Below are 57,671 nucleotides of genomic sequence, written 5' to 3'. Positions count from 1 at the left end.
TATGGTTGACCAGGGAAATATTGGTCTCTTATTCCTCATGCTCAGTGTCTTTGCCATATTTGCAGGTGTGCTTCTTCTTACAAACATTTACTTGATGCTTGCTCAAGAGAGGAGGACCGAGCTTGGTACCCTCAGGGCTATTGGTTATTCAAGAAAAAGAGTATCCAGGACGATTCTCTATGAGGGTTTCTTCTATTCGATTTTCTCATCAGGTATTGGAGTCCTCGCCGGGTTGGGAATTGCGAGGTTTATTTTAGGTAGTTTCGTAAACCTATTTGAGGATGCAGTCTCACTGATACCTTTCGAAGGTGCTAATATTGCTTTTAACTCAATGCAGAGCTCATTCGTGTTCTTTGTGCGGATCGATTCAATTGCCTATGGATTTCTTTTGGGGCTTATCATACCCATGATAATCATTGTTTACACGGGAAGGAAGATTTCACGCACGAATATAGTGACCGCGGTAAGAAATATACCTGAAGAGCTTGATGAAAGGAAGAGACTTCTGTTGAATGTTATGGCAGCCGTAGGAGTTCTTGTCTCAGTAGTGATGGCTTACAGTGGATATTCGTTGGGAAATGCGACTGGCTTTTTTATCGGCGTTATGCTTGCGGGATTGCTGATTCCGGTTGCGATTCCTATGAAGAACAAAAGGTGGATAGAATCTTTCTTCTCAATTGCGGTAATCGTATTTACAATGTTCAGCAATTCCTTTGATCTAATAGCATCGAATAGTGGCTCATCCATCTATCTCACTATTGCAAAAGGTGCAGCAATTCTCTTAGCCGGGCTATTTTTGATTGTCTACAACTTGAAGACCTTTGAGTACCTTCTGAACAAACTCTTTCAGAAAGCAAGAGCCGCAGCTCCTGTATTCAAGATTTCAATCGCCTTTTCGGCAAGAAACCGTTTGAGGACAGGACTCACTATTGCCATGTTTGCCGCTGTCATTTTTGTTATCACCTTGATTTCGATAATTCCCTACTCTATGGAGCAGATGCTTGTCAAGAGTAGAGATGTGGTCTTTGCCGGCTTCGATGTGGGAGCCTTCTCCTTCACCGGGAATGGGAGCATTTCCTTCAGTGAATTGCAATCCCAGCCAGAAGTAAGAGAGATTTCTACTGTCGCAGGGATGAATGTAGCAGTAAGAAAGGATGATCGGTACGGTCTTGAGCAGATCTATTCGGTCGATGACAGTTTCATTGACAACAACAGGCTGGTCGAAATTCATTACAATGGAGAGCTAGATATATCAAGTCCGAGTGATCTCTGGAAGTACCTCAGGGACAATCCCGATACAGTTGTTGTATCGAACAGTGTCCTGCCCGATGTCAAACCTGGAGATGTTCTGGAACTTCGAGGAGTGATTGATCAAGGAGATAGCGGACAAGGCGTCAGCGGTTTATTGCGGAGAAATGTCACCTCGGAGATGATTGATTCGAGGCCCGTCTACCTCAAAGTAATCGCGACGATCCCGGAGAACACTATCTCTTTTTTGAATGGTCTACTTATATATAAAGAAAATGTTCCGACCGAGTTATCCGGGAATGTTGCTGAGAGGCAATACCTTTTCAACCTTGCAGGCGCTAACGAAGGTGAAAAGAAGGGAAACTTTGAAACCTTGCAGGACAAGATCGCATCTGGCAGTCTCTTTTTGCTCTATGTAGATGACATAATAAACCTTACTTCGACCATGCTGCAGGGTACGATCAGCATTCTTAGATCCTTTCTGTACTTCGGGATGCTCGTGGGTATTGTCGGAATCGCGATCATTATGTTCAAGGCTCTTCACGAAAGGAAGCGGATTATTGGTATGCTTAAGGCAATAGGGTTCACCAAGAAAATGGTGTTCTCTTCCTTTCTTCTCGAAACGTCTTTCATTGCTATTATTGGTATTGTTCTAGGGATAGTAACAGGAACACTTACGAGTGTAGAGATCTATGCGTCTCCTTTGATGGAGGGCATGAAGCTCTATATCCCGTGGGATCAGCTAATAGCAATGACGCTGATCTTCTATATAGCTTCACTTGTTTCAACGATTATCCCCAGTTATTCAGCCTCGAAAATCGCGCCTGCAGAAGCTTTGAGGTACTTCGAATAGGAAGTGTTAGATGAGCAGAATACTGGTGGTGGATGACGATCTGTCGGTAAGGGTTCTACTGAGATCGATACTTGCAAGAGATAAACATGAAGTGGTCGAAAGTGCAGATGGCAAATCGGCGTTTTCCTCACTATCCAAGGGGAAGCCAGATATGATCTTACTAGATCTGATGTTGCCTGACTACAACGGACTAGACATTCTCACCGAATTGAAGCAGGATCGAGAACTTGAAGCTATTCCCGTTATTGTCCTTACGGGATCAGCCGACCGGGAAAGCAAACTTACCGCTCTGAGTTCTGGCGCTGTAGATTTCATCTCGAAGCCCTTTCTCCCCGAAGAGGTTATTCTCAGAGTGAATACTCAACTAAAGCTTCATGATCTCATAAAGTCATTGAGAATTGCGGTGGACAATCTTGAAAGCGACGTTCTGGCAGCGGGAAAGATTCAGAACGCATTAGTGCCTCAAAGTAATCCGCACGGCTTAGCCGTAGAGTGGATCTATGAACCCTCTTATAGAGTTGGTGGAGATATATTCGATGTTTTCAAATTGAGCGACAATCGTTTCTTTGTATATCTAGCAGATATGTCGGGCCACGGAGTGAATGCCGCAATGCTTTCTGTAATGGTCCACAGGTTCATTGAGGATTTCAGAACCGGTATGGGGGATAGAGATTTCGACCTGAGCGTTTTCATGAAGGAGCTCGATAAGAGCTTTGTATTCGAGAGATTCAACCTTTTCTTCACAATCGTTTCGTTAATCGTGGATCTTGAGGAAGGCATTGTCCTTCTTTCAAATGCAGGACACCCATCGCCATTAATGCAAAGAAATGGATCTGTTGAATTACTTGATGGAAAGAGAGAAGGTCTGGTTGGTATAAATATGATTCGGGGAGACGTTGCAAAGATCCCTTTTTTCAATGGAGATCGGTTGTTACTGTACACTGACGGACTGATAGAAGTAATGAATGAAAACGGCGAAATGTTTGGTGAGGATAGACTGATAGATCTGGTGAAAAGCTGTGCGAAAATCGATATCAAGAGAGCCTCTGGGCGATTGAAAGATGCATATGAGAATTTTAAAGGTAATGCACTTGCCGAAGACGATATTACGGCACTGCTAATAGAATTCTAGTTTCGCCCCCTTTCAAGTGGAAATCTATAAAACGAGGAGCTGAGTGAAAGATGTTTGAGTTCAGGTTGGCGAAAGATAAGATCGGCGTGATTTCTCTCGAGAAGAGGGCGAGAATTACGGGGGAAACGTCTTCAAACTTTAGAAAATGGCAGGATACAGTAGATCTAAAGAGTTGTTCGAGAGTAATTCTTGATGGGACTAATATCGAATTTATTGATTCGATGGGCATTGCCGCTCTAATAAGCATTTATAAGACTATTGCGGCGGAGGGTAATGATTTGGTTCTGGTGAATCTTTCAGAAGAGATAAAGAAACTGCTTAACACACTGAGGCTTGACAGGCTTTTTATCGTTAGGGATTGCTGCGTTGAGGAAGCTGTCAAGAATTCGTGCTGAATAATGGGTGAGAAGAACTACAGATTCATGGTCAAACCCGATTTGGGCAGAATAGATGCTTTCTCTGCGAAGGTATCCGATATAGTCAGAAAGAGCATGGGCAACGAAACGGGTTTCAGAGCCGGGCTCATAGTGATAGAGGCTTGCTCCAATATCGCAAAGCATGGCGAACTCGGCGAAGACGAACTGATATCCGTTGATCTCACTATTGGAGAAGACAGAGTGACTATTACTATTGAAGATACCTCCAAAAAGTTTAATCCACTTGAGGTTGATGAGCCAGACCTCGAGGATATCGAGCTTCTTCAAAGCGGTGGGATGGGAGTTTACCTCATTAGAAGGTTTTCGAGAGGGGTGTACTACTCTTACGAAAACGGCAAGAATATACTGAGAATCACAATTTGAACGGACAGATTTACGTCAGCTATTTGACTTGATTATCATCGATATGCTATAAGTGAGAGATCACAAACCAGCAGGTGCTGAAATGAAGAACAGACTTCTTTAATCAATAGAACTGAATACTTCCTCAAAAAACATCGAAAGACTTCGATCCTATTCGGCCATTCAATTCAAATAGTGTTTTGGCTTCAAGCCTTACTGGAGGCGATCAATTTGGTTCAAATATACAATCTTTCAATTTCGTTTGGAAGTGTGGACGTTCTTAAGAAAGTCAGTCTCGATCTCGCTGCAGGAGAGATTTTGGCTGTCACCGGGGCAAACGGTGCCGGCAAGTCGACCCTGCTAAAATCAATCAAAGGTGAAATCACTCCCTCGGAGGGAAAGATATCTATAGAGCGGGGTGTCGACCCGCTTCTTGTTACTCAGGAGACCGCAGTCTTTCCCGGGACAGTGAAGGAGTATCTTCTCGGGGCGAGAAAAGAGCTCTTCGACATCTACGAGAAATTGGGCAGGTCTGTAAATGATCCTATGACCTATGCGGAACTCATAAATGAATTTCACAATGTTGGGGGATTCGAGTTCGAAACAAAGATTCCTTCATCTCTAAATGAGTTTGGTGTCAATGTTGACAACCTGGGCTTTCCGTACAGGAATCTTTCCCATGGGCAGAAGAGAATTCTCTCACTCGTCAGGGGAGTTCTCTCCGGTTCGAATCTTTTCTTGCTTGATGAGCCGACAAACCATCTCGACATAGAAATGACCTTGAGACTTGAAGAGATCATAACCTCACTCAGCGAAAGGGGTGTTGGAGTTATTGTTGTAAGCCATGATAGGAGGTTCATCGACAAAGTCGCTGACAAGACGATCTATCTGAAAAGAGGAGAGGCAATAGGAGTGCGAGGCGGTTATTCCGAGATGCTGGCGCATCTGGAAAGCGATTTCCTCTCAAGGCAGAAGAAAAGCGAAGAGATAAGTAAGAAGATACGTCAACTGGAACTCGATGCGACCAGGAGGAAGGGCTGGTCCTATTCAAGAGAGGCTTCAAAGAGATTCGCAAGCGATAAAGGCCATGAAGGTCATATGGCGGCCAAACTAGCTAGACGTGCGCTAGCTGTACAGAAAAGGACCGAAAGACTGATCGGTGAACTGGAGTGCGAAAAACCGTTTGTAGAGAAGCCCGTTACTGCCAGGATTCCCAAATATGGGGTTCCGAACAGAAAAATGGTCATGGTGGAGAGCCTGTCGTTCTCTTACGAAGAAAACGAAGTCATAAGGGAGGCCTCTGTTAACATAGATACTTCCGATAGAGTCGGTCTCATAGGGCCGAATGGTTCGGGGAAAACAACTCTGATGAAATGCCTTGTAGGAATTTTGGAGCCGTCAAGTGGCAGAATGTACAGAAACGAGAGTGTAAACTGGAAGTACGTTCCACAGAATGTCGCAGAACTCTTCGAAAGAAAAACCCCCTATGAAGAAATCGCCGACCTTGAACTGGAAGAGACTGCTGTCAGAAGTCACTTGGCCAATATCGGTCTCAAGGGAGAGAGGGCTTTCTCGGAGCTGAAAACGATGAGCTACGGCGAGTTGATGAGGCTTGCGTTGCCGAAATCTCTTCTTTCAAAGGTTGAGTTCATCTTTATGGACGAGCCAACCAATCATCTGGACATTGAATCTCTAGAAGTACTCGACAGACTTCTCAACGACTTCTCCGGAGGGTTTTTCTTCATTAGTCACGACAGGCAGTTCATTGCAGAACATGGGGAAAAGATTCTCACCATTGAAGAAGGTGTTCTAAAGAGCTTCGAGTATTCTAAGGAGATTGATATCGACTCCTTTGTTCGCACAAAAGAGATTCTTACGGACTCCTACAATGAGTCGATCTTTAGGAGAAGCGAAGACAATCCTCTTTATAAGTCTCAGGAGGGAAATTGAGAGCTCACCACCGATGGGGGGTCTATCGGCTAGAGAACCCGAAGAATTCCGAGAAAGGCCCCATCGGCATCAAAGAGCTTTTTATTATGAGCCTTTTGATATATAATATTCCTAACTCAATCCAGGAGAAGGAGCGAACCCACATGCTAGAAGTTATTCAGGCCTACAGAAGAGCGATATTGGTCGGATTTTCGAGTTCGGAGGGTGAATGCTATCTCGTCGAGCCTGGATTGCTCTGAAATCTTAGCTGTGAATCAAGAGGCCGTGACGAGCGTCACGGCCTCTTTCTTTTGGGAGAAATCGTTATGAATAATATGGTTGAGCTCATGAAAAGCAACATAAAGAAGAATTACGTATTCTCTTTTCTTATGAACATGAGACTGTCGAGCGGTCTCTGGATGATCTACATGGCCTTCAAGGGAATGAGTTTGACGCAGATCGGTTTCCTTGAAGGAATATTCCACGTGACCTCTTTGACGATGGAGGTCCCCACCGGATCTATAGCAGACTTGTTCGGGAGAAAGCTCAGCAGAGTTATCGGGAGGTGTCTCTCTCTTGCGAGTATTCTAGTGTTAATCGGTGCAACCAGCTTCTTTCATTTTACCATTTTCATGGTACTCGCTGCACTTTCGTATAACCTGGAATCGGGTTCTGGAGAGGCTCTTGTATATGACTCTCTCAAATATCTGAAAACAGAAGAGAATTTCATGTCGGTTCTTGGAAAGCAGGAGGCAATATTTCAAGTGTCTTCAGTTGCTGCGCTTCTGATCGGTGGGTTCCTGGGAACGTACAATTATCACTATGCATTCTGGGTTTCCGCCGGGATCATCGCATTTTCGGCGGTCTATTCTCTTTCGTTCACAGAACCACCTATCCCCGAATCGGTGGGCCGTAACTCAAAAACCTTCCGGGGCTTCTTGAAGCAGATTGTTGATAGCTTTTCAATAATCGCTAGAGATAAAAAGGTTGCATTTCTTATCTTTTTTGTTCAGACTATACTCGCATTCAGCGCCTGCATATTTTTTTACATTCAGAACTACTGGAAAGCACTTGGTCGCACTGAGTTTCAGATTGGCATATACCTCGCGGCCGGGTCATTTCTAGCCGGATTAGTGGCCATGAAGGTTCAGAGGCTATCTCATCTACTGAAGGAGAAGAAAGTCCTGATCATACTGCCTCTTGTTTCCGTCGCATCCATGTGGGGTGTGGCTCTTTGTTCAAACAAGTTACCTTTCTTCATGGTTGTAACTATGATTGAGGCCATGTTGTTCGTAGCGGGTAACGACTACATAAACAAGCTGATTCCATCCAGGAGTAGGGCAACGATAATATCCTTTGCAAGTATGATGTACAGCTTAGTGATGATAGTCTTTTTTCCCATCTTTGGAAGAATCGCTGACACAATCTCGTTTGGACCTGCTTTTGTCTCGCTGGCTGTAACGGCAAGCTGTCTTTATGCGCTTAGCATGTATTTACTCAAGAAGATCGGATGAAAGAGTTGATTTGTCCACCTCTAAGCGATGCCGGTCAAAAACCGCCTCGAGGCCCAGTTTCAGGAGAGTGGAATGCTCAGTAAAGGTGACAGCTTACAAAATGATCTTTCGTTACCTCGATCCTTTGCGGTTTCACACTCGAACAAATCTCCATTCTCCTGAAACATCTGGGGTGAAAGAAGCATCCTGTTGGGGGGTTCAAAGGACTGGGAGCATCGCCTTCAAGTATTATTCTTTCGGGCTTATGACCGGTTTCACCGGGAATTGCCGAAAGGAGGGACTGAGTATATGGGTGAAGCGGTGATCTATACAGCTCTTCAGATTCAGAGAGCTCAACGATTTCACCAAGATACATGACGGCTATTCTGTCGCAGAAGTAATGAACAACGTTTAAGTCATGAGAAATGAAGAGATAGGTCAGAGAAAGCCTCTCCTTAAGGTCGTTCATTAGGTTAAGTATTTGTGCCTGGATAGAGACGTCGAGGGAAGAAATCGGTTCATCGGCTATTACGACTTCAGGATTTAGAATTAACGCATTCATGATTCCTACGCGCTGTTTTTGACCTCCAGAAAGCTCGTGAGGGAATCTTCCCAACAGATCCTTGTCCAGTCCCACAAGGTTCATACTCTCCAGAATCAGCTCTTTGATCTCTCTCTTCTGCATTCCCATTGCTCTCAAAGGTTCTCTCAGTATCCATTCGACTTTTCCTTTTGGATTCAAGGAACCGGAAGTGTCTTGAAAGATTAGCTGAACCTTCTTTCTGAATTCCCGTTTCTGATCTCTCTTCAGCGAAGTTACATCATCGCCTTTGAAGAGGACCCTCCCCTCCGTCGGTTTTAAAAGCCCCAGGATTGTATAGGCGGCCGTTGATTTTCCACAACCGGACTCACCTACAAGTCCGAAAGATTCTCCTTTAGAAATACTTAAGGAAACTCCGTTAAGTGCCTTGATCGATCCCGGCTTCTTCAGCAATCGGGTTCTTTTCAGCGTGTAATGTTTTCTAAGGTCATGAGTCTCCAGAATACCTCTCTTCATCAAACGTCTCCAGCAAGGAAGCATCTCGCTTTGTGATCATTGGCCATCTTTTTGAAGCCGGGGAACTCTTTCTTGCATCTTTCGACAGCGTAGTCACATCTTGGCTCAAATGGGCAACCGGGAATTGAATCCGCTATTGACGGCACTCGGCCGCGAATGTCGAAAAGCTCTTTGCCTTTTGAGTCTCTCTTGGGTATGGCTTTTATAAGGCCCATTGTGTAAGGATGGGCCGGATCAGTGAAGAGCCTATTGACAGGTGCTTTCTCAACGATGTGCCCGGCATACATAACGTAGACTATTGAGCAGATCTCACGAACTACTCCGAGATTGTGCGAGATAAAAATAATAGAAGAGTTGCTCTCACGGTTTATCTTTCTCAGAAGTTCCAGTATCTGTGCCTGAACTGTGACGTCCAGAGCTGTCGTTGGTTCATCTGCGATAATCAGATCAGGATTACATACGATAGCAATAGCAATAGCTATTCTCTGTCTCATCCCACCGGAGAGTTCGTGAGGGTATTTGTTATAAGTCTGTTCTGGGTCCGGGAGGCCTACCTTGTTCATGATATCCAGTACTTCTAAAAATCTGTCCCTACTGTCGAGAGAAGTGTGTATCATGAGGTTCTCTTCGATTTGTCTTCCTACTTTCATAAGGGGATTTAGAGAGGAGAGGGAGTCTTGGAAAATCATTGATATGTCTCTTCCGCGAGTTTCTCTCGTTTCATTTTCTTTGAGTGAAAGAAGATCGATGCCGGAAAAATAAATACTTCCAGTAGCGATTGAATTATCAGGCAAGAGGTGCATTATTGACAATGCCGTCACAGTCTTTCCGCAACCGGATTCTCCGACTATCCCAACGATTTCTCTCTTCCCTACTTCAAGAGATATCCCTTTGACAGCATGAAAAATCCCTTCTGGAGTCTTGAATGCAATTTTGAGATCTTTGATTTCTAGTAAGGATTCGCTTTCACAATTCATTATCTTTCACCTATTCTCTCTAATATCTCTGATCCCATCTCCTAGGAAGTTGAATCCCAGCACAAGAAGTGTAATAAAGATTCCGGGTGCTATCGCGTACCAGGGACTGACGGTTATGAAGACCTGAGACTCACTCAGCATTCTTCCCCAGCTGGGATTGGGCGGCTGAATTCCAAGCCCAAGATAGCTGAGCGCCGCTTCGGCCAGAACTGCGTTTGCAAATCCCATCGAAGCAGCAACGACAATTGGGGAAAGCACATTTGGCAAAATGTGTCTGAACATTATCCGCAAATTCGAGACGCCCTTTATCTTTGCATTCTTGACGTAATCCAGCTCTTTGTGTTGAACGAAACCGCTTCTTGTGATTCTGGCAAACGAAGGGATTGACATTATGCCGATTGCAATAATCGTGTTTCTCAAGCCTACTCCAAAAACGGAAACAAACATCAGTGCAAGAAGAATGCTGGGGAAAGCCATCATAGCATCGACAATTCTCATTATTATCTCGTCAACTATTCCTCCGAAGTAACCAGAGATTGCGCCGATAAGTACACCGAAAACACTGCCAATCGATACCGCGACTAATCCCACAAAGAAAGCCGTTTGGGATCCTTTCATTATTCTGCTGAGCACATCTCTTCCGAAGTTGTCTGTGCCCAAGAGATGACGCATTGAGGGAGGTTCAAATCGTTCAAGTCTATTGATCTCCGTTACAGGAAAGGGAGTGTAGAATAGACTGACTATCATCATTAACATCAGAATGGAAATCAACACTATTCCAATCCATAGATTCATCCTCCTTTTGTTCATGTTAAACCCTCTGATCCAATCTTATTCTTGGGTCTATAACTGTATATATGACATCGATAAAGAAGTTTATAACAACAATTATGAAAGCTATGTACAAAACCATTCCCTGTACTAGAGGAAGATCCCTGGTCGTGATAGCGTTTATCAGAAGTCTTCCCACACCGGGAAGCGTGAAAACCTGTTCTATTACAATTGCTCCGCCTAGAATGTTTGCCGCTATCATTCCGAGTACAGTGATAATGGGAATCAGGGCATTTTTGAGTACATGTCTCAATAGCACTGAATTCAGGTTCAGTCCTTTCGACAGTGCAAGTTGTACATAATCATTCTTCATCTGATCCATTATAGAGTTTCTAGTGTATCTTATGATTGAAGCAATTGAGGGAAGTGCTATCGCGATGGCAGGTAGAATAAGTGATTTGAACGCTCCATAAGCATCCTCACTCCAAGGAACAAATCCTCCAGGCGATACCCAGCGAAGGACGATTCCAAAGATATAGATCAAGATAATCCCACTCCAGAAAGATGGAATTGCCATCCCAATCTGTGAGATTAATGTGATCAGGATTCCCGGAAGCCTCTCACCGTACTTTGCGCTAACAATACCAAGAGGAATTCCTATTAGGACAATCAGGACCAAAGACATCACTGCGAGAGAAATTGTTACGGGCAATCTGTCGAGGATTAATTCCGATACAGGAACGGAGTATCTCATTGAGATTCCAAGATCGCCCGTGAAAAGCCCTTTCAACCATCTGGACAGCCTAATCTCTAATGGATCATTCAAACCTAGTTCGGCTGACAAGGCTTCATACTGGGATTCTTGAGCATCCACGCCAAGTCTTGTCAACGCAGGATTGCCCGGAATGATCTCAAATGTAACAAAGGTTATCAACGAAACCAGAAGCACTGTTAGAATCATGGCAAAGAGCTTCTTTAAATAAATAAACACAAATGCTTCTCCTTGTTAGCGATAATAGAGAGTCGACATATCTTGCACGTAAAGAGGATAGATCGTGTATCCGTGCAAATTGGGAGCGAGAGCAACGATAAAGTTGGGATCCATAATGTAAACTGCAGCGGCATCTTCAGTAAGAATCTCTTGAGCTCTTTTGAACATAGATGCTTTTTCTTCGACGGCAGTTTTTTCGATAGCCAGACTAATTATGCGGTCGTATTCACTGCTGGAATAGTTGTAAAAATTTCTCGGATAGTCGGAAACATATCGTCTCAATATTTCGTAAGCACTCAGTTTGCCAGTAAGACCGATTATTGTCATTTCGTAATCTCTTGCTGTATAAACTCTGTCCAACCAGACGCTCCACTCGACAAGCTCGATCTCCGCCCTTATCCCCACTCTCTTAAGCTGTTCCACAATTACCTGGGCAGTATCTATATGAAATTGATAGTTGGAAGGCACCGTGATCTTTGTGTCAAACCCATCTGGATATCCAGCTTCTGAGAGAAGCGCTTTTGCTTTCTCGACACTGGGTTCGTAGTAGTCCTCAAGACCCTCTCTGTAATACTTGCTCATGATCGGCGACATGTTTGATCCTAGTTCTGTTCCGTAACCATCTGCTACAATCTCAATTACCTCTTCCTTGTCCACAGCATGGTTTATCGCTCTTCTAATTCTTATGTCATCAAACGGGCTCACCGCGTGGTTCATCGCCATCAGCTGAACCATATTCTGTTCGCCAGTTATTAGATTGTATCGATCTCCTAACACCATTGCCTGAATTGCATCGAGTCTCGGAAGTATCTGAACCTCGCCTGCCAGGAAACTCATTATTGCTGCCTGATTGTCGGGAATTATTCTAAATTCAACTTCCTCAACTTTTGGCAGCTCTGGATTCCAGTATTCCTCAAACTTTTCGATAACAAGCCTCTGACCCGGTCTATACTCTACGAATTTGAAAGGCCCGGTTCCTACAGGATTCTTCTCATGATTCTCGTTACTTTCCGGAATAATTGCCACTATGAACTTCTCAAGAAAGTCAGTGTTGAGTGTACTGAGTTCGACCCTGACAGTCTTATCATCTACCGCTTCAATCTTCGAAACAAACTTCTCAAAATCGGAAGAAAGTCCTCTCTCGCCGTCAGTCCCTTTGAGTCGGTTCAAAGAGTACAAAACATCGTCTACTGTAACCATTGATCCGTCATGAAACTTCACTCCGCTCCTGAGAGCAAATGTGTAGATCATACCGTCTTCAGAAATACTGTAGCTTTCGGCTACGGCGGGTATTACAGTTCCATTGGGATCGGGCTTGAGAAGACCCTCGAACACATTGAACATCATTTCGTAAGTGCCCGAAGCAGCCGCTCTATGTGGATCAAGAAAATCGGGATCCTGCATCACTGCGACCACAATTTTTTGAGATAGCAAACTGGTCACAGTAATAATAGAAAGCATGATTATCAAGAGAATCTTTCTCATTTCATTCCTCCCTAAACAAATCTTTTCAGTCACCTCCCCGGTGCACCAGGCAGGTATGCTTCGATCTTTGTGTCCCAACATTTGTTATTTTAGTCTTTATGGCGGCAGAGTCCTAATGCTGCTTTCAAAGTGAGACATTTGAAATAGATTTGCCAAACGTTGTATTTCAACTATAGTCTAACGCAGATAATTTCATTCTGCTCATCGAAACGATGATCGATATGAGCTCCTGGCTGCGAAGAAGAATTCTCTCTCGTCAAGCCGCCAGATAGTTGAAGGCTTTTGAGCAAATTGATAGACTTCATTCGCAGCCGATGACAATGACAGATGGTTTCGAGGGGAGAATCTTCAGATATCTAATTCTGGCAGGCGGATTCAGAATGGCGAATAGTTGGTACGGTTAATCCAGAATCTATCCCAGTATTACGAAGATGAGTTATCATTTATAGTGCGTTCCACAAACTTTGTCAACTGGAGGTGCCTTTTGTTCAGAAGACAGGCTATTGTCGTATTGTTCGTCATGTCTCTTTCTCTTCTTCTATTTGCCAATCCCATCGATGAAGTTATGAATAAGACTATTGCGTTTGAAGGCTTCTGGGGAGCCGTTCTTGTCTCAAGAGGAGAAGCGATCTTGCACGCGTCAGGATACGGAATGGCTGATATTGAAAGGAATATTCCAAACACTCCTGAAAAGAAGTTCAGAATCGCATCGATCACCAAGCAGTTTACCTCTGCTGCAGTTCTTAAGCTATTGGAAGAAGGGACAATATCTCTTTCAGATTCTGTTGCGAAATTCATTCCTGAATTCCCCAACGGAGAGAGAATCCTTATCCATCAGATGCTTAATCACTCTTCGGGGATTCCAACGATGATAAATACCGAACAACTTCTCGAAGAAGTGGAGAAGTTCGGTGAGGGCAGGAGCCTTCAGGAGGCAGAAATAGCTTTCATATCATCACTGCCTCTGAGATTTGAGCCTGGGAATAGCTTTCTATACAGCAACAGCGCTTATTTCCTTCTCAGTGTCATCGTAGAAAGGGCAAGCGGGAGGCGCTATGATGAATATCTGAGAACGAACTTCTTCGAACCACTGGGAATGAATAATACCGGTTACGATTACAATGAATATGATAGCGGATGGGGTCTTCCTTACTACTCTGATTCCTATGTTATAGATCTCTCACGCGTAAGACCTGCTGACTGGGTCGATAGAAGGCTTCCAGGCGGAGCCGGGGGGTTATATTCCACTGTGTATGATCTGTATCTGTGGGACAGAGCGCTTTCCTCCGGTAAAGTGCTTTCAGAAAGCTCTTTAAGACTAATGCAGAGTCCGTCAAACGAACTCTTCGAGGCAGGCTATGGAGTCTTTATCGGTAACGAGCTTATAGATGGAGAGTATAGAAGAGTTGTATATCACGATGGAGACACGAAGGGTACCTCAACTAGAATAAATCGGTACGTCGACGACGACATTTTCGTGGTGGTGCTGAGCAACATCGAGGGAAGAGACTTCACCGCACTCGCGTACGAACTGGCGAAAGCCGTGATAGTGAACGGTATGGGAACGGATTGATTCGGCGGGTTGAGCGTTTTTTTGCCGGAAGGTTGGAATTAAAAGAACCGCTCTCACTCATTTGAAGAGCGGTTCTCTGTCTTACCGGGAGATTCAATTTGCTAACGGTTTAAATCTTCAATCGGTTTTGTACAGAGCTTCTACAGTCTTTTTTATGTCGGAGTAATTAAGCATCAACTTTCCGTTCTGCGGCCGGTCAGTGTCGAGGCTCGCCTCGTCGACCCAGTAGCTGTCTAGTTCGGCGATAACGCCCTTCGAGTCAACGATGAAAACCCTCTCCTCGCCTGGGAAGCTATAAAAATCGACCAAGCTTCTTTCGTCTCTCAAATAGATATTTTCCAGCAGCGCCGCTTCCGGCTCGACTTGCTCCTTTCCTGTGAGTACCCATAGAATCTTCAGATCTGTGTACCTTCGAGCGAGATCAATGATTCCGTCCAATCTAAACCTTTCGAAAGCGCTCAGAGAACTGCAGTCGCAATCCGAGTATACTGGTTCGACGACTGTCGCAGGCGAGACTTTGCTGAGAACGATCAGGCTAGGGGATCCCTCAAAAAAGGCCGCATTAACACTTGGATCCGTCTGGAGAACACCGGGAATCGGAAGAGCTTCTCCCTTGAGAAATCTCGGTTTCTCCGTCGGAGCGTATCCGTTCTCCTCGAAGGAAACCTTTTTCCCGTCTTCGGAAACTTCGCCGAGTCTGTATGCCTTGCCATTCAAAGAGAAGACTTCCCCATGCAGGAAGATCTCATAAGAGTCGTGGATTAGAGCTATTTCGCCGTCGCCGTCTGTATCGACTCCGTAGTAAACCTGGTCGCTCGAGTAAAAACCTTTGGGGTCGAGCGTGAAGAGTTTGAGCTTTCTCGGGCCGTCTGCGGCCCAGACTAACCCCTCCATGTGCTCGTACAAACAGTATCGGATCTCCAACTCGCCAGTCAATCCCGTCTTTCTGGCTAACAGTTTGACAGATCTTGATTCCCAATAACCCTCGAGTTCATAAAAAGCTTTGACTCTGGTAATCCACTCGTAGGTCGTTGTGTCTTGGTGGGTCTCCTTGAAGTCCGGTGCGATCGTCGGGTCGTCAAGCACATTGCCGTTGTTGTTTGCGTCGATCCACAGGAGGGGGATCTCTCCGGGTATGAGCGCGAATACTATCGGCTTGGCGCCGAGCTCGAGAAGGCCGTACTTCAACCCTTTTATAGATGAAGTTTCTAGAGTGTCAGGTTTTGATTCGCTGAGCGGGACGAGCGTCATTTCGTTTCCGGCCATCCATGGAATCTGTTGAGTCAAGTAGCCTGTAAGGCCGGCGGCAAAGGTAGTGACGAAACACAGAGAAAGTATCAGAAAAAGCATTGTCCTTTTCATAAAATCACCTCCAGTTATCTGTGACATTTCGGAGAAACTTTCTGAGTCCGAACAGGCACATGATGACTCGTAAGTGAAGCAAGAGCCTTCGTAAGGCCCGGTGTTTATGAAACAACCCACCGAACCTTCAACCTCTCCGATGCCGGAAAAGTCACCGCTGGAACTGCAGGACTGAACGAGGAAATAAACGACGTAACAATCTAGATAGAGATGCAATATTACGGCCAGTGGATTTCCGTTTCCATCGAAGTTCGGCGCTCTGCCCGTTAGTACGCAGTCGTATCCCTGATCACCCCTGAAACAGCTTCAGTAGCATCTGATGATATAACAACCCGGTAGTTCGACACGCGTCTGTTTTGTTTGAACCAGATCGTTTGCGAAAGAGACTGAGAGAAGGCAGAGCAGAAGTAGAACTACCGTAAGTCTCATAATACCACCTCCAATGATTGAATTTGGATAGGGCACATGAGTATGTACACCAATAGTTTACCACACTACCACATTGTAAACCAAAGGCAATACAGAATCTATATAAATATATTTCATTATACTGGTGAAGCACTGCTAACAAAGCGATGAAGGCGATCAGGAAACCGAGCTTTTCCGCTCGAGGCGGTTGGAAAGATTCAGCAGGTTCTGATTTTTTTGCGCGCGGATTTCTGATGACGCCATTGGTTCTTGGAAGAGGCTGGATTGTCGCGGTAAGGAAGATGATGGTAAGTGAAATTCTAGGTTGTGACAGGCTGTCAAAAAAAGTCTGTAGAAACACGCATGTTGTTGACCTGGTCTTATATGGAGAGAGTGAAAATGAGCTTAAGAAGGCTATCTCTTGGCGACTGTTCACAAGAGTATGCTAGATTGTGCACTCATATGCTCGACTTTGATTTCCATAATTACTGGAACGGCTTGCCAGTGTGTCCGAATCGAGAAGGTTGCGGAAAACCCTGAACGTTTCCTTTATTAAGTATTAAGGCGAAAGCTTTTTACTTAGGGTTTTCTGCTCCACGTTTGTAATAATTGCTCGATTTGACTTTTAAACTCGTGGTATCATAGTTCAATTCCTTTCCCGGAGGTGTACGATGATCCCAGAAAAGGTGCTGGCTATACTTAAGGCCAACGACCTGGGGTTCTACGAGTTTCCCGAAGGGACGACACCCACGGCCACAACGGCTGCGCAGATGTTGAAAGTGAAAGTCGGTCAAATAGCGAAGTCAATCCTCTTCACTTGCAAAAGTGGAAGAGCTTATCTTGTGGTCTGCCCCGGTGATAGGAAAGTTTCACCCTCGAAGCTCAAGAAGATAGCCGGCGAGAAACCTCGCCTGGCTGATGAGACCCAAACGCTTAGAGTGACAGGTTTCTCGCCAGGTGGCGTTTGCCCCTATGGACTTTCAGGAGTCAAGATCATTGTCGATCAGTCTCTTCAACAGTATGACACTGTTTTTCCTGCTGCGGGGACTTCCGGTTCCGCCGTTGAGACTAATTTCGAAGAGCTTGTAAGGATCACTGGTGCCGAAGCAGCCGATGTCAGCAATCCCATGTCTCAATCGTAGAACACTACCAGTGGTAGCCCGCTGATCGGATTTTCCATGATTTTTGATTTGAGGCCGTAAACCTGCCAAATGATTTCCGGAGTAACGACATCCCGGACCTTGCCTGAAGCAAGTACTCTTCCGTTATTGATGAATAGAAGCCTGTCTGAAATCTCTACCGCCTGATTTATGTCGTGAAAGATTGCTACTGCACTTAGCCCTTTTGCGCGGACGAGATCGGTCGCGATTTTTCCAACTCTTCTAGCATGTCCCGGGTCTAGATGAGTTGTGAACTCGTCCATAAGAAGTATCTTCCCTTCCTGGGCAAGAGCCTTTGCAATTATTACACGCTGTTTCTCACCCCCGCTGAGGGTACTGAAGGGACGATCCTTGAATTCGTATACTTCCGTAAGCGTCATCGATTCCTCAATTATCCTGTAATCTTCATTTGTCATGTTTCCCAGTCCCCTCAGATGTGGATTTCTTCCAAACGAGACAATAGTCTCAACTTTCAGATCGAATGATGGTTCGAAGCTCTGTGGTATGTAGGATACTATTCTTGCCAGTTTTTTTGTTGAGAGGCCTTGAAGGTCTTCTCCCATGATTTTCACAAGTCCGCTCCAGTTCTTTCTAATTCCACAGATAACACCCATCAGAGTAGATTTTCCGCTTCCGTTTGGTCCCAGTATTCCAAGCACTTCACCGTGCCTTAGTTCCAGATCGATTCCACTCAGAACCTCTTCCTTTCCATAACTGAAGTGCAGATCTCTGACCTGTATTGGATCAACCATCATTGGCCACTTCCCTGCTTCTTAGAAGATATATGAAGACGGGAGCGCCTACCAGGGCAGTCACTGCACCGATTGGGAGTTCCGTGGGTTGAAAGAGCGTTCTCGCTATGGTATCGCAGACCACCAGAAAAACTCCGCCGAACATTGCAGTTGCGGGTAGGTTCAGTTTGCTGTCTGTGCCAAAGGCAAGCCTAACCATGTGGGGTATAACAAGTCCCACAAACCCTATCAAACCAGCCGTCGAGACTGCAACTGCCGAAACGATTGATACGGTGAAGAATACCAGGAACTTTATGCGCTCCGGGTGAACTCCGACTGTCATGGCGTGTTCTTCTCCGGCTGCCATTATTATCATTCTTCGGCGAATTGTCGTGAACAAAGCGTACTGGAGAACAATTACCGGAAGCAGTTTCAAAAAATCATCCCAGGTGACACCCGACAGAGAACCGAGAGACCAGAAATGCAAGGTAATTACATTTCGCCAGGCAAATACGACAAGAAAAGTCACCGCCGCGTTGAAAAGAAAGGAGACTATTACTCCGGAAAGAACAAGTGTTGTTATAGGGATTCTCCCACCTCTGCGGGAGATCGCATAGGTTAGGAAGGAAGAGAACAAGGCAAAGACGAAAGCAAGGAGGTCCATGTTCAACGATATTCTTCCGACATCTCTCAAGAACAAAGACAACACAGCTCCAAAGGAGGCCCCTGCCGATATGCCGATAATATATGGGTCTGCCAGGGGATTCTTCAGAGTCAATTGAAGCCCGTTTCCACCTACCGCCAACCCTGAGCCGATCAGGAAAGCTACCAATAACCTCGGTAGTCTGAGATTCACGTAGATACTGGAAGCTGGCCCCGAAGAATCTCCAAAAAATATGCCGAAGATCTCAGTCAAGGAATAATTGACTGTTCCGAAACTTGAGAGCCACAGCATCCCAAGTACGGATGCTGTGGAAAAAAACGCGAAAAGTGCAACACGTTTCAATAGAAGAGCTCCTTCAATGTCTTAACGAGATCCACGAAATCAGGGTTTGCATATGCAGTTAAGCCGTCATAAAGAGGGTAGACACGACTATTCTTCACAGCCGGAAGATCTGCAAATGGTTTGTAAGAAGTTATCATTTTTACCGCCTCTTCCTGCCCACCTTCATAATAATAGGGTACAAGAATTACGTCCGGCTGGGAGTTCAGAACGAATTCAGGGCTGACGGGAAACCATCCGTTATTTCCGCTGTAAGGTGCTCCGACGTTTGCCCCACCGGCATATGCGATCGCCTGGTTCACGAAAGATCCCGTTCCGCAAGTCCAGATATCGCTTACCTCGCCGGCTATCATAACGTATACAACTTTGGGCTTCTCATTCTGTGGAACATTATAGGAGTCTTTTGCGATTTCAAGAACCTCATCTCTGAAGTTCATCGCCGTTATCCGTCCTTTATCAGGTATGCCGAACAAATTGCCAACAACCATGAGGTTCCTGTAGATATCCTCGAAAGAGTTCGGATTCATGACGAAGGTAGAGATCCCGATCTTCTCGAGCTTGGCAACTTCCGCCTCTTGAAAGCCACCAGAGATCATTACCAGATCAGGATCAAGAGAGAGTATCTTCTCAAGGTTGAGAGGAACGAGATTGCCGATCTTTTCTACTTCGTTCGAAAGCGCAAATGGATCCCAGTCGGTTACTCCTACGATTCTGGATGAAAGATCAAGAACCTCAAGATACTTCGTTATAGCGGGAGAAGCGACAACCACTCTTTTGGGAGGTTCATTGATCGTTACGAGTCTTCCAAGATCATCCACGATTTCAAATGCCAGTGATAGAACAAAGAATAGCATCACAAAACAGACTGCCAAAAACCTTTTCAAAAAACTCACCCCTTTTGCAAGGAATTTCACCATCCTTCTGCCTCGGAAGGATGGTGATATCTGAGCCTCACAGAGGTCTCCTGACTTGCGGATCAACCTACTTTCTGCGCCTTCCCGGTTGCCCAGTGGCATGTGCAGAGTTCGTACCGCTTACAGTGGCGGGACCGTACCGGATTCGCACCGGTTTCCCTTGCTGTGAAGCATTGTTTCTGAGAGCTATCTGGAGAAGTATCTATCCAGATCCTCCAGCCTTATTACCATGGATATCGGTCTTCCATGGGGGCATACAAGAAGATTCTTCTTCTTCAACTCTTCAAAGAGAGCTTCAGCCTGCCCTATGTCAAGTCTGTCTCCAGTCCTTATTGCCGCTTTGCATGCTATAGAGGCCAACAGATTATCGAAAACCCTCTCAGGAGTTTCAAGACCCTCCAACCTCATCTCGTCGAGAATTTCCTCGAGTGTATCTATTGCACCCTCCGTTCTCATGACTTGAGGGATAGATACCATTATGATTTTATCATTGTCGAAATTGAAAGTGAACCCAAGTTTCTTCAACGTCTCCTCTCTTGCGATAACCATATCCATTTTGGACCTCTCGAGATTCAGCTCAAGAGGCATGAGAAGATTCTGCGGGGAGATTCTCTTGCTTTCTTTGAGAGCCTCGAAAATGATCCGCTCGTGAGCTGCATGCTGATCGACCAACAAGAGACCGTCCTCGGATTCCGCAATCAAATACCGTTCTCCGAAAACACCAATAAAGCTTGCTTTTGCTACTCCACTTTTTTCCTTGTTTGGTGAACTTTCACGCTTTTCGGCAGGATTAAATGATCTGAAAAGGTGACGATCGAATCTGGACTGCGTATAGGTGTCGCTAGCACTGTTATCGAAGACTTTTTGGTTCCTCCAGGAGTGTTTGAAGCCGTGATCACTTAATCCGTGATCCTGATAAATCTCTGAGATATCTTTCCGTTCCTCCGAACTTCCGGTAGTGTTATCTTCGCTATGGACTACATTGATAGTGAAATGACCGGCACCTTTAATGGCCGACCGCACAGCTCTCTTTACTTTATCCAGAACGGATGCAGTAGAGGCAAACTTAACTTCGAGTTTCTGAGGATGGATGTTAACATCGACTTGCTGAGGATCAATATCAATGAAAAGAACGGCAAAAGGAAAATTCCCCTTTTGAAGAGTTTCTCCGTAACCCCTCTCGAGAGCAAAGTTTAGTTCAAATTGTCGCACATATCTGCCGTTCACGAAGATGTTTTCGCCCATTCTATTCTTTCTTGTGCGATTTGGGAGTGTAACAAAACCCCGTATCTTTATTTCTGCTGAGCTTTCCGAAACTGGTATCAAGTCTTTTTCGGAAAGCCCTGGATAGATCAGGGCGGCTCTGGCCTCGACCGATTCAAGGCCCCTTGTATCGTAGATTACTTGAGAATCCCGAGAATAAGTGAAATCGATCCCATCGAATGCGAGAATGAATCTCTGAACCATCTCAGTTACCATGCGGCCTTCAATTGAGGCAGATTTCAAGAACTTCCTTCTGGCGGGCGTGTTATAGAGAAGATCGAAGACTTCGACCGCAGTTCCATTCGAACCGCTTAGAGGTTTCTCTCCTGTGATATCCCCACCGGCAATGTCGAGAACCACCCCAAGCTCCTCGTTATCTGAGATGGTTGACAGCCTCATGCGCGACACTGAGGCTATCGTTGAGAGGGCCTCTCCCCGGAAGCCGAATGTAAGGAGAGTATCAAGATCATCTATGGAGATAATCTTACTGGTAGTATGAGGCATAATAGCAACACTTGCTTCTTCTTTGGTCATCCCTCTTCCGTTGTCTTTAACCATTATGTATTCTTTCCCGCCCGATTTGATCTCAATCTCTATAGCTGTTGCACCGGCATCTATACTGTTTTCTACAAGTTCTTTCACTACGGAAAAGCACCCCGTTACGACTTCACCTGCGGCAATCTTCCTGACAACCTCGGACGACAGTTCACGTATTCTCATTAGTTTTGTTCACGCTCCTCTTACGGCGAGCTGGCGCCGTCTGTCGAATAAGATGATCGCCGCAGCGGCAGCGACATTCAGCGAATCTACCGTTCTCTCCATGGGAATCGAAATGAGAACGTCGCTTCTCCCTTTCACCAACCGCCTGACTCCTTTTCCCTCATTTCCAAATATTATTGCCGATTTTTCAGAATATTCGTTTTCGTAATAAGGAGTTCCGTTCATATCTGAAGCGTATATCCAATAACCTCTTTCTTTGAGAGATTTCTCAAATTGCGCCATATTAACTATCTTGATTACTGGGATACTGAAGGCAAGTCCTGCAGAGACCTTTACGACTGCCGGAGTAATTTCTGCAGAGTTGCTCGAAGTGATTGCGATGGCATCGGCACCGGCTGCAACCGACGTCCTGATAATCGCTCCAAGATTATGGGGGTCCTGGATCTGGTCTAAAAGCACAATGGTTGCTGTGCTCTGCCTTTCAAGATTATCAAGGATTTTTTCGGAGTTCACGTATGAGAACTCCTTGAGATCAATTACCACTCCCTGATGCTTCTTTTCTCGGCAGAGACCTGCGAGTTTTTCCGGGGACGTCTCTTCTATTCTAAACCCCTTAGCTTTCGCTTCTTTGGCAAGCTCGAGCAACTGAGTATCGACATTCCTCTGATTGGTAAAGAGTATTCGTTTGATTCTCAGTCGCGATGAGTCGATTCCAAGCAGTTCTTTCAGTACATTTCTGCCATGGAGATACATCAAATCACCCTTTCGAGCAGATCTTTTATCCTGTTGACTCTTCCTTCAAGGAATAGATGACCAATAAGAACCTCGAGAGCGGTAGCCATTCTATAATCCTCGTCGTCCCCATGTTTCTTCGAACCTATTGAATTGTAACCCCGTCTGACTATCTCCCTCTCCTCTTCGTCGAGAAGTCCTTCGACCTCTTCAAGAGCCTTTTTCTGACCGGGAGCGCTGACGTAGTCTTTCACAATATTGTGCTGATAACCGGCCCTCCGATGTGCTTGCGGGAGAGTCTTCAGTCTGAAATAAAGGGTGTACACTGCATCTCCCACAAAAGCAAGACTGTCAAGGGAAAGATCGTCGGGGGCAACTGAGACAGCAAAAAGACTGCCCAAACAGGCCTCGTCAAACTCATTGTTATAGGTATTCATCGATCCTGTCTATGACGCTTTCCAATTTAGAAACATCCTTTCCACCTGCCTGGGCGAAGTCTGGCCTGCCGCCGCCGCCCCCTCCCAGGTCGTGGGCTATCTTCTTTGCGATTTCTCCTGCCCTAAACCTGTCAGTAAGTTTCTTCTCGACCTTCACGACGAAAGAAACAGAATCTTCCAGTTCATTGAAGATCATCACTATGCCGCCACCTTCCTTGCTGAGGAGAACATCTGCACCGTTTCTCAATGCACTGGACGGTGCGTTTTCGACTCTTCTGATAAGCAAATTGACACCTTTGGCTGACAATCTCTTATCTTTCATTAGAGCATCGCCCGAAAGTAGCTTCTCCTTTAATCTGACAATCTCCTGTCCGCCGGACCTAAGTTCGTCGAGTATACCCTGAAGCCGCTGAATTATTACATCCTCAGGAACTTCAAGTACTTCTCTGATCGTCCTCTGTCTGTTGAAGAGATTGCGAAAATATTCAAGCGAAGTGGTTCCCGTAATTGCCTCAATTCTTCTGGTTCCGGCTGCTACGGAGGTCTCCGAGAGAATCTTGAAGAGACCGATCTCTCCGGTGTTGTTTACATGAGTTCCTCCGCACAGCTCTCTGCTGAATCCTTCTATAGTGATTACTCGAACCTTGTCGCCGTATTTTTCTTCAAAGAGGGCCACTACGTCTTCACCCTTGATTTCATCAAAGCTCTTTTCTGCCTTATCGACTGCTTTTGCTTTGAGAATCTCTTCGTTAACCATGTTCTCTACTTTATTTAGCTCTTCTGTTGATAAAGACTGGAAGTGTGAGAAATCGAAGCGCAGTCTGTCAGGTAGAACCAGTGATCCAGACTGGTGAACATGGCCACCAATAGTTTTTCTGAGAGCGGCGTGCAGCAAATGAGTTGCGGTGTGATTTCTCATTATCGCTTTTCTTCGGTCTGTATCTACGATTAGCCTGGCGTGGTCCTTCACCCGCACGGTTCCTTCTTCGACTGAAATCCTATGGACTATCATCTCTTGATAAGGAATGAACACACTCTCAACTCTGGCCAGCGCTGTCTCGGTCTCAATAAGCCCGGTGTCTGTTACCTGTCCACCTCTTTCGGGATAGAAGGGAGTCTTTTCGAAGATAACGTCTCCCGTTTCTCCTTTTTGAAGGGCTTCCACGGCATCCCCATCCTTCAAAATCGCGACTATGGTCGATCTATCTTCAAGTGTTGAGTAACCTGTGAATTTTGAATTGCCAGTTGTTGGAAAGATACTGGAGTAGACTTCGATGTTGCCCAGATACTCCCTGTCTCCCAACGCCTCTCTTGCCCTCTGCCTCTGCAACTTCATTTCTCTTTCGTACCCTTCTCTGTCCAGCCTAACGCCGGTGTCTGAAACGATCTCTTCGACAAGTTCCAGCGGGAATCCGTAAGTGTCGTGAAGAATGAACAACTCGGAGCCCGACAGTTCATTCTTATCTGCCAGAATTGATTTAAGCCTCTTCTCGCCGTTCAATAGCGTTGAGAGGAATCTTTCCTCTTCTTTCAGGATGATTTCCTGCGTAAATGAAAGCCTGTTCTTCAGCTCGGGATAGACGTCCCCCATCTGCTCTGCTACTGTCTCCACAATTCTGTAAAGAAATGGTGAATCACGCCCGAGTAGTGAACTGTGGCGCACAGCCCTTCTGAGAACTCTTCTGAGTACATACCCCCGGCCCTCATTGGAAGGTAAAACTCCGTCGGAAACCATGAATGCAATTGATCTCGCATGGTCTGCAATAACCTTAATCGAGACGTCGGAGACTTCCTTCTCCTTGTACTTAACGCCTAGAAGCTCTTCGATCTTCCTGATTATGGGTATGAACAGATCAGTATCGAAGTTCGAGTCGACATTCTGAAGAATCGAGGTGGCTCGTTCAAGCCCGAACCCCGTATCGATATTCTTTCTTTCTAGATAGGAGAGATTTCCTTCCTCATCCTGGTTAAACTCAGTAAATACAAGATTCCAGAATTCAAGGAATCTTCCGCAGTCGCAAGCAGGACTACAGTTTTCGGGATCCGGGCAGTTTTCTCGGTGACCCCTGTCTATGAAAATCTCTGAATCAGGCCCACAAGGACCCGAAGGACCGGCGGGTCCCCACCAATTATCTGCCTTTCCAAGCCTAACGATCTTTTTCTCGGGAACTCCGACTTCATCTCTCCATATGGAAAACGCTTCGTCGTCATCTAAGTATATTGAAACCCATAAGCGCTCATCTGGTAGAGCCAAATGCTCCGTAACGAATTCCCAGGCCCACTTTATTGCTTCTCTCTTGAAATAGTCTCCAAACGAGAAGTTTCCAAGCATTTCAAAAAAAGTCTGATGCCTGGGCGTCCTACCAACATTCTCGATGTCGTTGGTTCTCACACACTTTTGACAAGTTGTGACTCTCTTATACGTGGAATCGACCTTTCCCCAGAAGATTGGTTTAAAGGGAACCATGCCGGCAACAGTGAACATCAGTTGTGGATCGTTCGGGATAAGTGAAGCACTCTGTATTCTTTTGTGGTCCTTCGATTCAAAAAACTTGAGATAACTCTCTCTTATCTCAGCTCCGGTCATGTATTTCATTAGGTTGGCCTCCTCAAGTCAAAAGAGTAAGGAATATATAGAACATGGGTGTCACAAAAAGAACACCATCTATACGATCTAGCATACCACCATGGCCGGGAAGTAGATTACCGGAATCTTTAACGCCGTGATATCTCTTGAAAGACGACTCCGCGATATCTCCGATAGTGCCAAATACTGATACTACAATCGCCAGAACCATGAAATGGGGTATCCCGAGATCGGGTCCATTGTAGAGTCCCACAAACTTACTTATGGAGACGAAAAGCAGCATGAAGAAAAGAGTGGTCACATATCCTCCGATTACACCTTCAAGACTCTTCTTAGGGCTATAACTTGGAGATATTCTGATGCGACCGAAGCGTTTTCCGAAGAAATACGCTCCTGTATCAAAGAGCCATACAGACGTAAGCGCCATCAGTGCCATCGAAGCGCCAAATCCAAGATAGATATGATAAAAGAATGCAAGATCGAAGCCCACATAAATCAACGAAAAAACGGCATTCGCAATTATCTCTTTTGCGCTCCTTACATCTGAAACGGTTACTATTACGATCGAAGTCAGTGAAATCACACCAACAGCAAATATCAGTTCCGGTCGAGGCGCCGCCGATTCAACGTTTTCAAATCTGTCGAGAAGTATCCCATATACAACTATTATCGCGGGGGTAACTCCCGAAAGGGCAATTCGGACGGTTTGATGATCGTTTTCCTTCAAACTGAACTTCAGGTATTCGTAGTTCGAGAAGAGAACTACGGTAGAGACCAGACCTATGAAGGAGTAGTAGTTAACGAAACACAGAATCACGAAAGGAGCAACCACAGCAGCTGTAATTATTCTGATATTTGTCTCCGAGATCTTCTTCATCAGCTTAATGCACCAAACCTTCTATTCCTTTTAGAGTACTCTTCAACTATCTTCACAAATTCCGCTTTTGTGAAATCGGGCCACAACGTCCTGGTGAAGGAGAGCTCGCTGTAAACCGACTGCCAGGTCAAGAAGTTACTGATTCTCTCTTCCCCAGAAGTTCTTACTATCAGGTCTGGTTCAGGCACATCGGGAAGATATAAGTTCTCCTTTATGTCCTCCTCCGATACCCTCTGCTTTCCACTTTCTAGAACTCTGTTGACGGAATCGACAATCTCAGCCCTTCCTCCGTAATTCAAAGCAACAATGACATCCAGTTTTCTGCACGAGGAAGTCTTTTTCTCGATTTCTTCGGTGAAGCTCATGAGTTTTACGGGAAGCTCATTCAGTCTTCCGATGAAACGCATTCTAACCCCCTCTTCGAGCATATTGTCAAGCTTGCTGCTTATATAAATGAGCATAAGTTCGAAAAGAAAATCAACTTCTTGTCGTGGACGCCTCCAGTTTTCTGTGGAGAACGCATAGAGTGTTACGTATCGTATTCCAAGATCAGCACACCAATGAGAGGCCGAATCTGCAACTTCTGCCCCTTTCTTATGTCCCTCAATTCTTTCAAGTCCTCTTTTCTTTGCCCATCGGCCGTTTCCATCCATAATGAAGGCAACATGAACGGGAAGTGACATTAAAAGTCCATAATCTCCTTGCTCTTCTTTTCGAAAGCATTGTCCATCTCTTCTATGTACTTATTCGTGAGTTCCTGAATATCCTCCTCAAATTTCTTTAGGTCATCTTCAGTCATCTCTGAGGCCTTCTCCAAATCCCTTGCCTCCTTGATTGCGTCTCTTCGAATGTTTCGAATTGCTATCTTCCCCTTCTCGGCGGTGTCTCTTGCAAGCTTTACCCACTTTTCTCTCTGTTCCGTTGTCGGAATCGGGAAATTGAGTTTGATGTTAACTCCATCGTTGATGGGTGTCAGATCAAGCCTGGAGGCGAATATAGCCTTCTCTATCTGGCCCAGAACGGTCTTGTCCCACGGCTTGATGATAAGAGACCTGTCTTCTGTTGCTGTGACCGTTGCCATCTGATTGATCGGAGTCGGGACCCCATAGTAGTCGACTTTTACGGACTCAAGAAGGGCAGGAGAAGGTCTGCCCGTTCTCATCTGACCATACTCTTCGACGATCTTTTCAACACTTTTCTTCATTCTGCTTTCAGCTTCTTTCAGCAGGCTACTCATGATCTTCCTCCCTTTCATCCGTTTGTCAACGGAATTATATCATGTAAGCCGTTTCCTATTGGCAGCGACAGAACTCCGAAAAGGTTTGTTAGTTGAATTGGGTAGTCTATTCTGGTAAAATCATACAGGTGCTCTAACCATGACAGGAGGTATGTAAATGTTTTCAATTCTTAGTTTCATAGCATATGCCCCAGCAGGAGATGTTGCAGCTCCTTCGGCAGATGCTGGGGCTTCAGCCGGGGGCTTTTCGGGTATTATTATCTGGTTGGTCCTTATGGTTGCTTTCTTCTACTTCTTGATTATTATGCCTCAACGAAAGAGGGATAAGCAGTTCAAGCAGCTGATGGAGAAGCTTAAGGTTGGTGATAAAGTCGTAACGGCCGGTGGAATAATCGGGAAGATCACTATGATAAAACCGGATAGTCTCAGGCTCAGGACCGGTACCGGTACAGAACTCGACGTTACAAGAAAAGCGATTGCCGTTGTGGTGAACAAGGGCGAGAATGAAAAGGAAGAAGTAGAACCCGATGTAAACGTTAAGCAGTAATAGTTTGAGTTATATTCGCAGATATTGGAAGGGGGTGTCTGTCCGAGTCTTTCGGGCGAAGTCCTTATGAGAGCAAACCAAAAACGATTGATCGTTACCGTTGTGGTTTTGATAGCAGCGTTACTTCCGCTGCTCATACCTCACGGTAGTGCACCGGCCGGAAGCAGCTTCCTGGATAAGCTAGCTGCAAACATCAAGTTAGGGCTTGATATAAAGGGTGGAGCTCTTCTTGAGTACCAAATGCTTACTGATGTCTCAGATTCAGAGATGAATGCTCTCGCAGACAGGGTTATAGAGGTCTTGAGAGCAAGATTGGATGCTGCGGGGTTCACTGAAGCGACAGTCGAAAAAGTGACCGCAGGAATTTCCTTTGGAGAGGATATTCCACCTGTAAGAGTACGGGTCCAGATTCCTGGAATAACGGATGTTTCCAGAGCGGAGAACCTGGTTGGAAAAACCGGTAGGCTTTACTTTGCCGATGTTCTTGCGATCGAAACTTCGGTCTCAACTCCCTCGATCCCTGCAGGAATGTCACTGGAGATAAGCAGAAGAAAGCTTCAGGGAGCCGAACCTTACTGGGTGAAGGAGCTTCACTACGGAGAATACACAGGCGGAGTACAGAACAATACCTGGTATTTCATAAGTCCGAAGGTAAGCGTCGGCTCGAGCTACGCAGAACTTGATGGAAGCGTTGTTACCGATGCCAAGCCCCTTGTCAATAATCAGCCGAGACCCGGTCAGGGCAGATTCATGGTTTCTCTGAAGTTTAGCTCCGAAGGGGCGAAGACTTTCAGGGACATTACTTCAGTGAAGTCTACATATGCTGATACAGACATGAAGAAGAGGCTTGCAATTGTCCTGGACGACAGGGTGATTATCGCTCCTCTTGTTCAGTCCCAGATTTCTGACGGAAACGCAGTGATTGAAGGACTGGATTCTATTGAAGAAGCGAGAGAGGTGTCAATACTTGTTGGAAGCGGAAATCTTCCTGTTGATCTTGCATCCTTCAACAAGAGGGTTCTCTCTCCTACACTTGGAAGAGACATAATCAACTCAAGTCTTTGGGCCGGAGTGGCTGGAATAATAATAATTATGATCTACATGGTTGTCTTTTACAAGAAAATGGGTCTTGTAGCCGATCTGGCTCTGCTGTACAACGCGATTCTTCTCTTCGGAATGATATCTTTGACCGGTTCGATCCTTACCTTGCCAGGTATAGCGGGTATTGTTCTGACCATTGGAATGACCGTTGATGGAAACGTCCTAATTTTCGAGAGGATAAAGGAAGAACTAAGGTTGGGCAAGACACCGGAAAACGCAATAGACTCTGCTTTCTCTAAAGTTGTGTGGACTATTTTCGATGCCAACCTGACCACGATACTTGCAGGACTCGTTCTTTATTACTTCGGAACGGGGACAGTTAAGGGGTTCGCCATTACCTTGATAATAGGTGTTTTAGGTGCAATGTTTACCAACATAGTGGTATCCAGAACTGTGCTCACTGGGATGGCAGGAAGTCTCAAGCCTCATCGTTACGTTGAAGTTGAAACAGAAGGGAGAGATGCGAGATGACTTTCAAAGCAGACTTCGTTGGAAAAAGAAAGTATTTCATTGCTCTTTCCCTAGTTTTGATAGTCGTTTCGATCGTTTTTATCTTCACTAAAGGCTTCAATTTTGGTGTGGATTTCACAGGCGGAATCGAAATCAGCGTATCTGTCCCTGATGTTGACATGACTGTGGCAGAGATGAGAGAGCTCCTCAGTGCAGAGGACCCTAGTTTTGCGGCCGCAAGGATAATCAAGCAGAGGCCCCTGATTGAGGAGGGTTCATCTGAACAAAGAAGCAGATTCTCAGTTATCGTCAACACCTCTGAAAGTGAACAGTCGGTGACAGACAAGATATTGGCCGGTCTTGAGAGTGAAGGCGTAAGTGAAAGCAATATTCTCTCTGTAAGCACTATCTCCGGCTATGCTGCACAGGAAATAAGAGGCTATGCCTGGATCGCTGTTATAGTATCCATGGCGCTTCTTCTACTGTATATAACCATTAGATTCAAGTTATCCTTTGGAGTCGGCGCACTGTTGACACTTGTTCATGACGTCATAATCGTTATGGGTTTCTACAGTATTTTTGGAATCGAGTTCAATGCGCCGGTCGTTGCTTCGATCCTTACTCTCGTCGGATACTCCCTGAATGACACAATCGTAGTCTACGATAGGATAAGGGAGAACACCAAGAAGATGAGAGGAAAGACCATAGAAACTGTAGTCAACACAAGCATCAACGATGTAATAGTCAGGTCTATCAACACCTCTTTGACGACGTTCCTTGCGGTTCTCACGCTCTTTATATTCTCCGGAGAGGTTTTGAGGCCATTTGCTTTTGGCATGCTAGTCGGTGTTGTGGTAGGAACTTATTCCTCTCTGTACATCTCAAGTCCGATCGTTATCGAGTGGCTCAAGAGATCTGAGAATAGAGGACATGCTTGATCGTTGTCTACCTCTTGAAAAGTGAGACTTGGTAGAGTATAATTTTCCTTGAGTGGGGACGTAGCGCAGTTGGGAGCGCGATACAATGGCATTGTATAGGCCGAGGGTTCGAATCCCTTCGTCTCCACCAGGCGGGGAACGTGAGTTCTCCGCTTTTTTGTTAAGGTGATCTGGATGAAGAGAATTATTCTGGCTTTCGTGGTCCTTATCGCTATTGTGGCATCGGCTTCTGTCTTTTTCACTGATGATGGGGGAGCCGTAGAGAGAATAGTCGACGTTCTAGAGAGTGCGGAGGAAGAAGTTGTCCTTGTATCATATTCTTTGGATGAGCAGGAGATAGTAGCTTGCCTGAATCGTCTTCAAAAGAAAGGTGTGAAGATCTCGGTGCTGATTGACAGCTCAACCGTGTCGAGAGTCTTCGACAAATCTCCGGAGTTTACAGTTTCGAGCGATATGTCTACGGCCCTTGTTCATTCGAAGTTTCTTGTCGTTGACAGAAGAATCGTAGTCTTCGGAACTGGAAATTTCACCGAAGGTAGCCTCAGAGAGGACTCAAACAGCTTCATGATTTTCGAATCTGCCAGACTTGCCGCATTGTTTCTTGACTATTACAGGGCAATTGAAACCGGCAACTCCAGAGGAATGACCAGAATCGAAAACATGGTCTTCTTCCTATGTCCCTCGGAGGAAGCACGTAAGCGTGTAATAAGTGAGCTCATGAAGGCAAGAAAGGAAATCCGATTTGGTATGTTCGCATTCACTGATCCCCAGGTGCTCGCGGCTCTGAAATTCTGCGCTTCCAAGGGGGTAAGAATCGTAGGGGTGATCGACAGCTGGAACGACGACTCTCCCTTGAAAGACTATCTCACTTCCGGAATGGAAGTGTCTGAATCGACTTCTATTACAGTCCATGACAAAACATTCGTGGTCGACGGCAGAGTTGTGATAACCGGCTCGGCAAATGCTTCTCTAAGCGGCTGGGGGAAAAACCGTGAAATTGTTGCTATAATCGAGTCCAGAGATCTTGCACAAGAGTTCGTGAATCACTTCGAATACATCAGGGAGGTCTCGAAATGATAGTAAGAACGGCGCTCGCCCAGATAAACACAACGGTTGGGGATCTTGAAGGAAACAAGAATAAGATAATCGAGGCAATTGACAAAGCAGTTGCTGTTGATTCTGGAATTGTATTGTTTCCCGAACTTACAGTTACCGGATACCCGCCCGAAGACCTTCTGCTCAATACGGGGTTTCTTAGAGAGAATCTTGCCACATTGAATGAAATAGCGTGCTATACTGCGCGAAGTGAAATTATGGTGGTTCTCGGATTTGTCGACTTTTCTAATGAGATTTACAATGCTGCTGCCGTCCTCAATGGCGGTGAGATAAGGGCTGTGTACAGAAAAATGAGCCTTCCCAATTACTCGGTCTTTGATGAGAGGAGATATTTCTCTCCTGGAAAGCATCCGCTTCTTGTGAGATATGGGGGGACGAGGATCGGAATCAACATATGTGAAGATCTCTGGGTTCCTTCGGGGCCGATAAATGATCAGGCGATTGCCGGTGCCAATTTAATACTCAATCTTTCCGCGTCTCCGTTTACCGCAATGAAAGATAGGACCAGGTCTTCCCTTTTCCTCACTAGAGCCATGGAATACTCCAGTACTATTGTATACTGCAATCTGGTGGGCGGCCAGGACGATCTAGTTTTCGATGGTAGGAGTTGTGTGGCAATGCCGGACGGAAGAATATCCGTGGGAAAGGCTTTTGAAGAAGACTTGATGGCGCTTGATATTGACACAGATGTTTCGACTCGATACAACCTCTTTGAGGGAAAAAGGAAGGACTATTCTATGCAGGTTAGTCTTGAAGAAGTCTCAATCAAACCATTCCACGGGCAGAGTCCTTCAGTATGTCCGGTTATGGAGAATGAGGAACTAGACAGCCGCGATGAGCTGCTAGCTGCTCTGGAGTTAGGGATAAGAGATTACCTGAAGAAGAACGGCTTCGAAAAGGTCGTTCTTGGTCTCAGCGGGGGAATGGACTCCTCCCTTGTCGCCGCTTTAGCCGCAAGAGCAATCGGCAGAGACAATGTTAAGGGTGTCATGATGCCTTCGAAAATAACCTCGGAGGAATCAAAGAGAGATGCACTGGAAGTTGCTGAAAACCTGGGTATAGAAATCCTCGATATTGAAATCGATGGAATCATGCGTGCAGTAAAGAAAACCTTGGAATCGTCATTTTTGGGTACATCGGAAGACGTCACTGAAGAGAATTTGCAGGCGAGAATACGCGGAATGATATTGATGGCTCTGTCAAACAAATTCGGCTGGTTCGTCCTGACTACTGGCAACAAGAGCGAGATGGCCACAGGTTATTCGACTCTTTATGGAGACATGGCTGGCGGTCTCGCAGTTCTAAAGGATCTCTATAAGACGCAGGTCTACAAAATCGCGGAGCGAATAAACGAACTTGAAAGGAAGAGTGTGATTCCACTAAATGTGTTCTCCAAAGCTCCATCGGCTGAGTTGAGAGAGGGTCAGGAAGACCAAGATTCACTTCCACCCTACGAAGTACTCGATCAAATTCTGAGGCTTCATATAGAGGAAGGATTGTCGGCTGAAGAGATAGTTCTTGAAGGTTTTGACGAAGGGACCGTAGAACACTCGCTTCGTTTGTTGAGGAGAAACGAATACAAGCGCAAACAATGTCCTCCGGGTATCAAGGTTTCTAAAAGAGCCTTCGGGAAGGATTGGAGGATGCCAATTACAAATCACTATCGAAATATGTGAGCAGAAAGCGGGACGCCATCCTTGAAGTTTCAGCAGAATCACAATAACGGAATCATTTTTCAGAGCATACAGAGTCATTTCTCTTTTCCTGACAAAAATGAACAGGGTACTCCAATTTGAAATATCTGACTGCTGAATAGATAATCTTGTTGCAGAATCAATGAAGAAACATGCGGTAATTTCGTGTAGCCGGATCTTCAGAACGGGTTTCTAATCGAGCTGTCTCCCCAAGAAGATTATGCCGACCTCTTTGCTGGAATCGCGAACTATCTTGCTGGTGAATTCAACTGAAAGATGCGAGTCGTCGCTTCTTGGGAGCAGTATTCTCTTTTCGTTTGAATCAAAGGATTGCGAGACTGCAATCTCAAGAAAGGATCTGAGGGTTCTTGAGTTGATTTCGTCAGTTCTTCTTCCCTGCTCATCTTTCAGACTTGTATCGAAGAATCTCTCTGCTGCCTCGTTCATGTAGATCAATCTGCTCTCCATATCGGTTGCAACTGCGAGATCTCCTGTACCGTTAAGAAGCAGTGAGTGCAGGTTGTATCGTTCTTGAAGCTCGATGTTCTCGGTTACGTCTATCCCTATCACAAGCTCATAGACATTGTCGTCAACGCGCAGTACGCTTCGTTTGGCTTGTACCGTGAATATCGAACCGTCTTTGCGTTTATGAAGCTGCCGGCCCTTCCATTTACCGGACTTCATCATCGAAAACTGCATTGATTTGGCTTCTCCCTCGTCTTGTACGAGATAGGAGGTAAGATTGTCCCCAATCATCTCTTCAAGATCGTAGCCATGAATCTCTGCAGCGAACCTGTTCAGATAGACTATTCTTCCCTTCTCATCCACGGCAATCGCGATTTCCTCGGCATTGTCCAGAAAGCGCCACTGGAATATCAACTCTTCTCTATCTCTTTTCTGTTTGGAGACATCCATGAATGTTAGCTGAACAACTCTCTCCGCACCGTAAAGCGTCTCTGAGGTGTTGAAAATGACGTAGATCTTTCCGCCCGCCTTAGTCGACATCACGATTTCTCTATCGGTGTCGAATTTCTCAATTCCCAGAATAGTCTGCAAAGCAAAGGGTTCATCATAAACAAGATCCTGCAAGCGCATCTTCTCGATCTCTTCTTCTGCGTATCCCAGTAGACTCTGTGCCACTTTATTACAGAAAATTACGTTCCCATCTCTCTTCCTCAGAATAAGCATTCCGCAACCCATGCTGTTAACGAGCCCCATATACTTCTCTCGTTCAAAATCGAGGGTCTTCTGAAGACGATGCTTCTCGAGCATCGAGTAGACTATCTCTGGAAGATAATGCAGATATCCCGGCCCTTTGAGAAGATACTCTTCCGCTTCGAGAGAGTACTTTGCAATCGATTTCTCTGTCCCGATTAGGCACAAATAAGGAACCGAACCTGAGCGAAGATTCTTGATGATCTCTTCACTGACGTAGTCGAAAATCATTGCGTCGGAGAAACGGCCAAACTCTTCGGACACCTCTTCAACATATCTGACGTCAAAGCGATCATCGAAAGCCTCAATTAACCTTCTTGCATCCTTTTGGCTTCTTCCCACCAGGATTATTCTTGGCTTTGAATAGAAATCAAACACAGACTTCACCCCTGAATAGAACGCACCTATCAAAGTGAGTACCCGTAACATCCACGCAAAAAGAAAAAAACTTCCAAATCCAACCGGAAAAGCTAGGCTTACAGTGTTCTTACCGGAGGTTACAGTCGTCTTGCTCACAAACGCCCTTCAAAGCCTTGCAAAGAGAACTGGATGGCTACAGCTACGCAAAGAAAGTTACATTTTTATTTTAGCATAGATTGTAATGACATTCAAAATTAGTACTGTTCGGCCACGACAAAAAAACAACCGGATTTTCATCCGGTTGAAAAATGGAGCAGGCGATGAGACTTGAACTCATAACCTCCGCCTTACCAAGGCGGCGCTCGACCGATTGAAGCTACGCCTGCTCTGCTGAAACTATGATATCACAGCATTTTTCAAGTTTCAATATCAAGTGTCTTTACTCCACCTTGTCTTTGGCTTTCTTGAGGCCGTTGCTTCATCAAGCCTTCCGACAACTGTCTTCTGAGGAGCCGCCTTGAGTATGTTGGGATCCTCCTTTGCCTCACTAAGAATCCTCTCAAAAGTGTCTGCAAAGTTATCTAACGCTTCTTTAGTTTCTGTTTCTGTGGGTTCAACCATAAGCGCTTCATCTACAATTAGCGGGAAATAGATTGTGGGTGGGTGAATCCCGTAATCAAGAAGCCGCTTGGCCACATCCAGTGTCTTCACTCCGTATTCGGAAACCAACTTGCTTCCTTTAAGAACGAATTCATGCATGCAGAGCCCAGGATAGGCCGTCGGGATTAGCTTGCTCAATCTGGCCCGAAGATAGTTTGCATTTAGCACTGCCATTTCACTTGCTCTTTTCAGGCCATCGCCACCCAGGGTAAGAATGTAGGCGTAGGCTTTCAGAAAGACGCCGAAATTTCCATAGAAGCTCCTGACTTTTCCTATCGAGTTCGGCAGGTGATAATCCAGCGAGAACTTGCTGCCATCGAAACGAACCACTGGAACAGGAAGGAGATCTTTCAGAATGCTCTTCACTCCTACAGGCCCGCTACCCGGCCCGCCCATTCCATGTGGGGTTGAAAAAGTCTTGTGCAGGTTCAAGTGGACGATATCGAATCCCATATCGCCAGGCCTTGCATGACCCATGATTGCGTTCAGATTCGCGCCGTCATAATAGAGTAGTGCGCCCTTCTTATGTGCCATCTCTTGAATCTCACAGATCTCGTTCTCGAAAAGGCCTAGAGTGTTTGGGTTTGTAAGCATTATTCCCGCGATGTTTTCGTCAAGAATCTCCTCAAGGCTTCTCAGATCGACTCTGCCATTGCCGTTCGAAGGGACTTCGATGACTTCAAATCCCGCCATTACTGCCGAGGCTGGATTGGTTCCATGGGCCGAGTCGGGAACGATAACCTTCTTTCTGTTGCTCTCACCCTTGAGCTCGAAATACTTCTTCATCAGAAGCATTCCGACCAGTTCACCATGAGCTCCAGCGGCAGGCTGAAGAGTGAAGCTATCCATACCGGTAATCTCGCACAGGGAATTCTGCAAGTTGTACATCACTTCCAGGGCACCCTGGACAGTGTCTTCAGCTTGATAAGGGTGTATTTGACTAAAACCTTCCAGGCTGGCAATCCTCTCGTTCAGCCGTGGATTGTACTTCATCGTGCACGATCCCAGAGGATAGAAACCACCGTCGACGGAGTGATTCTTCTCAGAAAGTCCTGTGAAGTGTCTCATGACCTGAAGCTCACTCAGTTGAGGAAGAAGGGGGCTTTCCTTTCGAACAGAATTCTCGGGCAGCATGTCTGAAGGCTCGTACCCGTAGGATTCTTCTTTTGGGAGATAGAAGCCCGTTCTCCCCTCGGTTGACTTATCGAATATTGTCATCCTATCGCCTCCAGTCTGCCGGCAAAAAACTCGATTTCCTCATTGAGATTCGCTTCTGTTGCACAAATGAGGCCATAATTCTTCATTTCTTTGCTGAAGCGTTCAAGCTCCAGCGGTCCCAGTATCTTCTCCTTCAGGAGCCCCCTGTTGAATTCTTCCAAGTCACAATCGAACTGGGCCACAAACTCATTGAAGAAGGGACCGGTGAAAACGAGCCTTACATGATCCGTCTTGCTTATTCTTTCCGCCAAATAATGAGCCTTGTCAAAAGATCTTCGTGCAATCTCCTTCAACCCTTCAGAACCTACCATGCTCATATAGATCGAAGCGACCAATGCATTGAAAGCATGGTTCGAGCATATGTTGGAAGTTGCTTTGTTTCTCCTGATATGCTGTTCTCTAGTCTGAAGAACCATAACGTAACCGGTGCGACCGTCACTGTCTTTTGTCTCCCCGATGATTCTTCCAGGCATCTTTCTTATGTGACTCTCCTTCGAGGCAAAAAAACCAAGTCCCGGCCCACCGAACGAAGGAGAGTTGCCCAGTGGTTGACCCTCGCCTACAACGATGTCGGCGCCAAACTTTCCAGGAGCTTCCAGTAACCCTAGCGCAATCGGATTTACGCTGACAATCATCATAGTCTTTTCGCCGATCCTGGTCCTTATCTCGGAAAGATTCTCAATTATCCCGAAGAAGTTCGGATAGCCAAGCACAAAGCCTGCCGTATCCTTGGTCAATTTCTTCTGAAGATCGGCTATGTCGATTTGCCCGGTTTCAGAATCGAAGGATACAGTTTCCACATCTATGTCGCTTCCAAAACAGTAGGTCTTGATTGTTTCTATATACTCGGGATGGAGCGCTTCAGAGAGAAGGATCTTCTTTCCGCCTCTTACTCGGACAGCCATCAGAGCAGCTTCTGCAGCTGCGCTTGCACCGTCGTACATCGACGAATTGGCTACCTCCATTCCCGTAAGTTCACATATCATTGTCTGAAACTCGAACAGCATCTGAAGAGTGCCCTGTGAGACTTCTGCCTGGTAAGGTGTGTATGCAGTGAGAAATTCGCCTCTCGATGCTATTGCTTGAACCGCGCTTGGAACGAAGTGTTTATACACACCGGCCCCTCTGAAGACTGACAGGTCGTTAAGCGTCACATTATTCTTACTGAGTTCGCTCAAATCTCTCAGTACACTGAATTCATCCTTGCTTTCAGGTATTGAGATATCGACTTCAAATTTCTCAGGGATATCTTTGAACAGCTCTGATACGCTCTTGACACCAACTACCTCCAGCATTTCATCGATATCTCTGCTGGTCTGGGGTAGATAGGGAAAACCAGGCATCTTAGCCCTCCTCTTCACAGTGCTTCTTATATGCCTCCAAATCCATCAGACTGTCAAGTTCTGATTCATTGCTCATTTCGATTTTTGCTATCCAGCCTGCGCCCTCGGCATCGTTATTAATCTTTTCCGGCGATGAATCAAGCTCTTCATTCACTTCAATGACCTTTCCGCTAATAGGTGCGTAGATGTCACTTGCCGCTTTCACAGATTCGATAGTACAGAAGACATCACCCTTCTTGAGTGACTTGCCGACTTCGGGGAGATCAACATAGACAATGTCTCCAAGATGATCTTGAGCGTGATCGGAAATTCCTACAGTTGCAGTCTTTCCCTCTACCGATATCCATTCATGAGTTGCCGCATACTTCTTCATTTTCAACTCCTCCTTAACTCTTAGATTTCACAGAACCTCTATAGAAAGGTGTCTTAATGACTAATGCGGGAGATCTTTTCCCCCTAACATCTACCTGTACTTCGGAGCCGATCTTCCAGTAGTCTTTCTTCAGATAAGCCATAGCAACCGATTTTCCAAGGGTAGGAGAGAAGATACCGCTTGTTATACAGCCGACTTTACTTTCTCCATCGAAAACCTCATAACCATGCCTGGCAATGGCCTTTCCCGAAAGTTCCAGTCCCTTAAGCCTGTATTCTGTTCCGTTCTCTATCTGTTTCTCCAGAACGGTCTTTCCAATAAAATCCTTGTCCATTTTTACTGTCCACTTAAGACCGGCTTCAAACGGAGTCGTTTCATCTGTAAGTTCGTTGCCGTAAAGCATGTAAGCCGCTTCAAATCTCAAGGTATCTCTCGCGCCCAGTCCAACCGGCTTCACACCGATTTCGGCACCCGCTTCGAGTATTTTTCTCCAGAGTGGTATAGCAGCTTGAGGGGCGATATACAGCTCGAACCCATCTTCGCCCGTGTACCCCGTGCGAGAAACAATCGCCTCAATCCCATTAACTCTTCCATATTCAAAATGGTAGAAGGGGATGTTCGCCAATCTCACCTGCGATATTTCCCGTAATATCTCTTCTGCACGAGGTCCCTGAAAGGCGATCTGCGCAAAGTCGTCCGATGCGTCTTTGATTTCTACATCGAAAGCACCCTTGTTTTTCTTGATCCACTCAAAGTCTTTGTCTTTGTTTGAAGCGTTGACCACGAACATCACCTTTTTGTTGCCTATTCTGTAGACCAATACGTCATCGACAATCCCGCCGTTTTCATTGCACATTGGAGAATAGACTATGGCTCCGTTCTTCAGAGAAGAGACGGAGTTTGTTATCAAGTAGTCCGAAAATTGAATTGCATCGGGTCCCACAATTTCAATTTCCCCCATATGCGAGACATCAAAGAGGCCGGCTTTCTTCCTGACAAGATTGTGCTCGTTGATTATCGAATCAAACTGCAAAGGCATCTCCCACCCAGCAAAATCGACCAACTTTCCCTTTAGTCTCACGTGCTCGCTGTAAAGCGGCGTTCTCTTTAGATCACTCATCCGTTTTTCCCCTCCCCCTCTCTTGCAAATCTTCAAAGATCTGAACGGCTTCTTCAAAATCATCGTCGGGTATAATAATGTCTACTAAACCGCCTGAACCAAAGTATATGCTGTCGGTGTATGCGAAATGAGAATCCACCAGTTCCGAAAAGATTCCTTCTTTTAGAAGGATTTCCTGATACATTTTTGCTTCAAACTCCGGAATTCCTGACTTGAGGACCTTCATTCGATCACCTCCCGTTTCACCTGAAATTATACACCAAGTAATTAGATTAGTTAACTTCTGGACGCATTTGTGATTGGTGATTTTAGAATCCCAATGTGCTAGAATGTAGTCGGTTAGCTAAGTGCAGTCATCGTTAGGAGGGATAATGTTGATTAAGAAGGTCGGGGTCCTCACCAGTGGAGGGGATTCACCGGGGATGAATGCGGCTATAAGGGCAGCTGTAAGAACTGCCCAGACAGATGAAATAGCCGTTGTAGGAATCAGGAGAGGGTACTCTGGTCTGCTTGATGAAGAGTTCACCGATATGGATTACTCCTCGGTCGGAGGAATAATGGAGAAGGGTGGAACGGTCTTGAGGAGTTCCCGATGCGAAGAGTTCAAGACCGAGGAAGGCAGAGCAAGGGCCGCCGAAATCCTGAGGAATAATCAGATTGAAGCACTCATAGTTATCGGAGGAGAGGGGAGTCTCTCCGGTGCAAAACTGCTTATGGAAGAAAACGGAATTCCAGTTGTCGGCATTCCGGGCACAATAGATAATGACATTGCTATGACAGACATGTGCATTGGGGTAGATACGTGTTTGAATACCTGTGTTGAGACAATTCAGAAGCTCAAAGACACGGCTTCTTCGCATGAAAGAGCTTTTGTGGTAGAGGTCATGGGGAGAAACTCAGGCTATGTTGCACTGGCTTCAGGTATGGCCGTTGGAGCCGAAGCAATAATCGTTCCGGAGCTTCCAGTGGATTATGAATCAATAGCCGATAAGATTTGGAAAGAAAGGAAAAGAGGAAAGATCAACTGCATCATAGTAGTTGCCGAGGGTGCAGCAAGTGCCTACACTGTTGCCAGACATGTAGAACACAGGATTGGATACGAGACAAGAATAACCATCTTAGGTCATATTCAGAGAGGTGGATCTCCAACTGCTTTTGACAGGGTACTGGCCTCAAGAATGGGATACGCGTCGGTCAAGTCGCTTGAAAGAGAAGAGTCAGGAATCATGTTGGCTCTGCATGGTGGAAAGATAGTCGGTGTTTCTCTCGAAAAAGTACTTTCGCACAAAAAAGAACTTGACATGGAACTGGTGGAAATGGCGAAGATTCTCTCATGACGAGGTGGAGCAGTTTGAGAAAAACGAAGATCGTTTGTACAATCGGTCCGGCTACCGAATCTCCGGAAATGCTCAAGTCTCTTCTTCAAAGGGGGATGGATGTCGCCAGATTCAATACAACTCACGGCGACATTACTGAACACAGGGAGAGAATCAGAAGGTTGAAGAAAATTCGCAGATCTATGGATTTGCCACTGACAATCTTGCTCGATCTTTCGGGTCCAAAGATAAGGACTGGCTTATTTGAAAGATCCGCTGTTGAACTCAAAAAGGGGAGCGAGTTTCTCCTGACGACTGAAGACCTTAAAGGAAGCGAGAGTATTGTTAGCGTGAACTACAAGAAGCTTCCCGAAGAGGTAAAACCAGGAGACCTGATTCTTATGGATGACGGCAAGATCAAGCTTAAGGTCTTATCCGTGACAAAGTCCGAAGTCAGAACGAGAATCTTAAGTGGAGGAGTTGTTACTCACAGAAGAGGAATCAACCTCCCGGGAATAGACATTAGCATTCCGGCAATTACAGAGAAAGACAGGGAGTTTATCAGACTTGGAATTGAGGAGGAAGTCGACTATTTCGCACTTTCATTTGTCAGAAGGCCCGAAGATGTCGTGCATGCCAGGAGGGTTGTCGAAGAGTCTGGAGGATCTATTCCCATAGTCTCGAAGATAGAAACGGAACAGGCGCTGAAACATATTGAAGAGATTGCCGAGGTTTCCGATGGGCTTATGGTCGCGAGGGGTGATCTTGGAGTGGAGATTCCCGTTGAGGAAGTCCCAGTTGCTCAGAAGAAAATCATAAGATACGGAAACCAGAAGCGAATTCCAGTTATAACGGCAACTCAGATGCTGGAATCTATGATAGAGAATCCCGTGCCTACAAGAGCCGAGGCAACCGACATAACAAACGCAATCGTAGATGGAACGGATGCAATAATGCTTTCTGGAGAGACTTCGATTGGCAAGTACCCTCTTGAGGCCGTATCGGTCATGGATCTCACTGCTAGATCGGCCGAAAAGTATCTGAAACAGAATCCCGGGCTGCTGAGGTGGACAAGAGAAAAAGTCTCTACTGATGATCACACCGACGCCATCTGCAGGGCTGCGTGGGACATAAGTGAAGAGCTGAAGGTGAAGGTTATTGTCAGTTCGACTTTCTCCGGTCATACTGCAAGAAACGTTTCCGGTTTCCGGCCGAGAGCTCACATACTTGCGGTCACTCCCAATGAGGACACTTACTACAGACTGAACCTTGTTTGGGGAGCGCGTCCAGTTTTAATGGGGCTTGGCAATTCTACGGACGATCTCGTTAAAGTTGCCGGACCTCTTGCTAGACAGCTTAAGCTAGTGAAAAAGGGAGACACGATAATTTTCACCGCAGGTATTCCGTTTGGAACTAGCAACTCTACTAATATACTGAAACTCGAGACGGCATAGTGATGTCCTGAAGGATTGAAAAGTGAGAAAAAAGAGATAGTGCGAAGATAAACGAAAAAACCGGAAGATTTGACGGGATAATTGCCTTCGAATACCCTTTATCTTTCATATTTACGATCATTTAACACAGAGAGTGCTTGAAGAAATCACAATGTTGTTTTATCATTTATTAGCAGACGGTTACTTTGAGTGCTAAACATAAAATTCGAAAGGAGGCTTTTTATGAAAGTAGTTCCCCTTGGTACAAGGTTACTGATTAAGCCTTATGAGGAAGAAAAGAAAACATCAGGTGGTATCGTTCTTCCGGACGCTGCAAAAGAAAAGCAGATGACTGCGAAGGTAATCGCGGTTGGCGAGAAAGTCGAGGATATTGACCTTAAGGAAAATGACAAGGTCCTCTATTCCAAGTATTCAGGCACGGAGATCAAGATCGATGAAGACGACTACATAATCATCGATCAAGATGATATCCTGGCAAAGATCGAGGATTGAAGGAGGAATTAGTATGGCTAAGATTCTGAAATACAGCGAAGAAGCACGAAGATCACTTGAAAGAGGCGTAGATGCTGTAGCAGATGCTGTTAGGATTACGCTTGGACCAAAAGGGAGAAACGTAGTTCTGGAAAAGAGTTGGGGCTCTCCAACGATAACCAATGACGGTGTGTCGATTGCAAAGGAAATCGATCTGGAAGATAAATTCGATAACCTTGGAGCACAGCTTGTTAAAGAAGTAGCGTCCAAGACCAATGACATTGCCGGAGACGGAACCACTACAGCTACTGTTCTTGCCCAAGCAATGATCAAGGAAGGTCTGAAGAACGTTACAGCCGGAGCCAACCCTATCCTTATGAAGAAGGGAATCCAGAAAGCAACCGAGACGGCTGTCTCACACATAAGGTCTCTCTCCAAGAAGATTTCTTCAAGAGAAGACATCGCTTCAGTTGCGGCAATCTCTGCCAATGATACTGAGATTGGCGAACTTATTGCCGAGGCTATGGACAAGGTCGGTCAGGACGGAGTAATAACGGTAGAAGATTCAAAGACCCTCGAAACATACGTTGAATTCGTTGAGGGTATGCAGTTCGACAGAGGCTACATCTCTCCTTACTTCGTTTCCGATCCGGAAAAGATGGAAGCAATAATTAAAGAACCTTTGATTCTCATTACCGACAAAAAGGTCTCAGCAGTTAAGCCGCTTGTTCCGATCCTGGAAAAGGTTGCGCAGGCAGGCAAGCCGCTTGTCATAATTGCCGAGGATATTGAAGGCGAAGCGCTTTCCACTCTAGTACTGAACAAACTTAGAGGAACACTGGATTCAGTGGCCGTCAAGGCTCCCGGGTTTGGTGACAGGAGAAAGGCTATGCTCCAGGATATTGCTATCCTTACCGGTGGCACCGTGATAAGCGAAGAAGTTGGACTAACTCTTGAGAACGCAACAATTGACGATCTAGGTAGTGCCGGCGTTATAAAGGTTAAGAAGGACGACACGATAATCGTTGATGGAAAGGGAGATCCTGAAAAGATCAAGCAGAGAATTGGTCAGATCAAAGCTCAGATCGATCAGACAACTTCCGAGTACGAAAAAGAGACTCTTCAGGAAAGGCTTGCCAAGCTTTCAGGAGGCGTAGCGGTAATTAAGGTTGGTGCTGCGACAGAGACAGAGCTGAAGGAGAAGAAACACAGAATCGAAGACGCTCTCTCCGCTACAAGAGCTGCAGTTGAGGAAGGAATAGTTGCCGGAGGCGGAGTTGTTCTTGCAAGGGCAAAGAAGCCAGTTCAGGAACTCTTTGACAGTACAGAGAATCCAGATATCAAGATAGGTGTCAAGGTAGTTCTCAAGGCTCTCGACGCTCCGATTAGACAGATTGTTGAAAATGCTGGATTGGACGGAGCAGTAGTTGTCGACAAGATACTACACAACGACGATAATGCTTTCGGATACGATGCACTGAATGATGTATATACGGACATGTTCAAGGTCGGTATCATTGATCCTGCAAAGGTTACTAGAAGCGCTCTTCAGAACGCAGCTTCTATCGCTGCGATCCTTCTAACGACCGAAGCGGCTCTGACTGAGAAGCCAGAAGAAAAGTCTCAGCCACAGATGCCACAGATGCCCGAGTACTGATAGATAACGATACTTGAAAGGGAGAGTACGCTCTCCCTTTTTTCTTACCTCTGCTTTCAGATGACTGAAGTAATCTTCATCTTGATCGAAGGTAATCTTTCACCCTAATAATTGCGGTGAATGTATTACTGGTACTCAGTACTCACTCGCACTTCTTTGTAACAACATTTCTTTATTACTGTCTTGCAGCTTACAACTCGGAGCTTGTAGCGCATTTCATAAGCGTCCAGCGTTAGGCGGTTCTCCGTGCTCCAACCCGCAAACTCGTCTGTTTCCTTGAATCAAAAACCCCGGGATTTTCGAAGATGTGTTATGCAAAATTGCGAGCTCTTTTGTGGCAAAATATTGGTATGAGGGATTTCTTTGTAATGATCAAGTGGCGAGGAATAGAAGGATTCCGAATGCTAACCCGCCATGGAAAGAAGGCAGTTATTGCTTCTATCCTTGCGATTGTCTTGGTTATTATGATAGGGATTCCGATAGCCTTCTACTTGAGAGGCTTCCTGATTCCGAACTTCTCCCGTGTTGCAGGCCTTTCCGATCAGCTTAAGGAGCTTACTGGAATTGACCTTAGGCTAATAGTCGTCTCCTTTTTTTCCGCGATAGTATTCTCTATACTTTTGGGTAGTGATCTTCCAATAGTAGTTTCGAATCTTTTCTTCTCCGACAGAGCGGAGATGTTGCTCAGCTTGCCGGTGAAGAAGGCTACGGTTGCGAATGTGCAGCTGCTTGAAGTTCTCACGGCCGGAGGCTTGCCTATACTCCTATTTGCGCCGATCTTCATGGCTGCTTTGAGAGGGCTTGGCTATTCGGGCGGAAGATTCTGGATGGCCCTGGTCTTGTTGTTAATATTTGTGCTTAACACTCTTGCGATAACTGCAATTATCTCTTTTGGAATCGTATTCCTTTCCAAGGGGCGTTTTCTCAAAACTCTTTCTGCCATGATGACGATGGTAACTCTTTTCGTCTTTATATTCACGCTGCGCTTCATGGATTTTTCTTCAATAGATCTGGCACAACCCGATCAGGTGGCCAATCAGTTCGGGGGTCTCCAAGAGCTCATAACATCCGCGTACCTTCCGTGGTCGCCCTTCGTCAGGGCGATTACCGGTGATGTCAGAGATCTCTTGTTATTCATGATTGTTTCTGTGACGATTTTCGCATTACTGGCTTTGCTCGAAATCTTTGTGTATCCTAGAGTCCTCCAGAAGCTAATGACAAGACCTATTGGAAATTCCAAAGTCCATTCGAGGATGAATTTCAGGAGGCACGGCGTTCTCTCAGGTCTCCTGATTAAGGACTTCCTTTTGCTGATCAGAGAGCCGAAACTCACGTTTGCCTTTCTCTACCCTTCATTATTTGTTCCGGTGGTTGTCATAGTGAACCCGGCTCTTCTAAATAGCTTCGGAGTTCTGCAGCTTCTCGGTTTGATCGTTTTTCTGTCCAGCAACTATGCGACTGTCTCATCAACTGCTCTGTTTGCTTTTGAAAGGCAGCTCGGAGATGGTACGTGGCTGTTTCCAATCAATAGGGTCAAAGCTGTTTTGTCGAAATCTCTTGTTGTGAGCTCACTGTACTCGGTGGTTATTATCATTGTCGGTCTGTATGTTTCAGCGAATGCCTCTCAGTACAGAGCTTTCATGATGAATTTTCTGATTCTAATGATTCCAACTGTTTTCACGCTTTCATTGCTCGGGGGCTTTCTTGAAAAGAGCTTCGGGACCAAAGATACAAGAAACGTCTTCAAGGCCCTTAGTCTGTCGGGTGCAATACTCTCCTTCTTGCTGTCCACACTCCTGCCGGTATTCTCTACTCTTCCGCTTACCCTCTATCTCGCAAAAGATATCGGCCTCTTTCTTGGTTTCCTCAATGTTCCGGTTGTCTCTCCATTCACCTGGCTGTTTGGACTGGTATTTCCGCTCTCTCTCTGGGCAGTAATTACGTGGGCATCGTTCAGGTCGCGCTGTGCTATAATTTTGTCTGAATGAGGATTTTGGAGGGATAAGCTTGAAGGTTCAGGACGTAAAACACTTGAGCAAGAAGATCATGGAATCCGGAGAGATACCGCTTCTTTGGGGTCACTTTGGGGTAGGAAAGACTGATCTTGCCAGAGAGATTGCAGCTGAGACGGGCAGAGAGTTGATAATCCTAGTCATATCGCAAATGGAGCCCGGTGATCTCATCGGCATGCCATCGAGGGACGGGGAACGGACTTTGTTCTTGAGGCCCGATTGGTGGCCGACTGAAGGCAATGTGATACTCATGATAGATGAGATAAACAGGGCTCATAGATCTATCAGGAATGCAATTATGCAACTTCTAATAGACAGAAGAATACACAACCACTTTTTGCCCGAAGGATGCTGGATAATGGCCGCAGCAAATCCGCCGGATGAGGAGTATGATCAGGTCGAACTGATAACTGATCCGGCCTTCATGTCAAGGTTCTTCCATATAGAGCTGACTCCCGATCCCGAAGAATGGCTTAAGTGGGCGGAACTCCAGAAGATGCCGGAGACTGTTACCAACTTCATAGGTGAGTATCCCGAGTTTCTTTCAAGAGACACGGTTGTATCGATGCGGCTGGAATTGAGACCGAGCCCTCGTAGCTGGTACAAATTGGGGAGAGTATTCGCAGGTCTTTCAAGCAAGGAGATCGAAAAGTTCGGCTACGTAATTGCCGCCGGCATAGTTGGACCGGAGGCGGCAAGAACTTTCATGAGCAAGATTCAGGGCAGCGAGCTCCTTCCTTCTCCCAGAACTCTGCTTCTTGAACTGGATGAGAATATCCTTTCGAGACTCTCGGAAGGTGATATTTCAGGGACAAGCGCCTCGATACTCCGTATCACAAAGCATCTTTCTGAGATAGATGATTTACAGGTTCAGGAATACTTTCAGAATGTGCCTGTAATCTCGGAAAACCTTCTCAGGATAGGCAGAGTCATCCCGAAAGACTCGTTCTTCTCCGTAATACGACACATCGTTCACCAGGTAGAGGGGGAAAAGGGATTGAAACGGGCCTTCTACGAGAATCTTCTCGAGGAGCTGGCAATGGACCATGATGTTCTGAAATTCCTGCAGAGGAGCGAAAAGGATGAGAAATGAGGAGTTGATGGAAAAGGCTGTTTTCGAACTAGGCAAGGACAGCCCCTTCTACAATTTCCTGCTTCTCTTCATCGACAGAATTCCCTCGCCTTCGGTCAGAACGATGAAATTGAGGGTGAGCTCCAGGGGAAGATTTCAACTTCTGTACAATCCGGATACACTTCGAAACAAACCACTTACTTTTTCGAAGGCGCTTTTGAAGCATGAGTGTCTTCATATAGTGAATGGACACATTCTAATACCTGTCAACAAATCCAGAGAAAAGATGCTCTGGGATATATCCATGGATGCTGCAGTAAATCAGTTCATACGTGAACTCGACGCTTTCAGTCTTCCTATGGATTCTCTTCTCCAGGAGGGTTGCGGAACAGATAATGAGAGATTTTTCGTTGGGCCTCCGATGCAGTATCCGGGAATGACTGCAGAGTTCTACCACGACTGGGGCCTTGACTTCATGAAAAAAAACAAGACCATTGATCTTGAGCTTCTGGATTCAAACATGTCCAGGCCCGATTCACATGAAGACTTTGGAAGGTTTGAACTTCCGAAAGAGTTCGTTGAGGATCTGCTCAAACAGGTGATCTCCGAGACTATGGAGAAGGCGAAGGACGGGATGCCGGAGGGTCTTGAGGCGGTAATGAAACTAGTTCTTGACAACCCGATCCTGGACTGGAGAAACATGATCAGGCGGTTCTTCGGTTCATCGATGCAGGTTGGCAGATACCGAACTCCTATGAGACCTAACAGAAGATATGATGACCAGCCCGGCTGGAGAAACGATTACGCAGCAAAACTCGTTGTCGTAGTCGATACTAGCGGGAGCATAATAGAAGAGGAGTTCAACGCCTTCTTCAGTGAGATAGATGAGGTTACTAGAGTCACAGACTCCCGGGTCTGGTTGGTGCAGGTGGACGAGACTGTTCAGAGTGTCATGAAGTATGGAAAAGGTATGTGGAGAGATCTTAAGTTAATGGGTAGAGGGGAGACCGATCTTCAGCCTGCTGTTGACTACGCTCAGGAAAAACTCAGACCGGAAGGACTTCTGCTTTTCACGGATGGATTTACCGATCTTCCTACGATTTCGAGAAGAGCGTTGTTTGTTCTTCCGAAGAGTCATAATCCAGAGTTCGTCCAAGAGGCAAAATCAATCTACGGACGATCATCGGTGGTGTTCCTTAAGTGACATACTATGCTGGTCCAGAAAGCTATAGAGATAAGCTCAAGGCGGTATACGAGAGTGTTGAAGGTAATTTTCCATCTTACGCGAAACTGGTTGTTGAGCGGTCTGATAGACTTGACAATGCTTTCGGCCATTTCATGACGCTTGTAGTTCAGGCTTCTAAGGGGAATGCACCGGTTCTTTCGGTTTTTGTGGACAGCGAGGGCAGAGGCTTTGTGGGACTCTCCAATTCGTCTCCTTTCGAGACGGCCAGCGCATTGTACAGATTCTCAAACGAAGAGGAAGAACCTATCCATGATGACTTCTCCGATGTCTTCGAAGAGGGAACTGAGCTGGTATTCCACAGGGCGATATTTCAGAGTCCGTTGAAGTTGTACTTCCTCGCTTATTTTGGCAATGAAAGACTTCTTCGCAAAGAGATACTGAAGGATTCTCTCCGTGGAAAGGACTACTTTAGATTACCCGAAATGGTTGATGATGCCCTTCTTTCTATATGCAGAGAGAACTATAGAAGATGGATAGAGTTCGATGACGGGGAGGTCCTAATATTCCCCTTTCAGAATATCTTGAAGATTGCTTTTGGCCCTCCTAAAATAAACGAGAGCATCGACCGTTCAATAATCTTGGAACTTTCAAGGTTATTCAGAATCGAAGTCACGAAGAAGTGCGTTGTTCTCAGGAGCGCCAGCGTTACTCCTAACATGAAAATTGCGAGACCGGTTGCAACCGTCTTCGAAATCGATCTGGTTGAATCCAAGGCAGTATACGATAAGCTTGAGGAATTCTACAAGTTCTACTCGAAATTCATATCTGAGACGGTAGACAAGATGCTGGAATTTATTCACAGAGATTTTCCGCTTGGTAAATAGGGTGGTGTATTTTGGCAAGACAGACATTGAAGATGTTTTATCCGATATCTATAAAGAACATCCGGAGATTGAAGGCCGGGGATCTTATCGAATACTCCGGACAGGTCTTACTTGCAGACGAAAAAACAATCGATAAGTATAGAATGTATGAAAGGCTTGAAGGAACACCCTTTCTAAACCTTTCAAGAGAGTTGATTCTCTTCTGTTTGCCGGTTGAGGGGACAGTCTTCTCTGAGTCAATGAAGATCGAACCCGACGAGCTTGAATACCTCTTCATGTCTGGAATAACGGCAACCATTGGGCTGAATGTTGAAGAAGAAGAAATAACGGCAATCTACAGGCGATTTTCCAGAGTAAACCTTTCTCTGTGCGACCGCACGGCCCTCTATCCACTGGATGTAAGTGAATCCGTTCCGGAGGAAGTGGAGTGCGGTATGAGCATATCTTTGAAAGACGTGCTTCTCTATGTTGATGTCTCGAGCCAGGGAACCAAATTTGGCAGTGATGCCGATGCCGGACTTTAGAACGCATGTTTACTGGGGAATAGCGACTTATCCGGTCTTCATCGTTCTCTCATTGACTGCAATCGAATTCCTGCATGTCTGTCCTCTTCAAGACAGCAGGTCGATAGGCTATGGATATCTTTTGTTCGTCTTGGGAAGCGACGTACCTGATATTGATTCAAAGAGCGCCTTGATAAAGAGAATCTTTGAAGTGCTTATCGCAGGTCTGTTTGCCTGCGTCTTTTACTCTTCGGTGATTTCGCCGGAGATTCAGCCTTTTGTTCTATCATGGCTTAATTCTATGTCTCTTGCGGTTGCGATTTCCTTTTCCCTTGCTATTGCATTGGGCATGGTCGTCTCAAAAGTGATAAATCTTCTAAGTCACAGGGGCTTCTTCCACTCGGTATGGGGAGGATTCCTCTACGGCCTAATCATCGTGACAACGGTGCTTCTAAGATCAGAACTACTTGGGGGCGAGATGAACTACACAGAAGTGTTGTTTCTCGGTGTTGCGGGTTCTGTCGGCTACTATCTTCATCTTGTTCTTGATAGAGTCCACGGCTTTGCAAAGAGGCGGAGAGTACCTGCCACTCAAAATGAAAAGGACAGTGTATGAGCTTAATGTTATGTCCAAAAAAACCTTCTTCCCAAAAGCTAGTCAGTGAAATAGACTCACCATAAATATCACTGACAGCGTTCCTAACGGATGTACTATTCACTTGTTTTTCGCATTCTGCCCATAGTATGCGTCTTTCCCGTGCTTTCGGAAATAGTGTTTGTCCATTATGTGTTTTGGAAGGATGTTTGTTTCCGCGTTTATAAGCAGTGAAAGGCATGCCATCTTAGCTATCTCTTCAAGAATTATGCCGTTCTTGACTGCGTCCAGCACGTCCTTTCCCCATGTGAAGGGCGCATGACCGGCAACGAGGACGCCGGGGGTTTCTAGGTAATCTCTCTCGGAAAAAGTTTCTTCGATTACTCTGCCTGTGTTCAACTCATAATCAGTCTCGGTCTCTTCGGCGTTCAGCAATCCCGTACAGGGTACTTCATTGTAGAAGTGATCGGCGTGAGTTGTTCCGAAGCAGGGAATGCTTTTTCCTGCCTGTGCCCACGAAGTTGCCCAGGTTGAGTGGGTATGGACTACACCGCCGATTTCGCCGAAGCATCTGTAAAGAAGGACGTGAGTTGGAGTGTCGGAAGAAGGCATCAGCTCTCCTTCGACCACTCTTCCTTCAAGGTCTACAACAACCATATTGTCGGGGGAAAGATCGGAGTAGTCTACCCCGCTCGGCTTAATAACTACGAGACGCTCCTTTCTGGAGATTCCGCTTGCGTTTCCCCACGTGAGTTTTACCAGTCCAGATTCAATGAGCGCAACATTTGCTCTGTAGACTTCCTCTTTCAGTTCATGTAGCATAGGATTCCCCCTACCTAGAGATTAGCGTACACTTTCAGCGATTTGAACCTGCAAATTACAGCTTCTTCAACTTGTAGTATAGCTCGTTGTATCTAAGCTCCTTTTTGAACTCTGTGATATCCGTTTTATCGTCAATTACTACTATCTCAATTCCAAACATGTCACTAAGATCTTCAAGCTGTTCCGCAGTAACAGTGTAGCTCATACTTGAATGGTGTGCCCCGCCGGCAAGTATCCACGCGGTCGCTGCTGTTGCCAGATCCGGTTTTGGAACCCATAATGCCCTTGCAACAGGAAGCTTCGGCATATCATCGTCCTGCTTCACTACTTCAAGTTCATTGACTATCATCCTGAACCTGTCTCCAAACTCGACTATGCAGGCCTGGACGGCAGGCCCTTCCTTCGCATTGAATACCAGTCTCGCGGGAGGTTCTTTCCCTCCAATCGAAAGGGGATGCACTTCCAGAGAAGGTGTACCGTCCGCTATGGATTCACAGACTTCCAGCATGTGAGATCCCAGTTCTTTTATGTTCCCCGGTTCGAAATGATAAATGTAGTCTTCGATGAAGGAGGTTCCAACATCGATGCCTTCGGCCATCACTTTCATAATTCTTACTAGAGCCGCAGACTTCCAGTCACCTTCACCTCCGAATCCGTAACCGTCTCTCATGAGTCTCTGTACCGCAATTCCCGGAAGCTGTCTCATTCCGTGGAGGTCCTGAAAAGTGGTTGTGAATGCTTTGAAGCCGCCCTCTTCCAGAAATCTCCGGAGTGCGATCTCTATTCTTGCGGCTTCCCTTATAGATGCCTGAAAGACTTCTTCGGAGACCGTTGATTTCTTGATAGGGTATTCCTCCTGGTACCTATTCACGAGTTTCTCAGCTTCGCTTCTCTTGACTTGTTTGAAGTATCCCTCGATGTAGTCACCAACCGCGAAGCCATGAACTTCATAACCAAAGTCAATCTGAGCGTCGACCTTGTTTCCCTCAGTAACTGCAACATCTCTCATATTGTCGCCAAGTCTTGCAATCTTGAGTGTATGAGCTTCATTCCAGCCGAGCGCTGCCCTAATCCAGTCTTCCAGCTTTGATATGACCTTAGAGTCGCTCCAGTGTCCTGCGATGACTTTGCGCTTGAGTTCAAGCCTTGCAGAGATGAAGCCAAACTCCCTTCCTCCGTGGGCGGACTGGTTTGTGTTCATGTAGTCCATATCGATGGTATTCCAGGGTATCTTCTGCTCGAACTGAGTATGGAAGTGAAGGAAAGGCTTTTCAAGTGATTTCAGTCCGGCAATCCACATCTTCGCGGGTGAAAACGTGTGCATCCAGGCTATTAACCCTATGCAGGCTTTGCTGGAGTTAGCTTCATCAATTACTTTCTTTATCTGATTTGCATCTTTCAACACCGGTTTCCAGGCAATCTTTATAGGAGTGGAAATTGCATCGTTGAGTGCATCGACTAATTTCTTCGAGTTTTCTTCAACCTTTTTCAGTACTTCCTTTCCATACAGTTCCTGACTTCCTGTTATGAACCACACCTCAAGGTCTCTAATAATAGTAATCAGTCCTCCTTTTTGAAATACAACCATTCATCCAGAAAGTTTTGATGTCAGCTAAAGGTTCCAGGTTGCAATCCAGGAATGATTTATCGCTCATACTTCCTCTGTTTGCCGATCTTATTGGTTACAGGTGAGCCGTTGAATGATCAGGATCTCTGTGAGCCTCTCACTCTTGACTATGTTTTTCTCTCAGCGCTGCCAGTCGACAAAACAGATAGTCGGGCCCCTGAGAGTATGGAGCGCCGTTTTTGCCGGTTGCTCTTCCCTGCCAAAGGTGAATCCTCGTTGTTCAAATCTCTTTCATCACATCGCGGACCCCTCACCATGAAGGTAAGTTCTTAATTCTATATCTCAGACCATATAGCGTAAATCATTTCCTGGAGCTCTTGATCTTAAGTCTTCACTTCGTGGACGTACGAGAATCGGCGGAGCTAGTGAAATTAACAGGGTTACATACCCGTCACGACTAAACCGCTGATACGCCTCTCAGCAAACAGCCGGGAAGAAAAAAGTACCTTAACCAGTCAGCTAAAGCAAACAATTATCAGCCAGACTGGGCCTGGGGCACAGATTCGGGCCGAAGTTACGATAAGGCTAGGGGATTGCTGTTGATGCTCCACCCGGTAATGTGTCATCTGACGGGATTCTCGCCTAAGCATCCTGTCTTCCTGGCCCCAACCCCTTTCCCGTTCCTAGTGCAGCTTCCACATTATCTCCTTCGTTTTTTCATAGAGCTCGCGGAAAATCAAGTACTGTTTCTCGTAAACCTTCTGATTTTTGAAATTTGGACTTATCGGATCTCGAAACTTCACCCACTCTTTTATTCTTTCCGGCTTGTCTATCAATCCAACACCCAGCCCTGCAAGGAAGGCATCTCCAAACGGTGCTTCAACTAGACTGGATACCTGTCTCATTTTGTAACCGGTTATATCTGCGAAAATTCTGTTCCAGGCCGCGGATTTCGCAACTCCGCCAACTATCCAGCATTCATCGTCGAGCTTAAGTCCTGCCTTAATTCCGTTTTCTATATTATGTCTGAGAGCGTACCCAGCACCTTCCATGAGTGCCTTGTACATATGTGCTCTTGTGTGAACGAGAGTAACCCCAAAGAACACACCCTTAGCAAAGGGATCCCAGATGGGTGACCTTTCACCCATGAAATATGGAAGCACTACGATTCCATCACTTCCGGCAGGAATCTTTTCGACTTCCATGTCTAGGAGCTGATATGGAGACCTACCTGTCCTTCGTCCAACAGACTCTTCGCTGTCGGCAAACTCTTCCTTGAACCACCTGGCAAGAGCTCCGGTAGTTGCCGAGCCTCCAAAAGAGTAGATTCTTTCGGTATCGTTTACCACGTATGGAAAGCTGACCAAACCAAATGGCAGATCCTTGCCGTCATGTACAGTACCCCAGCAGGTAGAAGTTCCAACCATTGCAACGTGTTCGCCTTCTTCAAGTGCTCCCGCCGAAAGCTGAGCCACGGGGGCATCTATCCCTCCTGATACTACCGGAGTTCCTTCGAGGAGGCCGCATAGCTTTGAGCTTTCGGCAGTTACTCTGCCGACGACATCGCTCGACTTGACGATTCTCTCAGGAAGGTATTCAATGGGTATCCCAAGGGCTTCACACATTTCCTTTGACCAGGTCAGCTTTCTTATGTCAAATACTCCACCGATATTTCCTGCCGAGGAGTAATCAATCGCGTTTTCACCTGTAAGCTGATAAACCATGTAGTCCTTCGGTGTCACGAATTGATATATCTCTTTCCAGATATCCGGCCTGTTGTCTCTGAGCCACATTATCTTCGTGAATCCATAATAGGAATCAACATAGTTTCCCGTAATCGAAAAGATCTTATCCCTTGATATGTTTTCCTTCACCCAGGCGGTCTGCGACGTCGCTCGTCTGTCCATCCAGATCAGGCAAGGGTGTAGAGGCTTCATTCCCCTGTCAACAGGGACTCCCGACCCTCCATAAAGTCCGCTTATGGCCAGTGCAGCTATTTCCTTTTTCTGCACTCCCGACTTCTCGGACACTTCTTTTATGGTTTCGAAAGCCGCCTTAACCCAAACATCTGGCCACTGCTCGGCCCAGTTTGAACCGGGCTTAATGACGTCATACTCTCTTTGAGCTTCTACCAGAACCTTTCCTTTTTCATTTACCATCACACTCTTTGTTCCCTGGGTGCCAATATCACATCCGATTAAGTACATACACATCACCTTCTAGATTTCGTCGATTTTATGCCTTAACCACGATTTTACCTCATCCAGTCCGGACTCGCCGGAGTGGAGCTTCACGCCTTCGAGAAATTTGGATGCTCGCAAGACGGCAAAGATTTTGTTCGCGTGGACACCGGCAACGTGATAGATTCACGGGCCACAAACCAGTTCCTGCTAGACTCAAGGCCAGCTTGATTTTCGATGCTGAGTCCCGTCCTATTTTCAATTGAGGACTCTTTCTCTTCAAGCCTCCGAATGCTTTCTCCTCAGGTCTAGAAAGCTCTCATTACCGGAACTTATGCTCGAGGCAATCCTTCTTCAAAGAGTTAGAGCTTTCCGTCCAGGGAAAACTCGATTACACTTGCCGACATCGAATCGAGTTTCACGGTCATTTTCGGAGAGCAGGAGGTAAGCTCTTTGCTCCAAAGTTTTATTCGTTCTGGATTGTCAAAGTCATTCATTTCATCGGGAGCAGACCCCGTCAATATATGCTGTACGGCCCTCTTCTGGACCTCAATTCCCGAAAGATCGAGACTGACTTCTACATCCTTCTGATAGTAGTTAATAAGGGCAACGCTCAAAATATTCTTATCTTCGTTATAGGTGGCCGATCCATCAACATAGGGAACATCGCTGAGCTTGAAGCTGTTTCGGCCCTCGACGAATGTCTTAGAGTTTATTTCGTAAGTTTCTGAGCCAATCGCCATGTCCAGGACAGTTCTCCCGGTGTGATTCACAAATAGATCAAATGCATGATAGATAGGAGTCAATACCATTTCGTCGCCTCTGGTCTTTATCATGCCGAGTGCATTCACCATTTGCGCAAGATTAGCCATTTGAACTGTATTTGCCATACGATGCATAACAGCGAAGATTCCTGCCGCAAAGAGACCGTCTTTCAAAGCGTAGGGTTCCTCCAGAAGCACAATTCTCTTCTCGGCGCCTTCCCTTTCCGCGCTGATTTTGTACCAGATATTCCATTCATCAAAGGAGATCTTGACGTGATCCAGACGCAGGTGTTTTATCAGCCCCTCCAGGAGCCTCAGCCTCTGTTCACAGTAGTAGACGGCCGCGACGGTCCCAAAGTAATCGTCGCAGCCGTGATACTGGTGGATAGAGATGTAATCTATTAGATGACCTGCATGTTTCAGCACGGTCATGTCCCAGTCGGGATTATCGGCTCCAACTGCGATTACCTTTATCGACGGATCCACACCCTTCATGAACTGAGTGTACTGGCGAAGCTTTTCTGCATACTCGGCAGCACTGCAATGACCCACCTGCCAGGGGCCGTATACTTCGTTCCCGATTCCCCAGTACTTAACGCCGTAGGGCTCTGGATGGCCATTTTCTCTTCTCATTTGAGCGAATTTCGTGGGGGTGTCGAGATTGCAGTATTCGAGCCAGGCAATTGCTTCGTCTAATGTCGCCGTTCCGAGACTAACGGCCAGATATGGTTCGGTATTCATTTCGCGACAATACTCTATGAATTCATCAGTCCCAAATTTGTTTGACTCCACACCTCCCCAGATGTAATTGAGAAGTTGCGGGCGCTTTTCGAGAGGGCCTATACCGTCTTGCCAGTGGTAGGCAGACACAAAGTTTCCGCCAGGCCATCTTAAGATGGGACACTTTATGTTCTTCACGGCGTCCATGACGTCCCTTCTGAAACCCCTCGAATCTGATTTTGGAGATTTCTCGTTGTAGATACCGTCGTAAATGCATCTTCCTAGATGCTCTGTGAAGTGACCGTAGATCATATTATCAATCTTTCCGATCTTCCTAGGCCAGATTTTTATGGATGTCTGCACTTCATTCCCTCCCTGGTAATTAGTTGATCACTCTATAAGCCCACTGCTTTCAATCTCAGTATAGTTATGGAATTTCCTGCAAATGGTATTCGTTCTTGTCGGAGGACGGAGAACCGACAACGGATAACCGTTCTTTTATTTAACTTGCATCTTGGAACTTGCAATGATGCTCTTTTCTGGGGACGGTGAACCGTTGACGGAAAACTGCTCTTAATGCTCTTGATCTTAAATCCCCTCTCGAGAGCTCATCA

The 57,671-nt window shown here is 45.9% G+C and carries 49 protein-coding genes, 2 tRNA genes and 1 riboswitch (1 of these 52 running past the window's edge); of the genes, 24 read left to right on the top strand and 27 right to left on the bottom strand.

The features are described 5' to 3' along the window. From B3K42_RS00780 to B3K42_RS00755, 6 genes are all read left to right on the top strand, one after another. Positions 1–2,101: the 3' portion of an ABC transporter permease gene (locus tag B3K42_RS00780; protein WP_292596297.1), read on the top strand. Its footprint begins 914 nt before the window's first position; only the last 2,101 of its 3,015 coding nucleotides appear in the window; its start codon lies beyond the left edge, outside the window; it ends in the stop codon at positions 2,099–2,101. Between the two features lie 10 nt (positions 2,102–2,111). Continuing rightward, on the top strand, positions 2,112–3,233 hold the full coding sequence (locus B3K42_RS00775) for a PP2C family protein-serine/threonine phosphatase (protein WP_292596296.1): 1,122 nt from the start codon (positions 2,112–2,114) through the stop codon (positions 3,231–3,233). 50 nt (positions 3,234–3,283) lie between these two features. Next, positions 3,284–3,628 carry an STAS domain-containing protein gene (locus B3K42_RS00770; protein ID WP_110990845.1) on the top strand — a complete coding sequence of 115 codons (345 nt, stop codon included), beginning with the start codon at positions 3,284–3,286 and terminating at the stop codon, positions 3,626–3,628. Positions 3,629–3,631: 3 nt separating this feature from the next. Continuing rightward, complete coding sequence (locus B3K42_RS00765; RefSeq protein WP_110990846.1) at positions 3,632–4,033, top strand: ATP-binding protein; 402 nt, start codon at positions 3,632–3,634, stop codon at positions 4,031–4,033. 210 nt (positions 4,034–4,243) lie between these two features. Beyond that, positions 4,244–5,962, top strand: a complete 1,719-nt coding sequence (locus tag B3K42_RS00760; RefSeq protein WP_110990847.1) for an ABC-F family ATP-binding cassette domain-containing protein — start codon at positions 4,244–4,246, stop codon at positions 5,960–5,962. 305 nt (positions 5,963–6,267) lie between these two features. Continuing rightward, entirely contained in the window at positions 6,268–7,455 is a 1,188-nt protein-coding gene (locus B3K42_RS00755; RefSeq protein ID WP_292596295.1) for an MFS transporter, read from the top strand. Positions 7,456–7,531: 76 nt separating this feature from the next. On the opposite strand, the gene B3K42_RS00750 is transcribed toward B3K42_RS00755, so the two are convergent. The 5 genes from B3K42_RS00750 to B3K42_RS00730 are packed head-to-tail and all read right to left on the bottom strand — an operon-like array spanning position 7,532 to position 12,715. Then, the gene (locus tag B3K42_RS00750) at positions 7,532–8,491 is read right to left on the bottom strand and encodes an ABC transporter ATP-binding protein (RefSeq protein WP_110990849.1); all 960 of its coding nucleotides are present in this window, start codon (positions 8,489–8,491) and stop codon (positions 7,532–7,534) included. Next, positions 8,491–9,468, bottom strand: a complete 978-nt coding sequence (locus tag B3K42_RS00745; RefSeq protein ID WP_110990850.1) for an ABC transporter ATP-binding protein — start codon at positions 9,466–9,468, stop codon at positions 8,491–8,493. The genes B3K42_RS00750 and B3K42_RS00745 overlap by 1 nt, the downstream gene beginning before the upstream one ends. Before the next feature lie 6 nt (positions 9,469–9,474). Next, positions 9,475–10,278, bottom strand: a complete 804-nt coding sequence (locus B3K42_RS00740) for an ABC transporter permease (RefSeq protein WP_110990851.1) — start codon at positions 10,276–10,278, stop codon at positions 9,475–9,477. 1 nt (position 10,279) lies between these two features. Beyond that, positions 10,280–11,230, bottom strand: coding sequence for an ABC transporter permease (locus B3K42_RS00735; protein WP_292596291.1), 951 nt, complete (start codon positions 11,228–11,230; stop codon positions 10,280–10,282). 15 nt (positions 11,231–11,245) lie between these two features. After that, the gene (locus B3K42_RS00730) at positions 11,246–12,715 is read right to left on the bottom strand and encodes an ABC transporter substrate-binding protein (protein WP_292596289.1); all 1,470 of its coding nucleotides are present in this window, start codon (positions 12,713–12,715) and stop codon (positions 11,246–11,248) included. Between the two features lie 484 nt (positions 12,716–13,199). On the opposite strand from B3K42_RS00730, the gene B3K42_RS00725 reads away from it, so the two are divergent. Next, positions 13,200–14,288, top strand: coding sequence for a serine hydrolase domain-containing protein (locus tag B3K42_RS00725; RefSeq protein ID WP_292596287.1), 1,089 nt, complete (start codon positions 13,200–13,202; stop codon positions 14,286–14,288). A gap of 117 nt (positions 14,289–14,405) precedes the next feature. Here B3K42_RS00725 and B3K42_RS00720 read toward each other — a convergent pair whose 3' ends face one another. Continuing rightward, positions 14,406–15,650, bottom strand: coding sequence for a hypothetical protein (locus tag B3K42_RS00720; RefSeq protein ID WP_292596285.1), 1,245 nt, complete (start codon positions 15,648–15,650; stop codon positions 14,406–14,408). A gap of 1,079 nt (positions 15,651–16,729) precedes the next feature. Between B3K42_RS00720 and B3K42_RS00715 the strand changes: the two genes are divergently transcribed. Further along, positions 16,730–17,200 carry a YbaK/EbsC family protein gene (locus tag B3K42_RS00715; RefSeq protein ID WP_292596283.1) on the top strand — a complete coding sequence of 157 codons (471 nt, stop codon included), beginning with the start codon at positions 16,730–16,732 and terminating at the stop codon, positions 17,198–17,200. On the opposite strand, the gene B3K42_RS00710 is transcribed toward B3K42_RS00715, so the two are convergent. From B3K42_RS00710 to frr, 10 genes are all read right to left on the bottom strand, one after another. Beyond that, the gene (locus tag B3K42_RS00710) at positions 17,191–17,973 is read right to left on the bottom strand and encodes an ABC transporter ATP-binding protein (RefSeq protein WP_292596281.1); all 783 of its coding nucleotides are present in this window, start codon (positions 17,971–17,973) and stop codon (positions 17,191–17,193) included. The two genes, B3K42_RS00715 and B3K42_RS00710, sit on opposite strands and share 10 nt — an antisense overlap. Continuing rightward, on the bottom strand, positions 17,963–18,955 hold the full coding sequence (locus tag B3K42_RS00705; protein WP_292596279.1) for a FecCD family ABC transporter permease: 993 nt from the start codon (positions 18,953–18,955) through the stop codon (positions 17,963–17,965). The genes B3K42_RS00710 and B3K42_RS00705 overlap by 11 nt, the downstream gene beginning before the upstream one ends. After that, positions 18,952–19,845, bottom strand: coding sequence for an ABC transporter substrate-binding protein (locus tag B3K42_RS00700; protein WP_292596337.1), 894 nt, complete (start codon positions 19,843–19,845; stop codon positions 18,952–18,954). Before B3K42_RS00700 ends, B3K42_RS00705 begins: the two co-directional genes overlap by 4 nt. A gap of 64 nt (positions 19,846–19,909) precedes the next feature. Further along, positions 19,910–20,027, bottom strand: a riboswitch (cobalamin riboswitch). Positions 20,028–20,052: 25 nt separating this feature from the next. After that, positions 20,053–21,849: a DNA mismatch repair endonuclease MutL gene (mutL, locus tag B3K42_RS00695; protein ID WP_292596277.1), complete on the bottom strand. Its 1,797-nt coding sequence runs from the start codon at positions 21,847–21,849 to the stop codon at positions 20,053–20,055. A 9-nt stretch (positions 21,850–21,858) separates the two neighbouring features. Beyond that, positions 21,859–22,602, bottom strand: a complete 744-nt coding sequence (rlmB, locus tag B3K42_RS00690) for a 23S rRNA (guanosine(2251)-2'-O)-methyltransferase RlmB (protein ID WP_292596275.1) — start codon at positions 22,600–22,602, stop codon at positions 21,859–21,861. Further along, positions 22,602–22,982 carry a Mini-ribonuclease 3 gene (locus B3K42_RS00685; RefSeq protein WP_292596273.1) on the bottom strand — a complete coding sequence of 127 codons (381 nt, stop codon included), beginning with the start codon at positions 22,980–22,982 and terminating at the stop codon, positions 22,602–22,604. The genes rlmB and B3K42_RS00685 overlap by 1 nt, the downstream gene beginning before the upstream one ends. 22 nt (positions 22,983–23,004) lie before the next feature. Beyond that, positions 23,005–25,614, bottom strand: a complete 2,610-nt coding sequence (alaS, locus tag B3K42_RS00680; RefSeq protein ID WP_292596271.1) for an alanine--tRNA ligase — start codon at positions 25,612–25,614, stop codon at positions 23,005–23,007. 13 nt (positions 25,615–25,627) lie between these two features. After that, a complete protein-coding gene (locus B3K42_RS00675; RefSeq protein ID WP_292596269.1) occupies positions 25,628–26,482 on the bottom strand; it encodes a phosphatidate cytidylyltransferase in 855 nt (284 codons plus the stop codon). Further along, on the bottom strand, positions 26,482–27,165 hold the full coding sequence (uppS, locus tag B3K42_RS00670; protein ID WP_292596267.1) for a polyprenyl diphosphate synthase: 684 nt from the start codon (positions 27,163–27,165) through the stop codon (positions 26,482–26,484). The genes B3K42_RS00675 and uppS overlap by 1 nt, the downstream gene beginning before the upstream one ends. Further along, positions 27,165–27,722 (bottom strand): ribosome recycling factor, encoded by a 558-nt coding sequence (gene frr / locus B3K42_RS00665; protein ID WP_349680940.1) that lies wholly within the window; start codon positions 27,720–27,722, stop codon positions 27,165–27,167. The genes uppS and frr overlap by 1 nt, the downstream gene beginning before the upstream one ends. A gap of 154 nt (positions 27,723–27,876) precedes the next feature. On the opposite strand from frr, the gene yajC reads away from it, so the two are divergent. From yajC to B3K42_RS00635, 6 genes are all read left to right on the top strand, one after another. Beyond that, positions 27,877–28,266, top strand: coding sequence for a preprotein translocase subunit YajC (yajC, locus tag B3K42_RS00660; protein WP_292596263.1), 390 nt, complete (start codon positions 27,877–27,879; stop codon positions 28,264–28,266). A 66-nt stretch (positions 28,267–28,332) separates the two neighbouring features. Continuing rightward, the gene (secD, locus tag B3K42_RS00655) at positions 28,333–29,838 is read left to right on the top strand and encodes a protein translocase subunit SecD (protein ID WP_292596261.1); all 1,506 of its coding nucleotides are present in this window, start codon (positions 28,333–28,335) and stop codon (positions 29,836–29,838) included. Further along, complete coding sequence (secF, locus tag B3K42_RS00650) at positions 29,835–30,755, top strand: protein translocase subunit SecF (protein WP_292596259.1); 921 nt, start codon at positions 29,835–29,837, stop codon at positions 30,753–30,755. Before secD ends, secF begins: the two co-directional genes overlap by 4 nt. Positions 30,756–30,809: 54 nt before the next feature. Next, a tRNA-Ala gene (locus B3K42_RS00645) sits at positions 30,810–30,885 on the top strand. Between the two features lie 44 nt (positions 30,886–30,929). Further along, on the top strand, positions 30,930–31,832 hold the full coding sequence (locus B3K42_RS00640; protein ID WP_292596257.1) for a phospholipase D-like domain-containing protein: 903 nt from the start codon (positions 30,930–30,932) through the stop codon (positions 31,830–31,832). After that, complete coding sequence (locus tag B3K42_RS00635; protein ID WP_292596255.1) at positions 31,829–33,547, top strand: NAD+ synthase; 1,719 nt, start codon at positions 31,829–31,831, stop codon at positions 33,545–33,547. The genes B3K42_RS00640 and B3K42_RS00635 overlap by 4 nt, the downstream gene beginning before the upstream one ends. A gap of 210 nt (positions 33,548–33,757) precedes the next feature. On the opposite strand, the gene B3K42_RS00630 is transcribed toward B3K42_RS00635, so the two are convergent. The 7 genes from B3K42_RS00630 to B3K42_RS00600 all read right to left on the bottom strand — a co-directional run bounded on the left by B3K42_RS00630 (position 33,758) and on the right by B3K42_RS00600 (position 40,080). Beyond that, positions 33,758–35,296 (bottom strand): PAS domain S-box protein, encoded by a 1,539-nt coding sequence (locus B3K42_RS00630; RefSeq protein ID WP_292596254.1) that lies wholly within the window; start codon positions 35,294–35,296, stop codon positions 33,758–33,760. A 153-nt stretch (positions 35,297–35,449) separates the two neighbouring features. Then, positions 35,450–35,526, bottom strand: a tRNA-Thr gene (locus B3K42_RS00625). A gap of 43 nt (positions 35,527–35,569) precedes the next feature. Next, the gene (gene gcvPB, locus B3K42_RS00620; RefSeq protein ID WP_292596252.1) at positions 35,570–37,018 is read right to left on the bottom strand and encodes an aminomethyl-transferring glycine dehydrogenase subunit GcvPB; all 1,449 of its coding nucleotides are present in this window, start codon (positions 37,016–37,018) and stop codon (positions 35,570–35,572) included. Beyond that, complete coding sequence (gene gcvPA / locus B3K42_RS00615) at positions 37,015–38,361, bottom strand: aminomethyl-transferring glycine dehydrogenase subunit GcvPA (protein WP_292596250.1); 1,347 nt, start codon at positions 38,359–38,361, stop codon at positions 37,015–37,017. The genes gcvPB and gcvPA overlap by 4 nt, the downstream gene beginning before the upstream one ends. Before the next feature lies 1 nt (position 38,362). Next, positions 38,363–38,740, bottom strand: a complete 378-nt coding sequence (gene gcvH, locus B3K42_RS00610) for a glycine cleavage system protein GcvH (RefSeq protein ID WP_349680937.1) — start codon at positions 38,738–38,740, stop codon at positions 38,363–38,365. Between the two features lie 7 nt (positions 38,741–38,747). Continuing rightward, complete coding sequence (gene gcvT / locus B3K42_RS00605; protein WP_292596246.1) at positions 38,748–39,854, bottom strand: glycine cleavage system aminomethyltransferase GcvT; 1,107 nt, start codon at positions 39,852–39,854, stop codon at positions 38,748–38,750. Beyond that, the gene (locus B3K42_RS00600) at positions 39,847–40,080 is read right to left on the bottom strand and encodes a putative signal transducing protein (protein ID WP_292596244.1); all 234 of its coding nucleotides are present in this window, start codon (positions 40,078–40,080) and stop codon (positions 39,847–39,849) included. Before B3K42_RS00600 ends, gcvT begins: the two co-directional genes overlap by 8 nt. A 151-nt stretch (positions 40,081–40,231) precedes the next feature. On the opposite strand from B3K42_RS00600, the gene pfkA reads away from it, so the two are divergent. The 10 genes from pfkA (at position 40,232) to B3K42_RS00550 (ending at position 51,025) form a co-directional block, all read left to right on the top strand. Then, a complete protein-coding gene (gene pfkA / locus B3K42_RS00595; RefSeq protein WP_349680939.1) occupies positions 40,232–41,191 on the top strand; it encodes a 6-phosphofructokinase in 960 nt (319 codons plus the stop codon). Between the two features lie 14 nt (positions 41,192–41,205). Then, on the top strand, positions 41,206–42,624 hold the full coding sequence (gene pyk, locus B3K42_RS00590; protein WP_292596240.1) for a pyruvate kinase: 1,419 nt from the start codon (positions 41,206–41,208) through the stop codon (positions 42,622–42,624). A 222-nt stretch (positions 42,625–42,846) separates the two neighbouring features. Beyond that, positions 42,847–43,116, top strand: coding sequence for a co-chaperone GroES (gene groES / locus B3K42_RS00585; protein ID WP_110990852.1), 270 nt, complete (start codon positions 42,847–42,849; stop codon positions 43,114–43,116). A gap of 13 nt (positions 43,117–43,129) precedes the next feature. Continuing rightward, entirely contained in the window at positions 43,130–44,752 is a 1,623-nt protein-coding gene (gene groL / locus B3K42_RS00580) for a chaperonin GroEL (protein ID WP_110990853.1), read from the top strand. Positions 44,753–45,120: 368 nt separating this feature from the next. Then, positions 45,121–46,740, top strand: coding sequence for a hypothetical protein (locus tag B3K42_RS00575; protein ID WP_258367357.1), 1,620 nt, complete (start codon positions 45,121–45,123; stop codon positions 46,738–46,740). A 19-nt stretch (positions 46,741–46,759) separates the two neighbouring features. Then, complete coding sequence (locus B3K42_RS00570; protein ID WP_110990854.1) at positions 46,760–47,857, top strand: AAA family ATPase; 1,098 nt, start codon at positions 46,760–46,762, stop codon at positions 47,855–47,857. Next, entirely contained in the window at positions 47,847–49,040 is a 1,194-nt protein-coding gene (locus tag B3K42_RS00565; RefSeq protein WP_110990855.1) for a VWA-like domain-containing protein, read from the top strand. The genes B3K42_RS00570 and B3K42_RS00565 overlap by 11 nt, the downstream gene beginning before the upstream one ends. Next, positions 49,037–49,906, top strand: a complete 870-nt coding sequence (locus B3K42_RS00560; RefSeq protein ID WP_110990856.1) for a DUF4895 domain-containing protein — start codon at positions 49,037–49,039, stop codon at positions 49,904–49,906. Before B3K42_RS00565 ends, B3K42_RS00560 begins: the two co-directional genes overlap by 4 nt. 11 nt (positions 49,907–49,917) lie before the next feature. Then, positions 49,918–50,430, top strand: coding sequence for a hypothetical protein (locus B3K42_RS00555; RefSeq protein WP_110990857.1), 513 nt, complete (start codon positions 49,918–49,920; stop codon positions 50,428–50,430). Further along, on the top strand, positions 50,417–51,025 hold the full coding sequence (locus tag B3K42_RS00550) for a metal-dependent hydrolase (RefSeq protein WP_258367358.1): 609 nt from the start codon (positions 50,417–50,419) through the stop codon (positions 51,023–51,025). Before B3K42_RS00555 ends, B3K42_RS00550 begins: the two co-directional genes overlap by 14 nt. Before the next feature lie 99 nt (positions 51,026–51,124). On the opposite strand, the gene B3K42_RS00545 is transcribed toward B3K42_RS00550, so the two are convergent. The 4 genes from B3K42_RS00545 to B3K42_RS00530 form a co-directional block, all read right to left on the bottom strand. Beyond that, complete coding sequence (locus tag B3K42_RS00545; protein ID WP_110990859.1) at positions 51,125–51,826, bottom strand: L-ribulose-5-phosphate 4-epimerase; 702 nt, start codon at positions 51,824–51,826, stop codon at positions 51,125–51,127. Positions 51,827–51,881: 55 nt separating this feature from the next. Next, a complete protein-coding gene (araA, locus tag B3K42_RS00540; protein ID WP_110990860.1) occupies positions 51,882–53,414 on the bottom strand; it encodes an L-arabinose isomerase in 1,533 nt (510 codons plus the stop codon). A 662-nt stretch (positions 53,415–54,076) separates the two neighbouring features. Continuing rightward, positions 54,077–55,600, bottom strand: coding sequence for an FGGY-family carbohydrate kinase (locus B3K42_RS00535; protein WP_110990861.1), 1,524 nt, complete (start codon positions 55,598–55,600; stop codon positions 54,077–54,079). Positions 55,601–55,935: 335 nt separating this feature from the next. Then, positions 55,936–57,420, bottom strand: a complete 1,485-nt coding sequence (locus B3K42_RS00530; RefSeq protein ID WP_292596232.1) for an alpha-N-arabinofuranosidase — start codon at positions 57,418–57,420, stop codon at positions 55,936–55,938. Positions 57,421–57,671 lie beyond the last annotated feature (251 nt).

The sequence above is a fragment of the Mesotoga sp. UBA6090 genome, assembly GCF_002435945.1.
Lineage (GTDB): Bacteria > Thermotogota > Thermotogae > Petrotogales > Kosmotogaceae > Mesotoga.
Note: the sequence above shows the minus strand (reverse complement) of the source record. Positions and strands in the feature narration are given on the sequence as shown.

Excerpts from the sequence above, each read along its gene's own strand:
- B3K42_RS00770 (WP_110990845.1), top strand. The coding sequence starts at position 3,284 with ATGTTTGAGTTCAGGTTGGCGAAAGATAAGATCGGCGTGATTTCTCTC.
- B3K42_RS00755 (WP_292596295.1), top strand. The coding sequence starts at position 6,268 with ATGAATAATATGGTTGAGCTCATGAAAAGCAACATAAAGAAGAATTAC.
- B3K42_RS00550 (WP_258367358.1), top strand. The coding sequence starts at position 50,417 with ATGCCGGACTTTAGAACGCATGTTTACTGGGGAATAGCGACTTATCCG.
- B3K42_RS00720 (WP_292596285.1), bottom strand. The coding sequence starts at position 15,650 with ATGAAAAGGACAATGCTTTTTCTGATACTTTCTCTGTGTTTCGTCACT.
- B3K42_RS00750 (WP_110990849.1), bottom strand. The coding sequence starts at position 8,491 with ATGAAGAGAGGTATTCTGGAGACTCATGACCTTAGAAAACATTACACG.
- B3K42_RS00600 (WP_292596244.1), bottom strand. The coding sequence starts at position 40,080 with ATGAAGGTCCTCAAGTCAGGAATTCCGGAGTTTGAAGCAAAAATGTAT.
- alaS (WP_292596271.1), bottom strand. The coding sequence starts at position 25,614 with ATGAAATACATGACCGGAGCTGAGATAAGAGAGAGTTATCTCAAGTTT.
- B3K42_RS00575 (WP_258367357.1), top strand. The coding sequence starts at position 45,121 with ATGATCAAGTGGCGAGGAATAGAAGGATTCCGAATGCTAACCCGCCAT.
- yajC (WP_292596263.1), top strand. The coding sequence starts at position 27,877 with ATGTTTTCAATTCTTAGTTTCATAGCATATGCCCCAGCAGGAGATGTT.
- B3K42_RS00535 (WP_110990861.1), bottom strand. The coding sequence starts at position 55,600 with ATGTACTTAATCGGATGTGATATTGGCACCCAGGGAACAAAGAGTGTG.
- B3K42_RS00745 (WP_110990850.1), bottom strand. The coding sequence starts at position 9,468 with ATGAATTGTGAAAGCGAATCCTTACTAGAAATCAAAGATCTCAAAATT.
- B3K42_RS00675 (WP_292596269.1), bottom strand. The coding sequence starts at position 26,482 with ATGAAGAAGATCTCGGAGACAAATATCAGAATAATTACAGCTGCTGTG.
- groL (WP_110990853.1), top strand. The coding sequence starts at position 43,130 with ATGGCTAAGATTCTGAAATACAGCGAAGAAGCACGAAGATCACTTGAA.
- uppS (WP_292596267.1), bottom strand. The coding sequence starts at position 27,165 with ATGTCACTTCCCGTTCATGTTGCCTTCATTATGGATGGAAACGGCCGA.
- groES (WP_110990852.1), top strand. The coding sequence starts at position 42,847 with ATGAAAGTAGTTCCCCTTGGTACAAGGTTACTGATTAAGCCTTATGAG.
- B3K42_RS00710 (WP_292596281.1), bottom strand. The coding sequence starts at position 17,973 with ATGATGGTTGATCCAATACAGGTCAGAGATCTGCACTTCAGTTATGGA.
- B3K42_RS00740 (WP_110990851.1), bottom strand. The coding sequence starts at position 10,278 with ATGAACAAAAGGAGGATGAATCTATGGATTGGAATAGTGTTGATTTCC.
- secD (WP_292596261.1), top strand. The coding sequence starts at position 28,333 with ATGAGAGCAAACCAAAAACGATTGATCGTTACCGTTGTGGTTTTGATA.
- B3K42_RS00545 (WP_110990859.1), bottom strand. The coding sequence starts at position 51,826 with ATGCTACATGAACTGAAAGAGGAAGTCTACAGAGCAAATGTTGCGCTC.
- mutL (WP_292596277.1), bottom strand. The coding sequence starts at position 21,849 with ATGAGAATACGTGAACTGTCGTCCGAGGTTGTCAGGAAGATTGCCGCA.
- B3K42_RS00565 (WP_110990855.1), top strand. The coding sequence starts at position 47,847 with ATGAGAAATGAGGAGTTGATGGAAAAGGCTGTTTTCGAACTAGGCAAG.
- rlmB (WP_292596275.1), bottom strand. The coding sequence starts at position 22,602 with ATGTATCTCCATGGCAGAAATGTACTGAAAGAACTGCTTGGAATCGAC.
- B3K42_RS00730 (WP_292596289.1), bottom strand. The coding sequence starts at position 12,715 with ATGAGAAAGATTCTCTTGATAATCATGCTTTCTATTATTACTGTGACC.
- gcvPB (WP_292596252.1), bottom strand. The coding sequence starts at position 37,018 with ATGACAATATTCGATAAGTCAACCGAGGGGAGAACGGGCTTCTATCTC.
- secF (WP_292596259.1), top strand. The coding sequence starts at position 29,835 with ATGACTTTCAAAGCAGACTTCGTTGGAAAAAGAAAGTATTTCATTGCT.
- B3K42_RS00775 (WP_292596296.1), top strand. The coding sequence starts at position 2,112 with ATGAGCAGAATACTGGTGGTGGATGACGATCTGTCGGTAAGGGTTCTA.
- B3K42_RS00635 (WP_292596255.1), top strand. The coding sequence starts at position 31,829 with ATGATAGTAAGAACGGCGCTCGCCCAGATAAACACAACGGTTGGGGAT.
- gcvPA (WP_292596250.1), bottom strand. The coding sequence starts at position 38,361 with ATGCCTGGTTTTCCCTATCTACCCCAGACCAGCAGAGATATCGATGAA.
- araA (WP_110990860.1), bottom strand. The coding sequence starts at position 53,414 with ATGGTTGTATTTCAAAAAGGAGGACTGATTACTATTATTAGAGACCTT.
- B3K42_RS00640 (WP_292596257.1), top strand. The coding sequence starts at position 30,930 with ATGAAGAGAATTATTCTGGCTTTCGTGGTCCTTATCGCTATTGTGGCA.
- gcvT (WP_292596246.1), bottom strand. The coding sequence starts at position 39,854 with ATGAGTGATCTAAAGAGAACGCCGCTTTACAGCGAGCACGTGAGACTA.
- B3K42_RS00765 (WP_110990846.1), top strand. The coding sequence starts at position 3,632 with ATGGGTGAGAAGAACTACAGATTCATGGTCAAACCCGATTTGGGCAGA.
- B3K42_RS00715 (WP_292596283.1), top strand. The coding sequence starts at position 16,730 with ATGATCCCAGAAAAGGTGCTGGCTATACTTAAGGCCAACGACCTGGGG.